We start from the raw sequence: 57,107 nt of genomic DNA on the forward strand, positions 1-57,107 counted from the left end.
TACCGCTTCGACGTACTCCCTGACATGACTCCAACTTTCCCAACAAGTGGAGTCTCCGGACATGCCGGGGCGGTTCACATAGGTGACGGCGGCTTGCTGGGCTTGTCGACCGGCCAGCGCTAATTGGTGCGTCTGCCACTGCTTCCAGCCGAGACAGCCGCAAGAAGCCAGTGCGATAGCGAGCAACAGCGGAAGGATGCTGCGGCGGAAATGCTGGCGCCATGGTAGCTTGCCGAGCCTGCTCAGCGTGCGCTCGCGTTTGTGCGACTTACTGTCATCTTGGTCGTCTCCAGAGGGTGCCGCTGTGTCGACGTCGGCAGTCTGCTCGTCATCGACCTGAAGGCCGGTATCTTGTTGCGTCTCATCGTGTTCTTCTGTGCCCACAGGCATTTCGGCCTCCGTAGCGGAACATTTCGCGGTCGTGGCGGCCATCGTGATCTCCTTGTCGTGGGGGGTCGGTGTTAGTGCGGCGGTTCGATCGGCAGGCCTGGACCGCCGTAGGGAGTGGGTATCGTGTAGCGACCGCGGGGTGTCGGGTCGGTTCTCCGTCCTAAGTCGGCCCCGGGAGGCGGTCCCGCAGTGTCGTCGCCGGCCGGGCGCGGAGCGTTCTTGGCTCCGCGAATGTCCACCCCGGGATCGTCGTCGCGACAGTAGGTGTACATGAACGGCTCGTAGTAGTCGGCCGCTGACGGCGATTGCGCGGGCGTTCCGTAGCTGCAGACGTAGCGGGGATACAGCTCGAAATTCGCCCACACCCCGTGGTCGTGGAAGGTGCTGGCGAGGGCGTCGAACACCGAGCCGCGGTAATCAGGGAACAACGCGTTGAGTGCTGGCACTCGCAGGTAGAGAAGCCGTGACACGGTGGCGAGGCTGCCCAGCAGTTGGACCATCGTCTCGGAGTTATCCGAGAACAAATGGTCCACGGCCGCAAGAGTTTCCGGCGTATGCGCTGTCAGGCGTCGGTACCCTGCTTGCATGTCCGCGACGCCGGACAAGGTGCGGTGAAGCTCGGTAGCGGCCGCCGAAAGACCTGCGCTCTTGTCACTGGTCAGGTTGAATACGACGCGACTTGTCTTCAGGATGCTGGTGGTTTGGGGCAGGACCGAGTCCAGGGTCGACAAGAGCATGGTGCCGCCGTCCACAATGGCCGCCAGCTTTTGCCGTCCCGCTTTGCTCAGACTCAACTCCTTTTTGATGAGCTCGATCTTTTGTGGATCGACCTGCTGGAGCAATCCGTCTGCGTCGCCCAGTAATTGAGCAAGTGAAACGGGGACCGTGGCGCGGTCGAGCCCGATCACGCTGCCGTTGTGGAGGTACGGCCCGGTATTGGAGGGGGCCTCGAAGTTGAGGTATTGCTCGCCCGCCGGCGAGAGCGCGGATACATGCACGACGCTGGCTGCCGGGATCTTCGCGTTCGACGAGATGCTCGCAACGGCGGCAGCGCCGTGTTCGGTGATGCGCAGCGATTCGATTCGTCCGATGCGCACGCCACGCAGCGAAACGTCTTGGTTGGGCAGCAATCCTCCTGATTCGGGGAGTTCTACGGTCACCGAATACGACGACGCAAGAGGCGTCACGCGTAGCGCGTCGATCATTAAATAGGCGCTGGCGATTATCAGGGTCAGCACCAGTCCGACCAGGGACAACCAAGTTTGTCGGCGGTGGGCTCCGCGCACCGTGCGGACCAGTGCGTCAGCGAGAGTGCCGGTCATCGCGGATGCCCTTCTGGCGGTGCGGGTGCTGGCGCTCTGTCGATCTGACCCGGGATGTTCGGATCCGGTATCACTGGCACCTGCGGAGAGTTCGGACCCCGCCCGACGATGCGCTCTTGCAGGCGCCACAGGGTGTATTTGAGCGATCCAACTAATTCGTTCCAGGTGTAGCGGCTCGGTCCATGCAACCCCCTATCACCGGGAAATCCGACGTCGGGTATCGCGCCCAGGGTGAGCTGGTCTACCGAAACATGCACGGAAATCGAGTTTCCGGCAGTAGCTTTCACGATCGCGGGGATCATTCGATTCAGCGGTGCCCAACTGGTGTCGGGGCTGACCGCTGCGTCGTTGGCTGATTTCGCCATTGTGTTGAGATCGCGGATCATGCTGCGGTCACCGGTTTTTGTGCCACCTATGGTCGGAAATTTAGCCAGGAGTCGACTGGTATCGCCGACCTGCACCGCGAGATCGGACAGCTGGGTGGTGTTGTCGGCAAGCGCCGATGTGGCGGGCTGGGCCGCTGCGATGAGTTCGGCGACGTTTCGGTTCTTGGTGTCGAGGTTGTGACTCAGATGGTCCAGTTCGGTCAGGGCATTCGAGAACTGTCCCGAACGCGCATCCAAAGTGCCAAGCAGCTGATTGGATTTGTGCAGCAGGTTGCCGAACGCCTCTCCGTGGTCGCCGCTCGCTTTGCCGAAGCCGTTGATGAGGTTCGTGAAATTGCGGACGGCGCCTCCGTTGACCAGAATCGCCGCGGAGCTCAACACCGACTCGACTGTCGCCGCGGCGGTGGTGGAGGGCAGCCCGATGACATCGCCGCCTCGCAGCGGCGGCGTTCCCGGGTCTGTCTTGGTGGGCGGGCGCAGCGAAACGAAGACGTCCCCCAACGGTGTCGCTGTTCGGAGTTCGGCGGTACTGGTGCGCGGCAGGGTGACATCGTCGCGGATCCGCAATGTGGTGACTGCCGTGTAGTTGTGAGCGACCATCGATTCGACCTGGCCGACGTCGGCGCCGGCCAGTTTGACTTTGGCATGCATGGGAAGGTTGAGCGCGTTGGCGAACACGGCTGTGACCGTGTAGCCGCCGGAGCTCAATCCTGGGGCCGGAAGCGGCAGACTGGCGAGACCATTGGTGGCGCAGCCCGAGCTCATCATCAGCGCCGCGATGATGGCCGACGCGGGTTTGGTGCGTGCAAACATTCTGTTCCGCATCACTTTTGGCCCATCGCGGCCAGGCCGTCCAGGACATACGTCAGCCCGAAGTCGGGTCCGAAGTCTTGAATTGTTCCAGTGCTGCATCCCAGTTGTCGCAGACCCATCAAGTTGCAGATTTCTTTGGCGTACTGGCCGTCGAAGATGAGTCGATCGGTGAGGAAGTGTGCACGTACAGCGCCGTTTTGTCGGTCGATCATGTTGTAGGCGTTGTCGGCTACCAGCGGGCCCAGGTCGAGTGTCTCTGCAAGATCACGCTTTTGGTCTTCCAGCGTTTTGACGAGGGTGGTTCCGTTGCGTGCGGCGTCGCGCAGAGTGTCACGGTGGGTGTCGAGCAGATCACCGGCACGCTGGATCAGCTGCTCGAGCCGCTTGCCGGTGGTGCCACCACCGATGTCTTCGTCAGCGACGATCTGACTGACCTGGTGGATCGTGGACGCGAACTCTCGCAGCTTTGTGTCGTTGGTGGCCGCTGCCTCGAAGAGGGAACTGATGTTTTTGACAATGGTGGTGATCTGTCCACGGGTCTGAGCGCCCCCGTCGCTACTCAGTCGGAGCGCCTTCGACAACTCATCAAGCGCGCCTTTGATTTTGGGGCCGTTGCCATCGACTACGCCGACGCCGCCGTTCAGTACGTCGGCAATCGGTCCGTTTCCGTGACCGTCGCCTTCGAGGGACTTGGTCACCTTGTCCAGGACGGCGAGAACACGGCTGAATTCGACGGGTGTTTTGGTGCGGGTGAGGCCGATGGTGTCGCGGTCGCGCAGGGTCGGACCGTTGTGGTAAGGCGGGGTGAGTTCGATCTGTCGGTCGGTGAGGATGGACGTCGACACGGTGACGGCTTGTACGTCCACCGGTATTTTGACATCTCGGTCGATGGTGAAATCGACATCGACGTACGCGCCACGGGCGGTGATCTTCGTGACTTTTCCGACCGGCATTCCGAGTACCGCGACCGCGTTGCCCTCGTAAAGCCCAGCTGCGTCTTCGAATTGGGCGGTCACGGTGATGGGAGCTGTATCGGAGGACATTACCTTCCACCCCAGCCCGAGGGCGGCGATGATCGCGACAATCGTGGCCACTGTGAGCGCTCGGCCACGGCGCCCGAGTCGGAGGTACTTCATCGGCAGTCCTTGAAGTACTGAATGAGTCCAAATTGCTTGGCGCGGCCGCTGATTGCGCACATCCATGAGTCGAAGAGCGGACCATTAGGCGCGTTGAAGCTCACCGCGTTGGCATCGCCGGTCAGATTGGCGGCTTCGCGCAGGAAGATCGGCGTCACCTGCAGCATGTTGCGCAGCAGGTCGTCGTGGTCGGCCATCATGCCGGTGAAGTCGTGCACGTCGCTGAGCAGCGCATCGACGCCTGCCCGGTCGTCGACGAGGATCTCAGCCATCGTTTCGACCAAGCTCGTCAGTGCCTGCATCATCGCGTGAAAAACCGTGCGGCGTGCCACAAGCTGGCCGAGTAGGTCATGGGCTTGATTGACCAAAGCGCCCAGACCGGCTTGTTGGCTGTGCAACGTATTCGTGACCTGCTCGGTGCTCTTGAGCAGCTCGCCGAGCTGGTCGCGGCGTTGGGCGATGATCGATGCCAGGGAGTTGATGTTCTGCACCGCCTGCGGCACGACGTCGGGCAACCTTTGAACCTGCTTTCCGAGCACGGCCAGCGATTGCGCAAACCTGTCGGAGTCGACCTGTTCGAAGGTGGTGGTTGCGTCATGCAGCGCGACTTGAAGATCGTAAGGCACTTCGGTGTGTGCGAGATCGAAAGTGTTGTCGGGCAGCGGCGCTGAGCCGTTCGGCTCGAGTGAGAGGTATCGCGACCCCAGGATCGTCGTGACCTTGATCGCCGCCTTGGAATCCTTACCTAACACGACCGTGTCACGGACCTTCAGGTTGGCCTCGACATGGTCGCCGGCGAGCTTCATGCCCGTCACCTCGCCAACAGGTATGCCCGCCAACGTAATTGGATTACCAGCGCGCAGTGAAGCGGCCTGGAGGAACTCGGCGGTGTAGTGGCGGTACCCGACGCCGGCCGCATGGATGGCGAGCATCGATCCGATCAGGATAGCTACTACCAGGACCGAGATTAAGCCCAGCCAGGTCGTGCTATAGCTTTCCAGCGGGCGACTTCGCAAGCGTTGCAATACAGATGAATCAGCCATCGGCCATATTCCTGCATCTCGGGGTGAATTGCATCTTGTTTCCCGGCGTCGCGGCATTGACGATGATGGGTACCACATCATTGAGACCTGGGAAGAAGCTCAAGAAGTTGACGTCGCACAGGTAGGCGTTGCCGAAGGCACCCTGGTTTCCCACCCGCGTCAGTCCCTTGAGCAGTAGCGGTACGTTGTCACCAAAAAAGGCCACCTGTGGTTCGACATCGATTAGATGTCGCATGAGACCTGGTTTACGGTCGACGAATTCGCGAAATGCGGGGTAGTCGCTACGCGCGTAAGTGGCGACGTGGCTCAGCGTTTTTGACAGCGAGCCGAATGAGGACTGCAGCTCAGGTCGTCGCTTGTCGAGCGCTGCGACGACTTGTCGAGTTTGGGTGATGGCGCTGTCAAAGTCGGAGTTCTGGGCGGCGAGGTTGCCCAGTACCTTGTTGAGGTTGTCGATGACCGTGCCGAGCGCCTGATCGCGGCCCGCGAATGTTTCTGCCAGAGTGGATGTTTGGCTGACCAAAGTCGCCAAAGACGATGTGTCGCCTTGCAGTGATTCGAGAATTCCCTTGGTGAGGTTGTCGGCGTCGTGGGGGTTGAGCAGGCTGAATAGAGGCTCGTAACCGTTGAGCAGCGCAGTGACGTCGAAAGACGGTTCAGTGCGATCTAAGGGGATGACGCTGCCGGGCGTCAGGGGGAGCGAGTCGCCTTGGGCGCCCAGCGAGAGTCCGAGATAGCGCTGGCCAACGATATTCTGGTACGTCACGCTGGCGATGGTGTTGGCGAACAGACGTTGGTCCCGCTGGACCACGAAGGATACCTTCGCGAGTTTTCCGTCGAGATCGACCTTTTCAACGCGGCCGACCCGCACACCGGCCACCCGAACGTCGTCGCCTTCGCGAAGCCCGTAAACATCGGAGAAAACCGCCGCGTACGGTTCCGTCGTTCCCGCCACGTCACGTCGCAGGCTTGCGTATACCAGCCACGTGACGGTGAGCGCGACAATCATGAAGAGCGAGAGGCCAATCAGCGGCGCGCGAAATCTCACAAGCACCTCATTTCGACGGGTCATTCTCGGGTGAATGAGTGACGGATACCGTCGTTCCGCGCGCTATCGGACCCAGCAGGATCTCGGCGGCGGCGGTGGCGGGTCTGCCGGTAATAACCGTCAGCATGTTTCGTTCGTATTGGCTGCCCACTGGCCCGACGTTTCCTCCGAAGGACGACGGCACCGCTCCCGCCGCCGGCGGACCCAGCAGCGGCGGCGGCGCCACAGGTGCTGGCGGCTGCGGGGGTGGTGGACCCAGATCGGGATTGGCGCTCTGCGGTACTGGTGGCGATGGGGAATGGAACGGCGGCAAGGCTGGATTGGGATCGGCCAAGTTCGGACTCGGGTTGATCAGCGGCGGGCCGACGGCGACCAGGTTTCCGTCGGGGCCGACGGTGGTGCCCGGTGGCGGTGCAAGATCTTTGGGCGGTTGGTAGTTCTGCGGCAGCAACTCTGCGGGCAGGTCGGGCTTGTTCGGAATCAGCGGTGCGGTAAAGCAACTGGGCCCTTTGAGTTCACCGTAGTGCGGGCAATCTGCCCGGCTGTAGGCGTACGTCTGGCTGAACGAGAATCGGGCTCGCATGTTGGGGGTGGCCAGCGACGGAATCCAAACCTGCTCCATGAATTTGGCCGCCACGTTGTCGAGCTTGCTGACTGCACCCACGAAGTTGCCCGACTTCATCCCCAGTATGCCCACGACTGGCGACAGGTCGCCGGTGATGTTGATCAACTGATCGATGTGGTTGCTGAACGATTCGCGCGTCGTGCCCACGGTATGGTCGGCGCCGGCCAGCAGCGCGGCGAACTGACTGCGGGTCTCGGTGAACGTTCGCATCGGCTCGACCAGCCGCTGAAGTGCATCGAGGAGGTCTGGAGCCGCCTCCTGAAGTCCGCGTGTCGCGTCGACCAGAGCCGAGACAGTGGAGGGTCCGGTGTCGGTGCCGACAATTGAATTCATTTGATCCAGTAGACGATTGAGTTGCGCACCGGCGTTCAGTAAGGGCACCCGACGATGGTCTGTGGCGGCCCCGAGTGCGGCTAGGATTCCGACGGATTTGTCATCTCGGCCTCGGCCCGCGGCTGAGAGAATGTCGCGGAGCTTAGTGACTGTGGTCTCGAATAAAACTGTCGGGAGCTGGGTATCTTCCGGGATGTGCTCGCCGGCAAGGATAGCCGTGCCGGGTCCGTTGCCGACAAGCTGTATTGAGGATACGGCGAATACGTTGCTGGGGACTACGCGTGCGGTTACCGAAGCCGGAATCGACTGAGCGTATTCAGGTTTGAGATCAATGTGGACGTAGTTGGGTTTTCCACGCGAGGCGGGTTCGACGTCGCTGACCATACCGACCAGAACACCGTGGTACTTCACGTCAGACTTCTGTGGCAGACCGTCGCCCACATTGACAAGATCAGCGACGACGCGCACATAGTTGTCGAGTCGGCCGGTGGACCGGGCCAGCAAGCCAGACGCGAGCAACGTTGCGATGATGAGTACGACCACGCCGAGGCCGAGTAGTTGCCGGTCTGAGGGGCCGCGTCCGTCGAGGTCTAGCGAGTTCGGCATGGGATGACCTAGCCCCCGAACCTTGCGCCGGCATCGACGCCCCACAGCGCCATGGTCAGCAGCATGTTGACGATGATCACGATGGTGATGCTGGCGCGCATGCCGTGCCCGGCGGCCACGCCGACGCCCTCGGGTCCGCCGCTCGCGTAATAGCCGTAGTAGCACTGGATTGTTGACGCTATCCACACGAAAACGACGGCTTTGATCAAGGAATAGATGATGTCCTGGCCGGCCAGCATCAGCGTGAAGTAGTGCAAGTACGACCCTGTCGAGCCGCCGCTGCTGATCCCCACCACGAGTTGGGTGCTCAGGTATCCGATCGCCAGGCAGGCGGTGTAGAGCGGAATGATGGCGACGATCGAGGCCAACAGTCGGGTCGCGACCAGGTAGGGGATCGGGCGAATCGCGATCGACTCCATGGCGTCGATCTCTTCAGCGATCCTCATCGACCCCAGTTGCGCGGTGAACCGGCAACCGCCTTGCATCGCAAATGCCAAAGAGGCCATCAGCGGAGCCAACTCGCGAGTGTTGACCAGCGACGAGACGAAGCCGGTCGCCGGGCCCAGTCCCAACAGGTCTAGGAAGTTGTAACCTTCGATGCCGACCAGCGCTCCGACGGTCATTCCCAGCACAACCGCCACGCCTGCGGTTCCACCGCCCACCACGATCGAGCCGTTGCCCCAGGTGATGTTGGACAGCAGCCGAAGGAATTCGTTGGGGTACTGGCGCAACGCAATTGGTATCGCCACCAGCGCCCGTACGAAGAATACGAGCATGTGGCCCAACCGGATGACGGGCTTGGCGATCCGTCGGTAGAGCCAGATCAGCCGGATCGTGAACGGCGCGAAGGGCTGGTAGGTGGCGACGGCCATATCACAGGCCCGTTCTAGGGGACAGCAAGATGTACAGCTGGCTGATGGCGACGTTGACGACCATCAGCAGCAACACGGCTTCGACCACCGCCGCGTTGACCGCGTTCGCCACGCCGGTCGGTCCGCCTTTGGTGGACAGGCCTTTTTGGCTCGCGACGACGGCCACAATGGCGCCGAAGACGACCGCTTTGACCAGCGCCATGATCATGTCACCCGTGGTCGCGAACGAGGCAAACGTCGAGACGAAACTGCCGGGTGCACCGTTTTGGAAATAGACGTTGAATATGTAGCTGGCGAAAAATCCGACGAAGCACACCACGCCGGTCAGGGCGACGCCGATCATGATCGCGGCGGCGAATCGCGGAACCACCAGGCGTCGTATGACCGACACGCCCATGACTTCCATCGCGTCGATCTCTTCGCGCATCGTGCGTGAGCCGAGGTCGGCGGTGATTGCCGATCCGACTGCCGATGCCATGAGTACCGCGGCCACCAGCGAGGCGCCCTGTCGGATCACCGCTAGGCCGCTTGCCGCGCCGGCCAGCGAGGTGGCGCCGACTTGGCCTGCGAGCAGGGCGAATTGAATCGACAGCGTGACGCTGATCGGTAGGGACACCAAGATCGTAGGCAGCACGGCAGTACCTGCCATGAACGCGCCTTGCCGAACGAAATCCTGCCACTGGAATTGGCCTGTCACCAAGTCGACGAAGAAGTATTCGAGGGTTCGTATGCCCAGGACGAACTGCTGGCCGACGGTCGACAGCGAGGCCAGCGGGTGCCGCTCGATGTAGCCGACCGACCAGTTCCTTATTGCGACGAGTCCATCGCCGTCAAGACGACCGGCGTCCAGCTCTGCGTCCTCCACTGCGGTCATGGACGATCCACTGTCGGCTCCCGACACCATCCGGAGCTGGCGACCCTTGAGACGAGGGCGTTCAGCACGGGACGACCAGTGACGATGGCAGTCCCTTGATGCGACGACGGCACGCTCCAGCGCGTTCGCACACGCCCCTCCCGAGTGCTAGTGCGCGACTGCGCGCCCCAGCTAAGGCTGGGGAGACGTCGTCCGCACTGACACAGTGTGTAACAATTGAACAATATTTGACCTGCTGACTATAGCGGGGTCCCCGGGGCAGCTCAACGGAACCGGGGAGAAAGGCAAGGATCTAGGAAAGACCAGGCGTGGTATTCAGGCCCCGTTGCACACAGTCGAGTCTCGGATGGTGTTGCCGTAGACGTTGGCGATGGCGATGTTGGCGTTGATAACACCGGAAACGTCTCGTTGCCGCATCTTGGCGCTGATCTGGGTGAGCTGGTACCAGAGGTGGTACAGCGAATCACCTTGATACAGCGGTGAATACTGATTCTTGTCGTAGTTGACGACGTAGAGAGTGTGGACCCGCGTATCGAGAAAAGCAGCTGATCGGTCCACGTTGGCGACCACCGTATCGCCGGATGGCTGAATACCGGGCGCTGACCAGACGTCGTGGTGATCCCCGAGGGCGTGCTGAAAGGCCAAGACCTGGCCCATAAGCTGGTCGTACTGAGCGTCGAACCATTGGCAGGATTCGCGCTCGGCGTTGACCTGTTCGACCGTGACGTGACTTTGCCACACGTTGTACGGAAAAGCCGAGTAGTTCGGTTGCCACTCCGAGGGGTGCGGCTCAAACACCGGCAATGGTTGGGGGACTTGGTAATCAGCGCGTGCTCCGGCAGGTATTGCGGTAGCGGTGAGATATAGCAGCACTGCAATCTCGGCGGCCACTCGCCCAACACTGCGGTATGGCTGCCGCAGCATCGGAGGCTTACACACCCATCTTCAGCCCAGCGCCGCCGTCGATGAAGAGCTGTTGTCCGGTGAGGTAGCGAGATTCATCGGAAGCGAGATAGACGACTGCGTGAGAGACATCCTCAGGCTCGATATAGGGGATCGGCATTGCCTGCAGAATTGGGAAGACGACCTCAGCGTCTTCACGGCTCGGTTCGGGTAGGTCTGGGCGAAAGACTCGATACATCGAAAGATTGTGCAGCATATCGGTATTGACGCTGGTCGGGTGAACCGCATTGACCCGGATATTGTGCGGGGCCATTGTCAGCGCCAACGCCTTGGTGTAGTCGCGCACCATCTTTTTCGCCATTCCATATCCAGCACCGCCGGGGCCTTGCGGCCCACCGCCGGTGGCCAGATCTTTCTGGTCAACTAATCCCGCGATAGAGCCCGTCACAATGACAGAGCCGCCAGCGGTGAGGTGGTCGAGGCCGAGATGCACCGTGTTGACCACTCCGACAAAGTCGACGTCGAAGGCGTCGATGAACCCGCGATAGGGAATGTGGTTGCCCTGCGGGCAGATTCCGGCATTGGCCACTACGACGTGCAGACCGCCGAGCTCGGCGACAGCGGCATCAAGAGCCTTCTTGAGCGCACTGCGATCGCGGACGTCCACCACCGCGGCAACCACGCGCCGCCCCGACTTCTCGACGAGCTTTGCGGTCTCGTCGAGGTCAGCTTGAGTCGCAAGAGGGTACTCGTTGGATTCGATATTGGCGCAGATGTCGAGGGCGATGATGTCGGCACCTTCGTCGGCCATGTGGACCGCGTGGCTGCGGCCCTGACCGCGGGCTGCGCCGGTGACAACAGCCACCTTGCCGGTGAGACGGTTCATCTACCCCTCCATTGGGGACGGCGGACAGAACATCGATGCGTTGGATGATAGAACACTCAGTGTTAATCTGTCACATGTGGTCGTGTCGCCGGGAGCTGCCGTGGGCGCTGATGCCGTATGACGGTCCAGCAGGAGCAGATCGGGCTGGAGTTTTTCGCCGACGCCAACATTCAAAACCCGTATCCGCTGTATGACCGGATGCGAGCGCAGGGGCCGGTGCACCCAATTGCCGATTCGGGCTTTTACGCAGTCTGTGGCTGGGACTCGATTACCGATGTGCTGGCGCGACCCGAAGACTTTTCGTCGAACTTGACGGCGACGATGACCTACGCGCCAGATCGCGGTGTCTCGGCATACGAACTCGACCGACTCGGCGGCCCGACCCACGTGCTGGCGACCGCCGACGACCCATCTCATGCGGTCCACCGCAAAATGCTGGTTCCGCAGCTGGCGGTCAAACGCATTGGCGCAGCAGAGGATTTCGTCGCCGAAACCGCTCAGCGTTTGTGGCTCGACGCGCTAGGCAGTGACGGTATCGAGTGGATGAGCGCAATGGCGAACCGGCTGCCGATGATGGTGGTGGGCAGAATCCTCGGTGTGCCCGACCACGACGTCGACATGCTCATCGCATCCGGTCTCGCGATGACTCAACTGCTCGATGGCCTCGTTGACGCGGTCGGCCTGGCTGCGGCGAGTGCGGCGGCCACGGAGCTTCACGCTTACATCGGCGAGCACTTCGAGAGCGCGGCGGCCGACCCCGGTGACAACCTCATGGGCGACCTGGCGATCGCCTGCGCTACCGGTGAGCTCGATGACTTTACCGCCCGGGTCATGATGCTCACCCTATTCAGCGCCGCGGGGGAGTCCACGGCATCGTTACTGGGAAGCGCCATGTGGGTATTGACTAGCCAGCCCGACATCCAGCGTGAACTGCGCGCTGATGGTGGCTTGCTCGGCGCCTTCATCGAGGAGACGCTTCGTTACGAAGCACCGTTTCGCGGTCACTATCGTCATGTCGTCCACGACACCACCCTCAGTGGAGTCACCTTGCCCGCAGGTTCGCGCCTGTTGCTGCTGTGGGGCGCAGCCAACCGTGATCCTGCTCATTTCGACGCCCCCAATGAATTCCGGTTGGATCGACCGAAAAGCAAGAGCCACCTCACATTCGGAAAGGGCACCCACTTCTGCGTGGGCGCGGCGCTGGCCCGGATGGAAGCCCGGATCGTGTTGGAGTCGGTGCTTGCCCACACCGAATGGATCGACGCCGTCGACACCGGCCGCTGGCTGCCGAGCATCTTGGTCCGCAGGCTCGAGCGACTGCGGCTAGCGGTCACGTGAGACGTCGCCTAACGGGAAGCGACGACCATGGCCGGTGATATCGACGTCGTGGCGTTCCACGAACTGGCGCAGGCGAAAGCACGCTACTGCCGGCTGCTGGATAGTAAGGACTGGACGGGGTTGAGCGAATTGCTCACCGAAGATATGGAATTCGACCTCAGCGACAGCAATCCCGACGTACCGTCCATCACCGGACGCGACAATGTGCTCGATGCCGTGCAGACGTCAGTTGCCGGCGCCAAGACCGTGCATCAAGTCCACGCACCGGAATTCGATCTCCACGGCGACGAGGCCTCGGTCATCTGGGCGGTCCAGGAGCGAGTTGTGTGGGACAACGGCACATCGCTGACGGCTTTCGGCCACTACCACGACCGTTGGGTCCGCGTCGCAGGTCAATGGAAGATCTCCGCGCTACGCCTGACCCATTTGGTCATGGAGTTCGGGTAATCCGATGAACGGCATCGATTCCCGCCGAAATCTCGGTGCTGCCACTGAGCACAACGCCGTGTCAAGGAGAGACAGATGGTATTGCGTCGAGATGCTGTATCGCTCGAAGATCGAGTAGCAGTAGTCACCGGCGGCGGCGCCGGGATCGGGCAAGCGATCGCAGCCGCGCTAGCCGAATTCGGCGCCAGGGTGGCGATCTGGGACAAAGACGAAGGGGCGGTCACCTCCACGGCAGACGAGATCGGCGTGCTCGGCTGCGTCACCGACGTGCGCGATGCCGAACAAGTAGACGCAGCACTCACCAAGACCATCGAAATGCATGGCATCCCAAGTATTTTGGTCAACAGCGCAGGAGGCGTGTTCTGGTCGGGCTTGCTGGAGACGTCTCCGAACGGCTGGGAAGCGCTCATTCGCCTCAATCTGACGCAGGTTCTCCTGTGCACTCAGAGGGTCGCGCGCGCGATGGTGAGTACTCAGACCGGCGGCAGCATCATCAATATCACCACGATCGAAGGGGGCCGGGCTGCACCCGGTTTTGCGGCCTACGCCGCGGCCAAGGCCGGCGTCGACAACTTCACCAAGACCGCCGCCCTTGAGCTCGCCCCGCACGGCATCCGCGTCAACGGACTCGCACCCGACTTCACGCTCACCGAGAGCCTGCGCAAGATGGCACCAGTCGGTGCCGAGAATGCCGCATTCATGGTCCCCTTGGGCCGCGCCGGCCATGTCGACGAGATGGCTGGCGCAGCAGTGTTTCTCGCGAGCGACCTCGGCTCGTACGTGACCGGGCAGACGCTGCACGTCGACGGGGGCACGGCGGCGGCGGGGGGTTGGTACCACCATCCAGACGGCGGCCACTACATACTCGGCCGCCCAACGTGAGTCTGCGATGGAGACGCCGAGATCGTTCGTACCGACGACGGCCACCGACTTGTGTTGCGGCACCGAGCCGCCCGGGTGGGCAGACACGCGGTCTCCTTCGTGAGTGTTCGTGATCGCCTACCTGTCGCTGCTGATCACATCGCCGTGCGGCTGTCGTGCCCCATCGCTGCCGGCTCGCGTTCGAACTCGCGGACCATGGCCTGCACCGTGTACGACGCCGCCAAACGACCATCACGGGTGTAGACCCGCCCTTCGCCCTGAACCAGGCCGCGTCCCGACCAGAACGCCCGGTTGGCGTACAAGAGCCATTCGGTGACGTCGATGTCGTCGTGGAAGGCGATGGTGGCTTTCATGATGCCGGTCGACAGGCTGCGGTGTGCGAGTGCTTCACCGAACCCGGGATGGGGAAGCATTCCCGCCGCGATCGTCCAGTGCGTCGTGGACTGTGCCAAGAGCGCTTGATGCAGGTGGGGTGAGCCGGGGTTGTCCCGGAAGCGCGCCCAGGCGTTGATGATTGGCGGGCCGACGCGGTCGGGGTCGGCATCGTAGGCGGCGTCGACGATGCGTAGTTCCCGGCCTGTCATGCCGAAGCCAGCGAAGGGTGTGGCGGCATCGGGGTCTGGCACGTCGGGCATCGGTTCGACGTCGCGAATGACGTCGGGTGCACCTGAGTCCGCCAACATCAGGCCGACGCAGCGCAGGCTGTCGTGCTGGCTGATCCGCACCTCAGTCGTCGAAAATGTGCGGCCCCGACGCAGCACGTCCACGGCTACATCGACGGGTGCAGTGAACGATGCCGACTTGGTGAAGATCATCGATGCTGACGTGATGCGTTGATTGGCCAGAACTTTCGTTGCAGCGACGATGGCCTGAGCGGCGAACTGGCCTCCTTCGACGACGTCGCGCCCACTCGGGCCGTGCGCTGGACCGATGAACCGGGTATCTCCCGCCGGTTCGACGTCGATCAGCCGTAATAGCTCGGCCGCGTCACCCCACAGTGGAAACGAGGCCGGCACCCGTGAGCCGTCCGGCCAACGTTCGACGACAACCACCCGGACATTGCGGCTGTAGAACGACACGTATCCCGCGATGCCCGCAACCTCGTCGAGCGGTTCGCGGTAGGTCCAGGCGACATTCGCCTGAGCGGGCGCCGCTTCCACCAGGTTCCAGTACGTCGCAACACCTTTGAACGGACACACGGTGGTGTCCTCCGAATCGGCGAAATGCTGCCAATGCACTGAGGATTGCGGAAAGTAAAGGCGGTCGACATGATCGGTTTCACTCACGACCAGGCATGCATCGCTCTCGGCCAGCAAAAGGTCGCCGGACCACACTTGGCCAGTAAACGGGCACGGTGTGATGTCGATGCGATAGTCGGGAAATCTCGGCCACGCCGACTCAACCTGTGTCGTCATGTGTCCTCACTTCCGTCGCTCCGAATTCCGGTAGGTATTCGCGCTGTCAAACCCGTTGCGCCTATGGCGATTACGGCTGCTGCTCCTTAGGCGCTCTGGCTGGCGTTGAGTTCGGTGACGAGCTCGCGGCGAAGCACCTTGCCCGTCGCGTTGGTGGGCAGCTCGGCGCGGAAAACGACTCTGTCGGGTGTGCGGCTACCGCGTAGTTGGGAGCGCACGAAGCTGCGCAGATCCTCGGCATCCGGGGTGCTGCGATCGGTGGGGACGACGACGGCGACGATGATTTGGCCCCACTCGGGATCGTCGGCGCCCACGACGGCGCAATCACGCACCTGTGGGTGCTCGACAAGGACGTCTTCGATTTCGGCTGGGGCGATGTTCTCCCCGCCGCGGATGATGGTGTCGTCGGAGCGGCCGCCGATGAACAGGTAGCCGTCCGCGTCCAGGTGGGCGACGTCGCGTGTGGCGAACCAGCCCTGGTCGTCGAGGACCGATCCGATGCCGGTGTAGCGGCCGGATACCTGCTCTCCGCGCACGTAGAGTTCGCCTGTTTCGTTCGGGCCCAAGATCGTGCCGTCGCCGGCACGGATTTGAACGTCGATGGTGGGGACCGGTTGGCCGACCGAGCCGAGGCGTCGGGCGACGGCGGGATCGTCGGAGGCGGCCGCGGCGCGGTGATCTTCGGGACCGAGAACGGCAATCGTCGAGCTGGTCTCGGTGAGGCCGTAGGCGTTGACGAAGCCGACGTCGGGTAGCAGGTGGAGGGCTTTGCGGATGAGGGGAAGGGCGACCTTGGAGCCTCCGTAAGCCAGAGTCCGCAGCGTCGGCAGAGTGGTGTTGGTGGTCTCCAGTGCGGTGACGATGCGGTCCAGCATGGTGGGCACCACCGTTGCCGAGGTCACCGCTTCGGCATCGACCAGGCGGATCCAGGCGTCGGCGTCGAAGGTGGTGAGATACACCATCTTTCGGCCGGCGTAAGGGTTGGACAGTGCCGCGGATACCCCGGCTATGTGGTAGGGCGGCACGCATATCAGCGCGGCGTCTCCGGGGCGAGCGGAGTCGAACTCGACGGTGCCGGTGATGTAGCTGGTGAGGTTGTTATGGGTCAGTTCAACGGCTTTCGGGGCCGAGGTGGTGCCCGAGGTGAACAGCACCACCGCAGCCTCGTCGGGGTCAGCGAACTCGGCGACGGGCTCGGCTGTGCCGGCAGCCGCTACAAACTCCGCTGCGGACATGGTGGCGAATCCCGCGTCGCCCACCGCCTCGCGGTAGGTGTCGTCGACGATGACGAGTGGTCTGGGTAGTCGCTGGATTAGGGTGCGCAGGCTATCGGCGGATAGTCGGTAGTTCAACGGCGTCACTGGCACCGCAGCGCGGGCGGAGGCAAACAGCAGCAGTGGCAGCATCGCTCCGCCGACCCCGACGTAGGCCACGTGCGCGGCTTCCGACGACGCGATGACGCCCGCCCCGCCGTCGGCGAGCGTGCTTAGTTCGTCCAGCGGCAGCCGTTGTTCGTCTGAGACAAGTGCGGCATCGCCAGTGGACCCCAGAGCCGAACCCTGTGCCATTTCCAACAGCAGCGAGATGCTCATAACTTCATGGGCCCAGATGGCGACTTCACCGAGAGGTAGTCCAGCCCGACGTTCGGGTTGTCGATCGCGCCGCCGAAGACACCCGCGAGCACGTCGGCGACTCCCTCGGGGGTCATGCGGCTCTGCTGGACCAGCCCGCGCGACATCCAGTCGCCGACAACGGTTCCCAGCAGGTCCGGGTCGAAGGCGGAGGTGAAGTCGGTCGGGACCGTGCCGGCGACTTCGACGCAGGTGAATCGGTATCCGGGGTGTTCCAGACGCCACGCTACGAGTAGGCGCTCCATCGCGGCTTTGCTCGTGGAGTATGCGCCGAGGGCGTGATGGGGGGATCGGATCGAATCCGATGAGAGTGCGGCGAGGATCGCGGACGGTGTCATTACCGGCAGGTGCGACCGCACGACTTGATGCAGACCGATGACGTTGGTGTTCATCACCGCCGTCCAGTCTTCGGGTTCGGTGTCGACCATCATCTTCAGTGGGGCGTAGCCGGCGCTGTATACCAACAGATCGATCTGGCCGAGAACGTCTTTGGCCGTTTGGGCCGCAGTGACGCAGTCGGCGAAGGAGCAGACGTCGACGCCCACTGCTGTGGCATCGCCGGAGGCCGCGACGACCTCGGCGAGCTTGTCGCTGCGACGGGCCGACAGAACGAGCTGGGCTCCTTCTTTGCCGGCCCGGATGGCGAACGCTCGCCCGATGCCAGCCGATGCGCCGACTACGACGATGCGCTTGCCTGCCAAGGATCGTTCGCTCATCGCGCGCCCTCGGCGATCGATTTGATCTCGAGGTACTCCTCGAAGCCCGCTACGCCCATCTCCCGTCCGATGCCACTGTGCTTGTAGCCTCCGAACGGCACGTCGACGCCGTAGAAGACGCCACCGTTGACATTGACGGTGCCGGTGCGCATCCGATTGGCGACCGCGCGTGCCCGCTCGTTGGATGCGCTGACCACCGCACCCGACAGGCCGTACCGGGAATTGTTGGCGATCTCGACGGCGTGATCGTCACCGTCGTGCGGTATCACGGCGAGCACGGGGCCAAAGATTTCATCCTGTGCCACAGTGGAATTCGGGTCGACGTCGGCCAGCACGGTGGGTTCGACGAAGTAACCGGTCGGCAGATGCGCGGGAACGCCACCGCCGACCGCGATGGTGGCCCCTTCGTCGACGCCCGTCTGTATGTAGCCGAGCACGCGCTGGCGCTGCTCCTCGCGGATCAACGGCCCCATGAGGACCGAGGAGTCAGTGGGATCGCCGAACGGCCAGTTCTTCAACATCTCGGCGAGCGCCTGAACCCCTTCGCGATACTTGTTGCGCGGCAGCAGAAGTCGCGTGGTGTTGGCACACCCCTGGCCGGCGTGGGTGGTAGCAGCGAACGCGGCAGATGTGACGACCGATCCGATGTCGGCGTCGTCGAGTGCGACAAGTGCCGACTTGCCGCCGAGTTCCAGGAAGGCCTTTTTGATTGTCGGTGCTCCGGCGATCATGATTCGCGTCCCGGTAGCGGTGGACCCGGTGAAGGAGATCATGTCGACGCGCGGGTCCTCGCAAAGCTGTTGGCCGACCTCGTGGCCGGCGGAGGTGACGATGTTGATGACACCGGCGGGGATGTCGGTGTGCTCGTGGATCAATTGGCCGAGTAGCGTTGCACCGTAAGGGGTGTCGGGCGCCGGCTTGAGAACGACGGTGTTGCCCGCCGCCAGGGCGGGCACCACTTTGGCCAGGTTGATCTGGACGGGGTAGTTCCACGGAGTGATGGCGCCGACGACACCTACCGGTTCGCGGCGCACGGTGCGGAGGGTTTTCATCCCGAAGGGTTCGGCCAGACCGAGGCTCGTCTCCCATTGGTAGGTCTCGGCAAGGTCGGCTATCCAGGGCAGTCCCGCGATCGGGGCGTCCAACTGGGGCCCGAGTGTCAACGCTACGGGGCATCCGACCTCAGCGACCGTGGTCGCACGCAGGTCGTCGGCATGCTTGGTCAGTGCTTCATGGAGTTGACGTATGCAGCGCACGCGCAGGTCGTGCGATTGCGCCCACTCGGTGTGGTCGAAGGCACGCCGGGCCGCAGTGATGGCGGCAGCCATGTCCGCGCTGGTGCCGTTGGCCGCGATCCCGAAGGCCTGCTCGGTGGCCGGGTTGACGTTGTCGTAGGTCGAGTTGTCCGACGCGCCGACGAGGCTGCCGTCGATCAGCATCCGCTCTTCGCGCCAGATCTCCGCCATGAGTCTCCTGTCGTCGTTTGATCGACGGCATGCAGTCACGCCGCCTCACCAAAGAGAACAGTAGTACAGGAGTTGTTCAGTTGAACAGATAGCGGTACAAACTGCGCGGGTCAGCGCAGGCCGTTGACCGCGAACTTCTCCACGTATTTGCGCACCGTCTGCGGTTTGCTCATGTCGAAGGTCTGGGCTTCGTTCACGGTCGAGAAGGAGTAGATCATGCGCGCCAGCCATTCACTGGCGGCCGTAACGTCCACATTAGAGCCGACCTCGCCGCGCTTCTGGGCCTCACGGACATACGGGACAAGGAATTCCGTCGACCTGCGTACCGCGGTGTCCCCGTCAGAGATCATGTGCCGCATGAGCTCGGCATCGTCGGCCATCAATCGATTCCGGGTGCGATGGTCGAGCAGGATCCTCGCGTGCGTCTCGGCCATGGCGCCCAGCTTCTCGGCCAGGGTGGACTTGTCGGCCATCGCTTCGGCAACGAGTTGATAGAACTTCTGTGCGCCGAATTCGATCGCTGCTTCGATGAGGACGTTGCGGTCTTCGAAATACCGATAGACGGTGCCGCGGGACAAATTGGCCATGCGTGCTACATCCTGAACGCTGGTGCGCTGAATGCCCAGCTGTGTAAAGCACTGATTAGCGGCTTCGAGGATCTGGTCGCGCCGATCGGACTCGTCCTGGTCTTCGACTGCCGCCGCGGCTCGTGGGGTAGCCATCACGCTCCTTGCTGTTGGGAGGGTGCCTCGCCAAGTTCCTTATGCTACGCGACACCAGAGGCATCGGTGTGTCACCGGGACCGTTGGTGTGGGCGTAGTCGCCGCGGCGATTACCGGGCGCGACTGCTCAGATAGACATGCGTTGTTCTATTGTCCTTCTGGGAGTGTGGCGCTGAGTCACCACCGGAGAGGCGGCGGCAGTGGAACTCGGAATCAGGGACCGCAATTTCGTGCTGGTGGGCGGCACGACTGGAATGGGTTTCAGCGCCGCGCAGGAACTCGCCGCTGACGGCGCCAACGTTGCGCTGCTCGCCCGCGACGAACAGCGCGCGTTGGAGCGCGCGAGCCTGCTGAGCGCTACCTACGGCGTGCGTGCAGTCGGCATCGGTGTGGACGCGGCCGCGCCGGGTGACGGGGTCGATAAGGCGATCGATCGTGCTGCCGCAGAATTGGGGCCCCTGCGCGGGCTGGCGGTGACGGCCGGTCCGATGAAGCAACAGGGGCCGTTCGTCGAGCACGGCGACGACTCGTGGGACTGGTACTACCAGATGATCCTGATGGCGACGGTCCGGTCGTGCCGCGCGATCATCCCTCACTTGCAGCGCAATGGCGGAGGGACGATCGTCAATACGGCGGCCTACTCGGTGCGGGCGCCCAAGATCCTCATCCCGCCCTACAACGCGCTGAAGGCTGCGGTCCTGACGCTGTCGAAGATCCTGGCCAAGACTCATGGACCCGATGGGATTCGGGTCAATGTGATGTGTCCGGGCCTCTTCGACACCGAGACCAACGACCACATCCGGGATCAGCGCGCCAAGCAATACGGAGTGCCGCTCGAAGATGCGATCTACACACACCTGTCGAGCAACCCGGACTGGAACATGCGAGTTGCATTGGGGCGTGGCGGGTTTCCGCAGGAAGCTGGAGAACTAGTGGCATTTTTGCTCAGTGATCGTGCGGCGTATATGACCGGTGCCGTCATCAACATCGACGGCGGCACCGACTTCTGAGCTACCGGGCCGCGTTTCTCGGGTCGTCCTTGGCGCGCCCGGTGGGGCTGACGCGCGGCGGGGCATCGGCTCGGCGCAGGGCGCGAAGCCACGTCTCGGCCGCCGGGGGTGCAGGCACCGGTTCGTCGAGTCGGCCCGGGTCCGCGTTCCAGAATTCGCGCCACGACGGGAAGGCATCGTGGAACGCTCCCTCGTGCTGAGGTGCTTTGGGCCAGCGCATCTTTCGAGGACCTAACGGCGGAGCGGTCAGGTCGGTCTGATACCAAAACAGCGGCGTGCGACGCGCAAAGTACCAGCGCCCGCTGCGGCGCTCGTAGGAGTCGAGATAGGCCAATAGCTCGATCACCCATACCGAGTCGGTTTCGAGGTCGTTGCGTGAGTAGACCAGGCCGCTCGCGTGGTCGGCGTCGTGCACGTCGATGACGTGGCCCAAAACACCGTGCGCACTGCCGAGCAGGTCGTGCCGCATCTCGGTGTCGTACCACGCGCGAAGCGCCGCGCGACCGCGGCGCTTGCCCGGTACTCCGACGTCGTCCACGAACAGGTTCACCACCGCGTTGAGATCACGCTGATCGAGAGCGACGGCGTACTTCGCGGCCAGTTGCCGGATCTCGTCGAGCGCCTCCAGGCGAGCCACGCGGGCTAGGAGGTCAGCGAACTCGCCCGCGTCGATCGTCATGCGAGTGCTCCGTCGGCTACCAGCTGGGCGAGGCGAATCTTGTCGATCTTGTTGGTCGAGGTGTACGGCAGATCGTCAGGACTTGGCAGCAGAACCCATTTCTTCGGGACCTTGTAGGCGGCGAGGTCGGCCTTGCAGGCGGCGGCCAGATTGTCCGACGAGAGGACGCAGCCGTCGTTGGGTACGACGACGGCTGATACCAGGGCGCCCTTGTCAGGGTCGGGCACGCCGATGACATAGGCGAGTCGGACGCCCTCGACACGAGTGATCGCCGCCTCCACTTCCACCGGCGCGACGTTGGCGCCCGACGTTTTGATCATGTCGTCGGTGCGGCCGGCGAAGTACAGGTGACCATCACTGTCGCGGTATCCGGCGTCTTTGGTGTGGAACCAACCGTCGATGTCGAAGAGCTGGGCGAGCTGCTTACCCACCATTCCCCGCATCATCGCGTACCCGCGTACGCAAATCTCACCCGTCACGCCGTTGGGGACCTCGTCCCCGTTGTCGTCGACGATCTTGTGCTCATAGCCGGGCGCGTCAACTCCGAGTGAGCCGCGTTTGGATTCGGGTACGGACTCGTGTGGCGGCCACCAGGTGTGGGAACTGCACGTCTCGGTCATTCCCAACTGCGTTACGCGCAACGACACGTCCGGGGCGCGGCGCTCCGGAGCCAGCAGCCCGGGGTGGTAGCCGTCGCGCAGCGAGGACAAATCGGTGCTGGCAAAGGCGGGGTGGTTCGTCAGGGCAGGCCCGACGTGAGGGAATCCCGTTGCATAGGTGGCACGTTCGACCTCCAGCAACCGCAGCACGTCGCCGGCGTCGAAGCGGTGTTCGGTGAGTATGGTGGCGCCCATCTGCATCGGCCCAAGCATTCCGAACACCAGACCGCCCACCCAGAAAAACGCCATCGGCACGTACACCCGATCGGCCGCGGTCCAGTCGTGTTGCTGGGCGATGAAGCGCGAGTGCACGAGGGCGGGCTCATGTGTGTGGATGACGCCCTTGGGGTTTGACGTACTGCCCGAGGTGTAGATCACGACCAGGTCGTCGCTGGGCCGCACGGCGCCCTCACAAGCGCGCAGAAACGATTCGGGCACCGGTTCTGGCCACGCGGTCGGCCAGCGTCGGTCGGAGTTGCCCAGCGGAAGCACGTTGCGCAAATAGGGAAGGTCCGGGAGTTGCAGCGGCCCAACGGCATCGAGGTCGGCATGGGTGGCGTCGAGGACTCGTTGACGGATGTCTTTACCGAGCAGGTTATCGACGGCAAGGACGGTGTGGATGTCGGCATCGCGAAGCAGCCAGGCGAGTTCGGACGCTTGAAAGAACGTGTTGATCGGCACGGCTACCGCGCCGATACGGGTGACCGCGAGAAGCGCCACAGCGAAGTCCACCCCATTGGGCGCCAGGATGCCGATCCGGACACCCTTTGTCACGCCCGCAGCTAGCAGCCTGCGCGCCACTGCCGCCGAATGGGCGTCGGCCTCGGCGTAGGTGATCCGCTCATCGGCCCCGTTGCCGACTGACGAGACGATGAAGTCGTTGGCGCCGTGCTGAGCGGTAAGTGCGGCGATCACTGCAGGCATGACGGCGTCGTACGGCAATGCCGTGTACGCGAACGTCCGGGGTACCGTCCTCATCGACCGCTCCTTGATCAGGGCATCCACTGTCCGCCGGACACCGAAATAAGTTGACCGGTAAGGTGCTTCGCGCCGTCCGAGCACAAGAACGCGACCGTGCGTGCGACATCGGCGGGCTCGCCTAATTCGCCGGTGAGCGTGCTGCCGCGCATCTGGTCCAGTTGGTCTTCACTCTTGCGTGACAGCAGCCACGGGGTGGCGGTGGTGCCGACGACGACGGTGTTCACCCGGACGCCGAGCGGGCCGAGTTGAACCGCCATGAGCCTGCTGAGCCCTTCGATACCGGCCTTGGCGGCGGCGTAGGCGGGCGGCCCGGTGCGAACCCCGTGGGCCGACACAGAACTCACGTTGACGATCGCTCCCGACTTCTGGTCGACCATGTGGCGCGCCACGATCTGAGACATAATGAACGCGCCCTTGAGGTTCACGTCGAGGATTCGGTCCCAGTCGTCGTCCGTCTGGTCGAGAAATGTTGCAGGTAAGGTCATTCCAGCGTTGTTCACCAGGGCGGCGATCGGCCCGTGGGTTGATGCGAGATCTGTCATCGCCTGTTCCACCGCGACACGGTTGGTGATGGATAGCTCGAGTGGAAGAAGAAACCCCGCACGGGCCGACTCTGTCTCGCGGCATTTGGCGATCGCCTTGGCGTTGACGTCCACCGCCGCGACGCGGTAGCCGGCGTCGACGAGCTCGTCACAGATGGACTCGCCGATCCCCCGCGCTCCACCTGTCACGACGGCGACAGGGCGCCGATCCTGCGACACCTGAAAATCCTTTTCTGCTATCACAATCCGATACGTGAGGTCATAGACGGTCGAGTGGTTTGGAGCCGCGCTCCATCAGTGCGCGCATGTACTCCTGGAACTCCCGAGACCCGGACACGACGGTGAGCAGATCGGTCGAAGTCTGCTGATGGGTCCGGAACCCCATGGCTTCCCAGGCGCGGATGAGGCCCATCTTGGTGGCTTGCAGCGTGGCCAGCGGGGCCCGAGCAATGCTCGCCGCGAGCTCCTCCACCTCCGCCTCGAGTCGGTCGGCGGGCACGACTCGGTTCACCAGACCGAAGTCGAGTGCCTCGGCGGCTGAAATCTTCTGAGCCGTATACAGGTACTCGGCAGCGCGCTTGTAGTTCATGAAAACCCATGGCTCGAACATGGTTTCGCAGCCCGGTAAGCCGAAGCCCGGAACCAAGGGCATCTGAAACCACGCGTCGTCGGAGCAGACAGTGATCTCGGGCAGCAGCGCCCACGTCGTGCCACCTCCGATCGCGTAACCATGCACCTGGGCGATGACGGGCTTCGGGAACTCGAAAAGCTTGAGCACGGGCCACAGGAACAGCTGCGCTGCCGAGCGCCAGACCAGTCCGGATGCTTCGCGCTCGGCTTGGAACTCGGGATAGCTGCCGTCCGGAACGTGACCCGAGCAGAACCCCTTGCCGTTCGCCTTGATGATGACCACCTTGATGGAGTAGTCGTATTGCGCGTCGTCGAGAGCGGCGTTCACGCTGTGAACCATCTCCGCGGTTTGCGCGTTGGCGCGGGACGGGTTGTTCAGGATGATCCGGGCGATGGAGCCGTCTTTCTCGTAGACGACGTGTTCGAGTTCCCGGGTTTCCACAGCGCAGATCTCCTCACCGATCTAAACAAATCAACAAAAAGCGTAACAGTGCATACTTGGCGGCCACCCGTGCCGATCGGCACGTTACGGAGGCTGGTCACAGTGCTGAGCCATCTACCGCAACGTCATCTCCAGGCTGGTGTAGCCGCGCACCGTGGCCGTCAGTACTCGGTCGCGGGCGCCGATCGTGTAGTTGGGGAACTTCCTCGCGACGTACTCGAACACCAATTGCGCCTCCCGTCGGGCGAGCCATTGGCCCAGGCAAATGTGAATGCCCCAGCCGAAGTAGACGTCGGTACCCCGCGGCCGGTCCAGCACGAAGCGATCAGGGTCGGCGTAGCGGCGTTCATCGCGATTGGCGCTGCCGAGCAGCAGCAGAACCCAGTCGCCGGCGTCCATGGTGACGCCGTGCTTCTCGACGGATCGGGTCAGGGTTCGCGCCACCCAGTGACTCGGGGTGTCATACCGCAGGGCCTCGTTGACGGCGGCGGGGATCAGCGAAGGGTCGCCGACGATTCGTCGCCACTGGTCGGGATGATCGTGCAGCGCCACGAGGCCGTTGGAAATGAGCTTCTGGGTGGTCTCAGAACCGGCGGCCGACAACAGGTTCGCGAACATCAGCACTTCGTGAGGTGACAGGGCGCGCTCGCCGCCGGCTTCAGGATCTGCGAACGTGGAGTGCAGCACGATGCTGATCAGGTCGTCGCCCGGGTCGGATCGGCGGGCCTCGATGAGCCCGCCGATGTATTCGCTGATCTTCCGGTTGGCGTCGATGGCGCTTTGCGGCATCGCGACCTCACCCTCGTGGCGGGTGAGGAATGCCTCCCACCACACCCTGAGCTGGCCGCGATCGGCAGTGGGTACGCCGAGCAGGTCGCCGATGATGTCGGTGGGGACCGCGAACGCGAACGCCTCCATTGCGTCCACCGTGGAACCCGGCTTGAGCCGATCCAAGTGGTAGTTGACCGTACGTTGCAGCGCGGTCTCCATGGCCGTCACCGCCTTTGGCGTGAAGAATCCCTTGAGCACTCCGCGAATGCGATCATGGCGCGGGGGATCCATGGAGATGACGGAATACTTGCGGCCATCGTTGTCCGGATTCTCCGGTGCCGGACCCAATTTGGACGAGTATGTCTCCCAGTCGCGTAAGGCGCGGGACACGTCGTCGAATCGGGACAGCACCCACCACCGGCTGTCGGGGTCGCGATAGACCGGAGCTTCGTCACGCAGCCGTCGGTACACCGGGTAGGGGTCGTCGAAGATCGCCTTCGAGAACGGCGAATACATCAGCTCGCTGGTCGCTGGCACGCGATGACTCTAACATCGTGCTGCACAGTAGAACGAATGATGATCTTTTGTTCAGCGGCTGGTGGGCTGATGTGTCGGTCAGATCCCGATGCGCTCGGCGAGCAGCGCCCGGTGCTCGTCGGGTGCCCCGAACAGCAACTCCGAGGATTTCGCCCTTTTGAAGTAGAGGTGAGCGGGATGCTCCCAGGTGAACCCGATGCCGCCGTGAATCTGGATGTTTTGCAACGCCGCGTCCACGTATACCTCGGAGCAGTACGCCTTCACCATCGGCGCCAGTAGTGCCAAGCCGTCGCTGAGGTCGGCGGCCGACCACACCGCGTGATACGCGGCCGACCGCGCCGACTCGACGCCGAGCATGATGTCGGCGCATCGGTGCCGGATCGCCTGGAAGGATCCGATCGGCCGACCAAACTGGTGGCGCACTTTCGCATAGCCAACCGACATCTCGAGGCACGCCGCGGCGCCGCCGACCTGCTCGACGGCGACACCGACGGAAGCCACGTCGAGCGCCGTGAGCAGCGGCGCGGCGGCAGCACCGGGTCTTCCGATCAATTCGGCTCGCGCATCGGCGAATTCGACCCGGGCCATTCTGCGGGTGGCATCAACGGTTGATTGCGGCGTACAGGTGACACCGTCGGCATCGGCGTCGAGCACGAACAGGGAGGGCCCCTCTTCCGTGCCCGCCACGAGCAGGATCGCGTCGGCGATGTGGCCGTCGGGCACGAACGAACGGACCCCGGTAAGCGTCCATGATCCATCACGCCCGGTGGCGTGGACCGTGGTTCCCTCGACATCGCGCCGCCCCCAGTCGTCGGTGGCTGCCACCGTGGCGATGAGTTGCCCCGAGGCGATGCCGGGTAGGTACCGCTTCTTAATCTCCTCGTCGTCGGTGAGCAGCAGCAGGTTGGCGGCGAGCACCACGCTCGATAGGAAAGGTGCCGGGAGAAGCGCCCGCCCGAACTCCTCGAGAACGACGCCGATCTCGACGAACGAGTAGCCGGATCCACCGAATTCCTCGGGGATCGCCAGGCTCTGCAGGCCGAGCTGGTCGGCCAACTGCATCCACACCGATCGGTCGAATCCGTCGAGGGTGTCCATTACGCGCCGGACCTCGGCCTCCGGTGCCTGGCGCTCCAGGAAAGACCGCACCGTGCGGCGCAGCTCCTGTTGCTCGTCGGTGAAGACGGCGACGGTCACTCAACCACCCACTGCGGGTCGCGCTTTTCGGCGAAAGCGCGCATCCCTTCGTGATAATCGGGGTGGCTCAGCTGATGCTGCAGAACGTAGCGGTAGGCGACCTCGTGCGCAGAGTGCAACCCGACGTCCAGGCTCGTCCACATGCCCTTGATCGAGGCCTGCGTTGTGGCGGGGCTGAGCTTGGTGATCGCCAGCGCTATTTCTCGGGCCCTCGACTGCAGCCTGTCCGCCGGCACGACCTCGTTGATCAGCCCGATCTCGTAGCCGCGTTGCGCGCTGATGCGACCGTCCTTGGTCATCAGGGCCAGCTGCATCACCATCGAGATCGGCATGCGACGCAGCAAGACCGCGGGCTCCATGGTGAACACATTGCCGACTTTGAGGTGGGTGTCGATGAGCTCGGCGTGCTCGGCGGCGATGATCAGATCGGCGTCGGCGACTTGGTGGAGTCCACCGCCGACGACCATGCCGTTGAGTGCACAGATGACGGGCTTCCAGACTCCGTGGTGCAGACGTGACCCGGGCACCTTGTTGCGAATGCCCGACTCCGCGGTGGCGCGGATGTCCTGTCCTGCACTGAACGCCCTATCGCCGGCCCCCGTGATGATCGCGACGCGGATGTCGGGGTCGTCGCGCACCCGACCCCACGCCCATCCGAGTTCGGTCCTCGTCAGATCGTCGGTGGCGTTGAGCCGTTCCGGCCGATTGATCGTGATGGTCGCGATGTGGTCGCTGACGTCGAACAGGATTCTCTGCAGCTCCACTATTCTCCTTCGACTCGACGAGACACTTTAGCAAACTATGTTCTACTGTTTAATACATTCAGCCGGTCTGTGAACGAATTGACGCTGAGTGTTCCACCGTGCATTATCGTCGCCGGTGGGTGGCAACGACGTTGTGGGAGACCTACTTGTGAGCGGCGATCTCGAACTCAGTGAGCGCATCGCCGCTGTGCTAGCGCTCGATCCGGATGCGGCTGCGATCGAGTTCGGCGGTCAGTGGGTGAGCTGGGGATCGCTCGGGACGGTCGCCGAAGGGGTTCGCGCCAAGCTCGTTGAGACCGGACTCGGGCCAGGGACTCCGGTCGGTTTGGTGCTTCGCAACGACCCCGCCATGATCGCCGCCATGCTCGGCGTGCTTCGGGCGAAATGCTGCATCGTGACGATCAATCCCTCGCACGGCGACACCGGGCTCGCTGTCGACATCGCCAGCCTCAAGCTTCCCGCGATCGTGGCAACAGAAAAGGACTGGGCGCGAGTAGGAGTGCTCGAAGCAGCGGACGGCGCACTCGGACTGAGCGTCAGCGTCTCACCGGACGACGTAACCACGCTGGTCGGCCTCGAGCGCTGTGGTCCAGGGCCCTTCCGCACGGTGCAACCCGGCACGGCGGTCGAGATGCTGACGAGCGGGACCACGGGGCCTCCGAAGCGAGTTCCGCTGGCGCAGAACGCATTCGAGCGCAGCATTAGCGCGGCCGGGAAGCATTACGGGTCCAAGGGTGACGATGGGCCCCGGCTGAGGCCCGGCGTGATGATCGTCAGTTCGCCCCTGGTCCACATGTCGGGTCTGTTCCGCACGCTGCTGTACCTGTGTCAGGGTCGGAAAGTTGCTCTGCTGGAACGCTTTCGGGTTGAGCCGTTTGTCGAACTGGTATTGCGGCATCAACCCAGGGCGGTCAGTTTGGTGCCCGCCGCGCTCGCGATGGTGCTGGACGCCGACGTCGCCCCCGAGGTCTTCGACTGCGTGCAGGTCGTCACGTCCGGCTCGGCCCACCTGCCGGTCGATCTGCAGGTCGCGTTCGAAGACAGGTACAACGTGGCCGTACTGCCCTCTTACGGTGCCACCGAATTCGCCGGCGGTGTTGCGGGATGGACGCTGGCGCTGCACCGCGACTGGGCTGAAGCCAAGCGCGGCAGCGTCGGTCGGGCTCAACCTGGGCGCGAGATCAGGATCGTCAGTCCCGACGACCGCCACGTCCTCGACGTCGGCGAACAGGGCCGAGTCGAAGTGCGCACGGCCGGCGCAGAGTGGGTGCAAACCACTGACCTCGGTCGTGTCGACGGCGACGGATTCGTGTTCATCGACGGGCGGCTCGACGACGTCATCATCAGGGGCGGATTCAAGATCACGCCATCGGACATCGTTGAGGTGTTGCGTGCGCACCCGGCGGTCCACGATGCCGGCGTGACAGGCCTGCCCGACGCGCGGCTGGGGTCGGTTCCGGTGGCCGCTGTCGAACTCAAGGCGGGGCGCTCTGCGACATCCGACGAGCTGCTCGACTTCGTCCGGCAACGCGTGAGCAAGTATCAAGTGCCCGCCCGCCTCGCGGTTGTCGACGTGTTGCCGCGGACACCGTCGATGAAGGTGAGCCAGCCGGGCGTGCGCGCCGTCTTCGAAGCAGAGGAGGAAGACCGATGACCACGCTGCGAGGCGCGGCGGCGATCGTCGGGGTCGCCGACGAGGTGTCGCCTAGCGGCGTCATCGACGTGCCGATCCGGGCGCTGGAAACAACCGTGATCAAGCGCGCCCTCGATGAGGCCGGTTTGACGCTTGCTGACGTCGACGGGCTGTGCTCGAGCACCGGTGGCACGTTGATGCATTCGCTGGAACTCGCCGAACATCTCGGCATCTCACCTCGGTGGACCGATTCGACGCAGACCGGCGGCGCGAGTTACGGACTCTACGTCGAGCATGCGGCGGCGGCGATCGCGGCGGGATTGTGCGAGACGGTGGTCATCTCCTACGCCTCGACGCCACGCGCCGCGCGCAAGCGCGGTGAGAAGGGTATGGGAATCTTCGCGTCCCCCGAGCGTCTCGAGTGGGAGACTCCGTTCGGCTTGTTCCTTCCCATCGGCGCGTATGCGCTTGCAGCCAGCAGACATATGGCCGCGTTCGGGACCACGGCCGAGCAGCTTGCTCAGATCGCCGTCGATACCCGAAAGTGGGCCCAGCGCAATCCGAGGGCGCACCTGCGTGAGCCACTGACCGTCGAGGAGGTGCTGAACTCAGGCTTCATCGCCGAGCCCCTTCACAAACTGGAGTGTTGTCTCGTGACGGACGGCGCGGCCGCCATCGTTGTGACGAGTGCCGAACGGGCAAAGCACCTCCGGAGCACACCGGGTTATGTGCTCGGTGCGGCGTCCGCGGCGACACACACGTCGATCTCGCAGATGCCCGACCTCACCGAGACCCCGGGCGCGATCTCTGGGCCCGCCGCATTCGATGCCGCGGGTTTGACGCCGTCAGACATCGACGTCGTCGAGTTGTACGACTCGTTCACGATCACCGTGCTACTCGCGCTGGAGGATCTCGGGTTCTGCAAGAAGGGTGAGGGCGGACCCTTCGCCGGGGACGGCGTCCTGGCGCCCGGCGGAGCGCGGCAAGGACAGACCACCGGAGGCGGACTGTCCTTCACCCACCCGGGTGCCTTCGGCGCCTTTCTTCTCGTCGAGGCCGTGCGTCAGTTGCGCGGTGAGTGCGGGGATCGCCAAATCGGCGGGGCCACAACAGCGCTCGCCCATGGATGCGGGGGAGTGCTGTCTGCAACCTCCACCGTCATTCTGGGAACAGAGGAAGCGCTGTGAAGGAGATGCCGTGACCGAGATCCGATCTGTACCCGCGCCGAGCCTGGCGTCGGCGCCCTTCTGGGAAGCGACGGAGCGCAAGAAGCTGACCATGCAGCGCTGCGCCACATGCGGACGCCTGGTCTGGTACCCCAGGTACGCCTGCCCGCACTGCGGCAGTGGCGAGCTGCGCTGGGAAGACCTCAGCGGCCGAGGCGTCGTATACGCGGTCAGCGTGCATCACCGTTCCCCGGCTCCCGAATTAGCCGATCGCACACCGTATTCGGTTGTTCTGGTCGACCTTGAGGAGGGCGCGCGGATCATGTCCAACGTCTTCGGCACTGCGCCGAAGATCGGCGACAGTGTCCGCGTCGTGTGGGAACCGCTGGCCGACGGCCGGCACTTACCAGCCTTCACACTCTTCGACGGGGCGGACTCGGCGCCGTGACCTCGGGGCTCACCGTACGCAACGACGGGGCGGTCCGATGGCTCGTCCTCGACCGGCCAGAGATCGGCAATGCGGTCAACCGCGCGATGCAGCGTGAGCTCGTCGAACAACTCGGCTCTATCAGCGCGGACCACGCGGTGCGCGCAGTTGTGCTCACCGCCAGCGGATCTCGGCACTTCTGTACGGGCCCCGACCTCAGTGACCCCGAACTCGCGCCCAGTGGCGACCGCGTCGCCGGCGACGCGAGCCGCATTCTGCGCAACGGTTCGCAGGCGGTGGTGGCGGCACTGCTGGACTGCGAGAAACCCGTCATCTGCGCGTTGAATGGGGTTGCCGCGGGTGTGGGGTCCAGCATGGCGTTGGCGTGCGACCTCATCATCGCCGCACGCAGTGCGCGCTTGATCACGCTCTTCGTCAGGCGCGGGCTGATCCCCGACGGCGGCGCCTCGTACCTGCTTGCGCGCAAATTCCCGTTGAACGTCGCCAAGGAATTGGTGTTCTTCGGCGACGATCTCTCGGTGTCCGACGCGCATCGCCTTGGCGTCGTCAACAAGGTCGTGGACGACGAGGAACTCGAGTCGGAAACCACCGCATGGGCGCAACGACTCGCTGAGGGACCGACAAGGGCGCATGCAGCCGCCAAGGCGATGCTCAACCGAGCACTCGACGGGGACCGCGCCGCGGCATTCGCCACCGAAGCACTGCTTGTCGAGCAGATCGCGGCCACCGACGACGTCGCCGAGGGAGTCGCCGCATTCGTGGAGCGCCGTCCGCCGCAATTCCGCGGGCGCTGACTCATGGTGATCGAGATGCGTTGTATAGCAAAGGGGTTGGGCTTCCCCGAGAGCCCGATTGTGTCACCGGATGGGTCGGTCCTGGTGTCGGAGATCGCCGTGGGACGCATCAGCCGAGTTCAGCCAGATGGGCGCGTCGAGACCTTCTGCGAAACCGGCGGAGGCCCCAATGGTATTGCGTGGCTTCCCGACGGCAGGCTGCTCGTGTGTCAGAACGGCGGCCAGAGTTTCGGTCTGCGGCCCTGGCCGCTCGACATACCGGGAGCAATACCGCTACTACTGCCTTGCGGGCCGCCCGAGCATCCGGTGACACCGCAGCTCCAACTCATCTCTGCCGACGGCGCGACGATCTCAACGTTGGCAACGTCTTTCGTCTCCATCACTGGAGAAGAGTTGCCACTGGCCCGGCCGAGCGACGTCTGCGTGGACGACGCCGGCGGCTTCTACCTGACCGAGGGGATCGCGATGCGCGGTCGGATGCGAGGCATGACCGGCCTGCTCTACGGAACGCCCGACGGCCAGCTGCGTGAACTTGTCTACCCCCTCGAGCTACCCAATGGTGTGGCGCTCTCACCCGACGGAGGCACGGTCTATGTCGCGGAAACGCGCACCCGAAGAGTCTGGGAGTTCGAGGTGCTCGGGCCGGGCAGGCTAGGGCGTGGGCGCACGTTCGCCACGGTGCCCACCGGAGGGCCGATGAACTTCGGTGGGGCAGACGGGCTTTGCGTCGACGCCGCCGGTCGTGTGATCGTTGCAACCATCGGCGCCGGCGGGGTCACGGTGTTCGCTCCCGACGGCGCGTTACTCGGCGCGATCACCGCGGACGACCCCATGACAACCAACGCGGGCCTGAGTCCAGACGGTCGGTCGCTCTTCATCACATTGGCCTCGTCGGGGCGGCTGGTCAGTGTGGACGATTGGCTCGACGCCGTGCACACAGGCAGCACGAGATGAGCCACGAACGGTCCCATCCGGTCAACGCCGCAGGTCGACTACGGGGGCGCGTCGCGCTCGTTACCGGCGCGGCTCAGGGGGTCGGGCGAGGAATCGCGCTGGCGATCGCAGCAGAGGGCGCCGATATCGCGGTCCTCGACCTCAACGCCGATGCCGCGGCCGCAACCGCCGGCGAGTGTCAGGCCCGTGGGGTGCGGGCTATCGCAGTGTCGGCGGATGTTGGGGACCGCCCACAATTCGGCGCAGCCGTCGTCGACGTGCTCACTCAGCTTGGCTCGGTTGACATCCTCGTCAACAACGCCCACGCCTTCGAACTCGGCATCCCGCTCGAGGAGACTACCGAGCAACAGATGGACCGCTCGTGGCGCAGTGCAGTGCTCGGAACGCTGTACGGGATGCAAGTCTGCCTCGAACCGATGCGAGCGCGCGGTGGCGGCAAGATCCTCAACATCGGCTCCGGCTCCGCGCTGGACGGCGAGATCGGCGCGGCAAGCTACGTGAGCGCCAAGGAAGCCGTCCGATCCTTGACCCGCGTCGCGGCGCGCGAGTGGGGGCCGCACGGGATCTACGTCAACACCCTGTGTCCGTTCTCTCGCTCGCCCCGGTGGGAAGCCTTCGCCGAACAGCATCCCGGACGCGTCGAGAAGCAGGCGGCAGCACTACCGCTGCGGCGCGCACCCGGTGACCCCGAACTCGACATCGGCCGTGCCGCAGTGTTTCTGGTCAGCGACGACTCGAGCTACGTCACCGGACAGACGCTCTTCGTCGAGGGCGGGCGGATGCGCACGTGAGCGAGGTCGAGCCAGCAAACAGTCCATTGCTCACCCCGGGCATGCGCTCCCGGCTTGGCATCTGGACTCCGTGGGGGACGCCCAGTCCACCCATCTCACAATCCGACATCAGGCGCTGGGCGATCGCCGTCTACTGGGACACCACCCCGCCGCGCATGTTTTGGGACGAGGACTACGCCCGGGCGACGCGGTGGGGCGGCATCGTGGCCCCCGTCGAATTCAACCCCTTCGCGTGGCCACCGCCGACCGAGACCGAGCCGGCGAGATCGAGTCGCCACGCGGGGCGCAGGGTTAATGGCGGTTGCCGTATGCGGTTCGGTGCGCCGATGCGGCCAGGTGACTGCATCGAGGCGCGCTCGCGCATTGAGAGTTGGCAATCGAAGTCCGGGCGATCCGGCGAACTGCTCTTGGTGGACTTTCGGCACCAGTGGCGTAACCAGCGCGGCGAAGGCGTCCGCGACGCCGTGCACACCTTGATCTACTCATGAACGGCCTGCTCGACGGTCACGTCGTGATCGTCTCGGGGGTCGGGCCGGGGCTCGGCCGTGATCTCGTGCTCGCCTGTGCCCGCCACGGGGCACGTGTCGTGCTGGTCGCCCGGACCCGCCGCACTCTCGAGGAGGTGGCGCACGAGATTGGCGAGCCGTCGCGAACCCACTGCGTGACAATCGATCCCGCCGACCCAGCTGAGCCCGCGCGCGTCGCAGCCGAAACCGTGGAGCGGTTCGGCGCGATCGACGGCCTGGTGAACAACGCGGCGGTGATACCGCCCTTTGTCCCGCTCGTCGACGCCCCGGAGGTCGATGTCGAGCACAGCCTGGAAACGAACTTCTACACCGCCTTACGACTGAGTCGCGCCGTGGTGCCCGCCATGAGGTCACGTGGCCGCGGCTCGATCGTGATGGTGAATTCAGCGGTGATCAGGCATCCGAAACGCGAGTTCGGCGCCTACAGCGTGGCCAAACACGCGATGCTCGGGCTTGCGCGGTCGCTGGCCCTCGAACTGGGCCGGGATGGTATCCGCGTGAACACGTTGGCGCCCGGCAAGATCGACGGTGCGCGACTCGCTGCGTATTTCGACATGCGGGCGCGTGAGCGGGGAGTCGCGCCCGCCGACGTGCGTGCCGAATATGCGTCCGCGCTGGCGCTGGGGCGGATACCGACGGGGGCAGAGTACGCAGACGTCGCCGTGTTCCTGCTCTCGGAGCTGTCGCGTGCGGTCAGCGGTCACGTGCTCGACGCCAACGGCGGGGAATACTTCGACTAAACCAGGGGCGGTCCTCAGCGAGGCATGCCCAATCCGGTCGTCGAGATGAGATCGCGTTGGATCTCACTGGTTCCCCCACCGATCCGGTGTAGCAAGGACAGCAGCAGGCCCTCCGAAAAGTGGCCGTGAAGTACTGCCTGCGGATCGTCGGGCAACAGCTGTCCGCGAGGCCCGAGCAGCCGGGCTCCGAGATCGCGCAGTTCGACCGTGAGTTCGGAATGGTAGAGCTTGGACAATGATGCCAGCGAAGAGTCAAGCGTGCCCGCGGCCTGGTTGACCGCCACCCGGTACGACAGCGCCCGCCCTGCCTCGACCTTTCCGATGATGCGCGCCAACGCATTTCGATTGACAGGTGATGACAGTGGATCGGCGGTGCCACCACGTTGCTCGTGACACCAATCGACAAGCTCGTCGAGGTAGCGCTGCGCCTGCGCGGCTCGCGTGATGTTGGAACGCTCGAAGTCGAGCAGCGCCTTAGCGACGCGCCAGCCCTCACCCTCGTCGCCCACCATGTTGGCTGCCGGAACCCGGACCTCGTCGAAGAATTCCTCGGCGAAGGTGGGATATCCCGCCATCGACCGGATCGGCCGCACAGTCATGCCGGGGCTGGACAGGTCGACGAGAAAAAACGAAATCCCCTCCTGCCGTTTGGCTCCCAGCGGGCGCGTACGCGCCAGCACGAAAATCCAATCCGCCATCATCCCGTTGCTGGTCCACGTTTTTTGCCCGTCGAGCACGTATTCGTCGCCGTCGCGGCGCGCGGTCATCTTCAGCGACGCGAGGTCTGAGCCGGCTTCGGGTTCCGAATACCCTTGTGCCCACATGCGTTCCGAGCGTGCGATAAGTGGGAGATGCTCGGCCTTCTGCTCCGGGGTTCCGTATTGGAAGAGTACGGGAGCCAGCATGTTGACCCCGTTCTGGTTCACCAGCGGCGCCCCGGCGTAGGCGAGCTCCTCCCGGATCACCACCTGTTCGACGACACCCAGGCCGCCGCCGCCGTGAATGACCGGCCAATGCGGGATGAACCAGCCCTTGGCGTGCAGCGCTCGGCAGAACTCGACCGCACGTTCATGCATGTCGCGGGGCAGGTAGTCGGCATTGGCTGCGGTGTGACGGAACTCGTCAGGCAGATTCTCGGCGAGCCAAGACCGCACCTGTATGCGCAGATCGGCAGTTGGACCGTCCAATCCCAAGGACACCAGTTGTGGCAAGGGCACTCGATCACCGACCTCCGCTGTCAGCCACGGGGCAGCCCGAGCACGCGCTGCGCCACGATATTTCGTTGTACCTGGGCGGTACCGCCATAGATCGTGGCCGCGCGCGACCAGACGTAAATATCCCATTCGAGTCCTTCACGAACGAGTGGACCGGCGCCTCGAAGGTCCATCAGTGCGTGCCCTACGACCTGGTCGGCGCGCGCCATCAGCAACTTATCGACGGATCCCTCGGCGCCCGGCAATGTCCCGGCGAGCCGATCCGACAGCGAACGCTGCACCTTCACCTGAAGCGCCCGAAGCTCGGTGTATGCCTCGCCGAGCCGGGTCCGCGTGTGCGCGGTGTTCGGCACCCGGCCAGCCCGGACGTCATCCTCGAGCGTGGCGAGGTGTGATGCCAGCCGACTAATCCAGTTGATGTCGCTTGGCCCGCGCTCGTAGGCCAGGAGCTGGTTGGCGATGCTCCAGCCTTGGCCGCGTTCGCCGAGCAGGTTTTCGGCCGGCACCTCGACGTCGTCGAACGTCACCTCGGCGAATTCGCGGTTGCGGGCCGCGTTGACGATGTTCCTGACCTCGATGCCCGGGCGGTTCATGGGCACCAAAAGCACCGAAATGCCCTTGTGCTTGGGTTGTTCTGGATCGGTGCGGCACAGCAGGAAACACCAGTCGGCGACCGCGGCGAAACTGGTCCAGATCTTGCGCCCGGTGACCCGGAAATAGGGTTCGCCGCCGCCGTCGAGGTACTCCGCCTTCGTACGCAGACCGGCAAGGTCCGAGCCGGCATCCGGCTCGCTGAAGCCCTGGCACCAACGCACTGCTCCCGAAAGCAACCCGGGCAGCAGGTCGGCGCGTTGCGCATCGGTTCCGAAGAGACGAAGGGCGTTGGCCATGTGACCGACGCCCTCGATCGGCGGCGCACTGGCACGTCCCAGCTCGTCGTTGAGGATGGCCTCGTAGACCGGGGAAAGGCCATGGCCGCCATACTCTTTCGGGAACGAAAGCCCGATATAGCCCGCCGCATGCAGCGTCTGGTGCCAGGCGTTGGCGGCGTCGGCTCGCGCGGCCGGGTCCTCGGGTACCGGGTGTTGGGAAGCGGTTGCGGCCAACCAGTCGCGTAGCTCGGCGCGGAACCGCGCTTCCTGCGGGGTGTCGTTGAAGTCCATAGCCGCTAAGTCACCTCCGGATCCTCGAGTCGAAGGCGTGCGATCTCCTCGTACTGTGTGATCTCGTCGCCGAGCAGCCGGCGATCAAGCAGTGTCCGCCGCAACCTGACGTGCGAGACGTGGCCCCAGGTGATCGCGATCCCGCCGAAGGCCTGAACCGAGGCCTCAACCACGTCACGTCCGGCCGCGGCCGCGTACGCCTTGGCCGACCGGGCGGCGAGCAACGCTTGGCTGGGGGGCAGCTGGTCGACGGCCCAGGCTGCATGCCACACGCAGGATCTGCTGCCTTCCACTCGGACCAGCGCGTCGGCAAGCAGATGCTGCACGGCTTGGAAACTTCCGACAGCGACGCCGAACTGGACGCGTCCGCCGACATAAGCGACCGCGTCGTCGAGCGCGCCCTGCATGATGCCGAGCAGATCCGCGGCGATCGCGGTCAGCGCGAGGGCGTGTGCGCGGTCCCAACGCTCGCGGTCTATCGACTCGCCGACCTGGACGCCGTCACCGACGCTGAGCTCCACCAGTGAGGTGGTCAGGTCAAGCGCCTGCAGGGGTTGACCGGTGAGCGGTAGGGAAACCAATCGATGAATGTCGCCGTCGCGCTCGACCGCGAGTGCCTCCGTTGCGCCGGACGCGTCGAAGCAGACCGCGCCGGACTCAATCCCCGCGAAGTCCTGGAGGTCGGCGGCGAAGACCGGTGCCAGGCGCAGCGACCCCTCGGCGACTGCATCCACCAGATCCAGCGCGTTCGCCGCAGCCAGCAATTCGGGCACGATAGCTGCTTGACCGACCACCGGTACGGCCGCGAGTGTGCGCGCGAATTGTTCGATGCAAAGCGCGGTTTCGACGCCACTTCCGTCTGGCCCCAGCGCATCAGGTACGCGTAGCGATGGAAGCCCGAGTTCGACGACGCGTGTCCATTGCTCGTCGATGACGTCTGCGCTCAACGCCAGATCGAGTTCTGCTTCGTTGGGATTGACGGTGGCGACCTTGTCAGCGATTTGCGCGGCGGTCTCCGACAGCAGGCGCTGCTCCGGGGTCAAGGTGACGTTCATCGTGCTGTCGCGGGCTCCGTCGGTTGCAGGTGGGCGTGAACGCGTGGTCCTGAACTATAGAACGGCTAATGTCTCATTGTTACATGACGCAATGCGTGTTCGTTAGCCGATCTGGCGTGCTCGTGTACGGGCGGCGGTGCGTTCGATTCGAGCGATCGCCGGGCGCACGAGATCGACGGCGTTCTGCATGATCTCGGTGAGCTCGTCAGCGCCCCCTCCGGCGACCCAGGTGTCGATCGCCGCGCGATTGGCTCCATTGATCACCGTCGCGGCCAGTCGGGGTCGCAGGTCGGTGTTGGCGTCGGCGCCGAGCCAGCGCGCCACTTCGCCGGTGAGCTGATCGATCCATTCGTCGTTGAGTCTCAGCATTGTTGCTCGCAGCGCCGGGTGGCCCGCATACATCTGTGCCCGGACGAGGAACATGTCAGGTTGTTGGCTGATGGCTTCGGCCACGGCATTCGATGCCTCGGCGAGCGCACCCCACAGCGAGCGGGACTCCGATGCGCGAAACCGCCGCGTCGCCTCGTCGAGTCGTCCGGTGTAACCATCGAAGAGGATGTCGTCCTTCGACGCGAAGTGGTGGAATAATGTCCGCGGTGCCACGCCTGCCTCCGCGGCGATCTGCTCGACGGTGGTTCCCTCGTAACCTCGTGCGCTGAACAGGGCGACGGCTGCCGCGATCAGTGCGTCGCGGTTGCGTTCGCCGCGTGCGCGTCGTTGGTCCATCGATCGGTCACCGTCCTTCGATGGTCGCCGCGCCGGCGGCCAGCGCGACGGTTCCGTTCTGTGTGGTCCGAAAACCGACTTCGGAGTCGCGCTGCCACATCTCGGTGACCAGCGGCGCATCCAGCATGACCGGCTTGGCGAATCTGCAACTGATCGAGCGCAGCGAGAGCGGGTCCCCGTTGCCGAGTGAGTTGATCAGGGCCCGCGCCGCGAATCCAAACGTGCACAGACCATGTAGAAACACGTCGTCGAAGCCCGCTTTGCGGGCAGCCTCTGGATCGATGTGAAGAGGGTTGCGATCCCCGGACAGGCGGTAGATGGCGGATTGTTCGGGTCGTACCGTGTCCTGGAAGGCCGCAGAGGGCGGGCCCTGTGGATCCTCGGCGGCAGCCGGGCCACGTTCGCCGCCGAACCCGCCCGCCCCAAGGACCATCGTCTGTCCTACCGCGGCGAACAGGGGTCCGTCTTCGTCGCACCCGGTGGCGGTCACTTCGATCGCCGCGTGTTTGCCTTTGTCCCACACCGCGGTCACCACGGCCGACACCGCCGCTTTGCCGCGAGGTTCGATAGGTCGGTGCACGTCCAGCGCTTGACCGCCGTGAACGATGGGTGATGAGCCGAGCTGGAGGGCGTTGCGCAGATCTTTGACGGCCCACCAGTTGGCCAGCAACGCGAACGTCGGCAGCACGCCTGGGCCGCCGCGCGTCTCGTCGAGCAGATGCGCCTCGGTCGGTGGGCGTGCCCCGACCCCCAGCGCGTACAGGATCGTGTCGGTCTCCGACCAGCTGAACGTAGTGGGCTCCAGGGCGAATCCGATGGCCTCGGTCAGTGTCACGTATTCCTCCTGGAGTCGGGATTCGAGTGAACGGATTGACGCAATCTGTTCAATCGTGCAATATAGTTGCACGAACTGCAACTACTTTTCGGGAGGCTCACAGTGAAGTTCGGCGTCTTCATCCTCGGCGACAAACCGAATCACCTCAGCGAACAGGAAGTACTCGCCAACGTCCTCGAAGAGGCACAGTGGGCCGAGGAGCTGGGCTACGACGAGATCTGGCTAGCCGAGCACCACTTCTCGCCCTACGGAATGCTCGCCGACCTGCCGCTGGTCGCCACCGCGATCGCGGCGCGCACCGAACGCATTCGCATCGGAACCGCCTGCATGGTGGCGCCTTTTCACAACCCGATCCAGTTGGCCGAACGTATCGCCATGGTCGACGTACTTTCCGGCGGACGGTTCGATGCGGGATTTGGTCGCGGATATCAAGCGCACGAATTCAAGGGCTTCGGCGTCCCGATGGACGAGGCCACCGGTCGCTACCAAGAGTGCGTCGAGATCGTGAACCTACTGCTGACTCAAGAGAACGTCAGCTATGCGGGCAAGTACTTCCAGATCGAGGACGTCACCGTGTATCCGCGACCCGTCCAGCGCCCGATCCCAGTGTGGGGCACGGTCATGAAGACTCCATCGAGCTTCGAATGGCTGGCCGACAAGGGATTTGGCGCCATAATCGGCAATCCCTATCAGGTCGATCCGGACCTGCAGGGGGCGCTCGACATCTACCTCGAAACGCAATCGAAGAAGGGACTCGACGCCGCGACGGGGAATGTGTGGGCGCTGCTCAACGCGTTCTGTCACCAGGACGACGATTTCGCGCGGAGCTACCCCCGCGACAGCGTCGAACTGTCCATCCAGACTCACCGTAAGTATTCGAGCCCGTTCGAGCGCGGCGGCGAAATTCCCGCCGATTACAAGGCGTACTCGGACTGGTTCGACAAGCACGACAAGCAGTCGTATGAGCAGGTGCTGAATTCGCATCTGACGCTGATGGGCGACCCGGATCGGATCGTGGGCAAGATGAAAACAGTCATCGACATGGGTTGGCGGAACATCATGCTGCGCATGTCGCGCGGCGGGGCGATGGACCGCGGCAAGGTGCGTGAGTCCATGAAGCTTTTTGCCGAAGAAGTCATCCCTGCGGCAGCTGAGCTCGCGGCGGCGCCGGCCTAGGCCGGCGCTGTGACGAGCGCCGACGACCTTCGCGATACCCGGGAGCGACTGGTACTGCGCCACGTTCAGGCGGAGAACGACCGCGACATCGCCGCCGTCATGGCGACCTTCGCCCATCCTCGCTACGAGATCGTGCCGACGGGAAAGGTGTTCGACGGCGAGGCGGCGGTGCGGGCGATGATCCTTGCGCAGTGGGAGACCCTGCCGCCCGTGCAGTACTCCGCGGCCGCGATCTACCACGGTGACGACGGAGTTGTTGTCGAGACGCGGACGACCGCCCCGGATACGTCGATCGACATGCTCAGCGTGAACGTGTTCGGGTTCGAAGGCGCAGGTCTGATACTCGAGCGCTGCTACTTCGACCGCATGCAGGTCGGGGCGCAACTGGGTTACCAGACCGAATAATCGTGCAACGCCATAAAGCTAAGCGCCGCAGTCGGTTTCGGCAAACAGCGCGGGCCAGAGCCCAGACTCGATAAACGATAGAACAGATTTCGTCATGTTGTATACTCGCACCCGCAGTTGCCGAAGACTGATGAGGAGTTGCCATGGCTGTCACTCAGGGAGCCACCGTCTCGCGTGACGTCGAGCTTGCGCAGAAGCTGTACCGCGCGATGGCCCTGGTGTCGAAGGCCGACGCGCGGGTGCGCAAGGCGCTGTCCTCCGGCGAAGCCGCGATGAGCTACTGGCCTGTGCAAGGACAGGAGGCGATGTCCGCCGGCGCCATGCTGGCCCTCTCCGGCGCAGATCAACTCGTCACCACCTATCGGGGCCTGGGTGATGTCGTGGCGAAGGGCATCGACCTCCCCGGCTATTTCGGCGAGATTCTCGGCCGCTCGACCGGACTTTCCAAAGGGAAGGCCGGCGCCATGGGCATCTACGACCCCGAGCACGGCGTTGCCTGGACCACGGGCATCGTCGGGGCGGGCCCGCTGATCGCGAACGGCATCGCGCTGGCCGCCAGTCACAAACGGACGGGACAAGTGGTGCTGGTCAGCTTCGGCGATGGCGCTACCAGCATCGGCTACGTACACGAGGCAATGAACATGGCCGCCCTGTGGAAGCTGCCGGTTATTTTCTTCTGCCAGAACAACGCCTGGGCCGAGAGCACGTCCTTTGAGCGCTACACCCGTACCGCGCGGCTCTCGGATCGTGCGGCAGGCTACGGAATGCCCGGCGTGACCGTCGACGGGACCGATCCACTCGCGGTGTTCGACACGGTCAGCGAGGCGGTGCAACGGGCCCGCTCCGGCGAGGGGCCGACGTTCGTCGAGGCGGTGGCGTATCGCCTGCAGGGGCACTACTTCGGCGACGCGATGGCGTATGCCGATCAGGACGAGCTCAAGGCGAAGCGGGCCGACCCGCCGTTCGAGAGGTATCGCAACCGGCTGATCGCCGATGGCGTGGCCGCCGAGTCAGATCTCGATTCGATCGACGCGGAGCTGGCGGCGGCTGTAGACGAGGCCTTCGCCTCCGCGCGTGACGCGGCCTCGCCCGACATCGACGAGCTGAGCCGAGATGTATTCGCGCGCAATGGATCCGCGCACGCACCCGCCGGCCAGGTGCACGTCGCGGTCCCGAGTGGGGAGACCGAAGAACTCGGGCTGGTTGGGGCGATTCACCGAACGCTGGACCGCGCGATGCAGGCCGACGAGTCGATCGTGCTGCTCGGCGAAGACATCGGCGATCCGTCCGGCGGTGGGATGTTCAAGGTCACGGCGGGGCTGTCGTCGAAGTACGGGGAGGACAGGGTGCTCGACACTCCCATCGCGGAGTCGTCGATCATCGGCGCTGCGGTCGGCGCCTCGCTCGCTGGCCTGCGTCCGGTCGCCGAGCTCATGTTCATGGACTTCCTCGGAGTCGCGATGGACCAGATCGCCAACCACGCCGCCAAGGTGCGGTACATGTCCGGTGGTCGTCAGAGCGCACCCATGGTCATCCGCACGATGGTGGGAATGGCTGCCGGACCACAACATTCGCAGGCTTTCGAAGCGTGGGCGATGCATACCCCGGGCCTGAAAGTGGTGTGGCCGAGCACCGCAGCCGACGCAGCAGGCCTACTCAACGCCTGCCTGCAGGACAGCGATCCGTGCCTGTTCGTCGAGTCCATGAAGTTGTACTACGGCGGCGGTAAGGGCCCGGTCCCGGTGGCGGACTACGTAATTCCGCTCGGGCAGGCCGACGTCAAGCGCGCGGGCTCTGATGTCACCGTGGTCACCTATGGAGTGATGGTGCACGCCGCGCTCGAGGCAGCCGAACAGCTTGCGACCGAAGGGGTCTCGGTCGAGGTGGTCGATCTGCGAACACTGGTGCCGCTGGATTTGGCGACCGTACTGGAATCAGTGCGAACGACCACGCGGTTGGTGGTAGCGCACGAGTCGGTCGGGTTTTGCGGACCGGGCGCCGAGATCGCGTCCGCCGTTGGAACGGAACTCTTCGGTGTGCTCAGCGCACCGATTCAACGCGTCGCCGGGACTTACACCCCGGTTCCCCGAGCGGCCACGTTGGAAGCCGCATGCCGCCCGGGCGCTACCGCCCTGATTGATGCGATCCGGAGGATCAAGTGACAGACGTCCGGCTACCCAAACCCGGTGACGCGATCACCGAAGCCGAGGTCACTGAGTTCTTCGTCGAGGACGGTGCAATCGTCAGCGAGGGCGAACCGCTGTATTCGATCGCCACCGACAAGGTCGAGATGGACATCGAGTCTCCCGCCTCGGGCACATTGTCTTGGAAAGTCGAAGAGGGCGGGACCTACGAGGTCGGCGCACTCATCGCCGTCATTTCATGACCGCGCTGCCCGCCCACGTCGACCTCGCGGCGGACGAACTGTCCGCGACGATCCACGGTGACACGCTGACGGTCACGATCAATCGGCCTGAGAAGCGAAACGCGTTGACGGCGGACGGCTATCACGGGATCAAACGTGCCGCGATGATCGTGGCCGACGAACCAACGCTGAACTTCCTGGTGATCACCGGCACCGGCGACGTGTTCTGTGCCGGCGGAGACATGAACGCGATCGGAAACCCCGATCGGCGGTGGGATGCATTCACCGAGGCGTACGACGCGACCCCGTTCGAGACGCTGGGCAAGATCCCGAAGATCGTGGTGTGCGCGGTCAATGGACTGGCACTCGGCGGCGGGCTTGTCATGACGCTCTACGCCGACCTGGTCATCGCCTCCGATCGCGCCCGGCTACGCGTACCGGATCTGACGCGCGGTGTCTACGAGGCATTCATCGCCGCGCGGATCCCGCAACGCATCGGCACTTTACGGGCGAATCACCTCATTTATGGCAACGACTGGATCGAGGCTGCTGAGGCCGAGCGACTCGGGCTGGTCGGCAAAGTGGTGCCGCACGACTCGCTCAGGGTGGAGACCGCCGCGTTGCTCGACCGGGTGCGCAATACCGGGCCGGCCGCCCGCGCCTCGATGAAGCGGGAGATGTTCCGCGCACTACCGCCGGTCGACGTCTCCGGCTACTGGGCGTCGATGGGCACGGCCGAACAGATCGAGGCCTTCACCGCTTTCCTGCACAAGCGGCCACCGGACTGGCCGACGACCTCCGACCGCGAGGCATTCGTCGCGACCCGCCGACCCGCCTGGGCAACAGACGACCAAGACATCCGAAAGGGCTGAATCCGATTGATCACCACCAAATTCACCGAGACCTTCGGGGTGGAAGCGCCCGTCGTGCAGGGCGGTATGCAGTGGGTGGGGCGGGCCGAACTGGCCGCAGCGGTATCCGAGGCAGGCGGACTCGGTCTGATCACCGCGTTGACGCAACCCACACCGGCTGATCTGGCCAACGAGATCGCCCGCGCCCGGGACCTGACCGACAAACCCTTCGGCGTCAACCTGACGATCCTGCCCACCATCAACCCGCCGCCCTACGAGGAGTATCGACAGGTCATCGTCGACGCCGGAATCAAGATCGTCGAGACCGCAGGATCCAATCCGGCTCCACATTTGCCAACTTTCCACGACAACGGCATCAAGGTCCTACACAAGTGCACATCAGTGCGTCACGCCGCGAAAGCCCAGGATCTCGGCGTCGATGCCATCAGCATCGACGGTTTCGAGTGCGCGGGACACCCCGGTGAGGACGACATTCCCGGCTTGGTGCTGATTCCCGCCGCCAAGGTGATTGAGATCCCGATGATCGCCTCCGGAGGCTTCGCCGACGGGCGCGGATTGGTCGCGGCGCTGGCGCTAGGGGCCGACGGCGTCAACATGGGATCGCGGTTTATGTGCACGGTCGAGTCGCCAATCCACCAGAGGGTGAAAGAGGCGATTGTCGCCGGTGACGAGTTGGGTACCGAACTGATCTTCCGCACCTTGCGCAACACCGGGCGGGTGGCGAGCAACACCATTTCGCGCGAGGTGGTCGAAATCCTTAACAGTGGTGGGCAATTCGAGGACATCGCGCATCTGGTCGCGGGCAAGCGTGGGGTCAAGGTCTATGAGACCGGTGACTTGGATGCCGGCGTCTGGTGGATCGGCACCGCCATGGGGTTGATCGACGATATTCCCGCGGCCGGCGAGGTCGTGACACGCATGGTGGCCGAGGCCGAGCGGATCATCGCGGATCGTCTGGCGGGTGCGATGCGATGATCGAGCTTCCGCAGGGCACCGCCGATGTAACCGGGTGCAACGAGATACTGGTGGCCAGCGACGGCGCGGTCCGAATCGTCACGCTGAACAACCCCGACAACGCGAACGCGGTCAACAACCGGATGCACGGCGCGTTCGCCCGGCTGTGGGCGACTCTCGGGGAGGATGCCGACGCTCGCGCGGTTCTGCTCACCGGTACCGGTGACTTCTTCTCTGCGGGAGGCGATCTCGTCGAGTGGTTACACACTCACGTCGAGAATCCGGTCACCCGCCGCGAGGGCATGCGCGATGCACGCCGCATCGTGCGGGACATGATCGACTTCCCGTTGCCGATCGTGGCGGCGGTCAACGGCCCGGCCGTCGGGTTCGGTTGCAGCATCGCCGTGCTGTGCGACCTCGTACTGATGTCGGATCGATCGTTTTTCGCTGACACGCATGTGGCGAGCGGCCTGGTCGCCGGAGACGGCGGATCGGTGTTGTGGCCACTGATGATGAGTCTGATGAAGGCCAAGGAGTATCTGATGCTCGGCGAGCGGATCACGGCTGACAAGGCCGTCGAGTTCGGCCTGGCGAACCGGGTGGTGCCGCACGCCGACATCAAGTCCGAAGGACTCGCGCTCGCGCATCGACTGGCCGCCCTGCCCGCGCGCGCCGTACAGGACACCAAGCGCACCCTGAATCTGCACGCCGAACGGGCGGTGACCGCCATCCTCGAATTCGGGATCTCTGCGGAGACGGAGTGCTTTACGACGCCGGAGCACCGCGCGGCGATCGACAAGTTCCTCCACCGCTAATGGGCACGTCGGAGGAGCCGCTGGTCGTGGTCGAAGACCGCGACGGTGTCGCGCTGATCCTGCTGAACCGCCCCGCCCAGCGGAACTCGCTGCGTTATGAATCCTGGACCGAGCTCTCGGCCGCGCTGTCGGGTCTCTCGGCCGCGCAGGGCATCGTGGTCGCAGGTACGGCGGGATTCTTCTGTGCGGGGGGTGATCTGAAATCCGGCCCGGCCCACGGCGACGGACCGATGGGGCCGGCGGGACGGGTCGAGCATGCGCAGCGGGTCATGGCGCAGTTGCGCGACAGCGCGGTCCCGACAATCGCCGCAGTCGAGGGGGCGGCGGTCGGTCTCGGGTGGAGTCTCGCGCTGGCGTGCGATCTAGTGATCGCCGCGCGCGATGCCTTTTTCTCCGCACCGTTCGTGGCACGCGCAGTGGTGCCCGACGGCGGGCTGGCATGGCGCTTGACCCAGCAACTGGGTCGACACCGAGCGTCGTCGCTGCTATTGCGTGGCAATCGGCTACCAGCCGCCGAGGCCCATCGGATGGGCCTTGTCACCGATCTCGCCGAGCCCGGTGCCGCGATCGACGACGCCGTCACGACCGTCCGCGAACTCTCGGAGGCAGACGCCGGCGCGGTCGAACTGACCAAGCGCCTCATCGCGTCTGTGGAAGCCGCCCAATTGGCGTCGTTCCACCCGTTGGAACTGGCGGTTGCTACCGTCGCGCAGCACCGCTCGGCCGCGTCCACAGGCAGGACGAATTTCGGTAGCTCGTAACTGTAGTGCAATTGAACAATATTTGTAATAGTGTTCTGCAAGGAAGGATGGTGTCGATGACCACGACGGACCTGCGCTGGGATCCTTTCGACCGCACCTTGCACGCCGAGCCCTATTCAGCGTGGAAGCGCATGCGTAACGAAGCGCCGGTGTACTACAACGCCGAGTACGACTTCTATGCCCTGAGCAGGTTCGACGACGTGATGGCGGCGTCACTGGACACCGATTCCTTCTCGTCCGAACACGGAATCACTCTCGACATGATCACCGAAGATCCCTGGGGATCCCCCAAGGCGATGATCATGATGGACCCGCCCGACCACACGTACATGCGGAAGATGGTCAACCGCACGTTCTTTCGTAGCCGGATCGCCAAACTCGAGGATCACATTCGTCAGCTGTGTCGGGGCTACCTAGATCAGCATGTGGGGACCCCAGGATTCGACTACGTCCGCGACTTCTCCGCCAAGCTCCCGGTCATGGTGATCAGCTCACTGCTGGGATTTCCTGAGAAAGACCACGACAACCTGCGCGAGTGGTCCGATGCCCAGGTCCATCGCGACGAGGGTAACCCCGAGCGCAACGCCGCGGGGGACGAGGCTTCGGCCAAGTTGTTCGATTACTACCGCCAGCAGATCGAGCTACGACGTCAACATCGTACGGCCGACATTGTCAGCGACCTGATGGATTCCGATCTCGTCCTGCCCAACGTCGACCCACGCCGCCTCGATGACGGCGAGCTGCTCGTCTTTATCGCGATGGTCAACGTCGCAGGCAACGAGACGGTCGCGCGACTCCTGGGATGGGCGGCCCTGACGCTGGCGCGAAACGCTGACCAACGCGCCAAGCTTGTAGCCGATCCGGGACTGATCGGTGGTGCGGTAGAAGAACTACTCCGCTACGACGCACCGTCGCCCATACAGGGACGATTCACGTTGCGCGACACCACCTATCACGACACGGTGATCCCCGCCGGATCGAAGGTGGCGTTGCTGACCGGCTCAGCGGGTCGCGACGAACGTCAATACGAGAACCCGGACACCTTCGACGTCACCCGAACGGGCATCCGGCACATCAGTTTCGGGCACGGCTCGCACTTTTGCCTGGGTGCCGCTCTGGCCCGACTCGAAGCCAGGGTAGCTCTCGAGGAGACACTCAAGCGATTCCCGACGTGGACCGTCGATGAAGCCGCCGTCGAATATGTCCACACCAACTCGGTCAGGGGTCCGGCGAGCGTACCCATCGCGTTGTGAGGACCGCTGGGAGAACGCTCTCGCCAAGCCGGTGGCGATGACCGAGGTGACACGGTGAAGTTCGTACTGACCCATCCGATGCACACCCATCCCTATCGCCCGGAGCTGGTAGCGGGCGACGGCGTGGCGCAGGTCGCGCGGGCGGCGGAACGAGCCGGCTTCTATGGATTCGGCTTCACTGACCATCCAGCGCCAACTCAGCGGTGGCTCGACTCGGGCGGTCACGATGCGCTCGAGCCGTTCGTCGCGATGGCCTACGCTGCAGCTGTCACCTCGACCTTGCGGTTCATTCCCAACCTGATCGTGCTCCCTTATCGCAACCCGCTATTGGTTGCCAAGGCCGGCGCGACGCTCGACGTGCTCTCCGCAGGGCGTTTCACGCTGGCCGTCGGGGTCGGCTACCTGAAGGGTGAATTCGCTGCGCTGGGAGTCGATTACGACGAGCGAGCCGCAATAGTCGACGAGGCACTACAGGTGATTCGACTCATCTGGTCAGGGGACGACGTGACCTTCACTGGTCGCCATTTGGAGCTGTTCGGTATCACCGCCCATCCGCGGCCGCAGGTGTGCCCGCCGATCTGGATCGGCGGCAATACCTCAGCCGCTCGACGCCGGGTGGTGGCACACGGCGACGGGTGGTGCCCGTTCGCTGCACCGGCCATGCTGGCGAAAGTTACTAAGACGGCCACCATGGACGCCGACGCGGGATTGGTCGCCGGCATCGAGGATCTTCGCCGCCGCTGTGATGCCGCTGGGCGGGACTTCTCGGGCGTCGAAATCACCTTCAATGGACTGCCTGGCACGCCTGGCACGCCGACCTTCAACGCGGACGCCTACCTCGCCGAGGTGGAAAGGCTTGCGGAGCTTGGGGTCACGGCAATCCAGTTGAGTGTGCCCGGTGACGGACTGGCCCATGCGGTAGAGGCGATCGAGGAGTTCGGGGAGACCGTGATGAGACACGACCGTGAGGAAGTCACCTCGTGAAGATCAGTAAGCCACTGACCGATCGAGGTGCGCTCTTCACGCCCCTCGTATCTGCGGTCGGGTTGAACCTCGCAGCCAACGCACGTGTGTGGCGCCGGGGTCATCGGGCCTGGAAGGGGGCGGTTAACACCGACTACGACCCGCTGGATCGGGCGACGGCCGCGCAGCCATTCGAAGCGTTTCGTGCACTGCACAGCGCAGGGCGGGTGCACTACAACCCCAAGCGTGCGACGTGGATCTTGTGCAGGCACGAGGATGTACGAGCCGCGCTGCGGGACACCGACGCGGTCACCAGCACGCAGGGCGTGACTCGGATGAGGATTTCCGCTCCTGTCCTTGTGTTGTCAGACGGTGCGGAGCACACCCGACTGCGCAAGCAAGTCCAGCCCGGCTTCAGCAAGGGCGCGATGGCGAGTTGGCAGGAGATGACGGACAAACTCGCTGCCGAGCTGGTGTCCGACGTCCTTGCCAACCCCGGGTGCGATGTCGTGGAGCGGCTGACCATACCCATGCCGATGCGGATGATCGCCCACATCCTCGGCATCCCGGATGCCGACGTCGGACAGTTCCGTGCCTGGTCTGAGGCGGGCATGCACATCGTGGATTTCGAGGCGACCCGACACGGGGTTGTTCGCTCCGCGAAAGCCGTCGCGTCACTGGCGGCTCTGCGGCGCTACTTCTTGCGACAGTTCGCAAGTGGTGGATTGAAGAGCTCCGACACTGTGCTGGGAAGACTGCTCGCGCATACCGATGACGGATCACTGACCGACGACCAGTTGTTCTATATCGCCATGCTGTTACTCATCGCAGGCAACGAGACGACGACGAATCTCCTCGGTGGGATGTTCGACACCTTGGCGCACAATCCGGTGCAGTTCGAGCTGATCCGGGCGAATCCCCAACTGATTCCGATGGCGGTCGAGGAGCAGCTGCGAATATCCACACCGATCCAAAACCTCTATCGCTACACGCGCGCCGACTACAAGGTTGGCGAGGTGACCATACCGGTGGGCTCACGGATCATGCTCAACTTCGCGGCGGCCAATCGCGATCCGTTGGTGTTCGACGAACCCGATGAGTATCGCGCAGACCGAAACCCACGCAATCACATCGCCTTCGGGTACGGCGCACACATGTGTGTCGGCGCGCCGTTGGCGCGCATGGAGGCCCAAGCCGTACTTCGCGAGCTGGTCAGCCAGGCATCAGCCATCGCGCCGGCCGGAGACGCCATCTGGTCGACCAACACATCGTTGCGCGGACCGACCCGCCTTCCGATCACACTGACGCGCGCGTAGCAGCCGATCGAGACCGCAGCGCATAGGTGGCGAGGGTTACGACGAGCGCACGCACGACGGATACAGTCACAACTAGACAATAGAACATCTACTGTACTGCTGTAGATCCGATCGCCAGATAAGGTGGAGCTCCTTTATGAGCCTGTTTGATGCATTCTCCTACCGAGGTAAGCGCGTACTCGTCGTCGGCGGCGCCACCGGGATGGGCAACGCCACTGCCCGGCTGGCGCTCGACGTCGGCGCCGACGTCGTCGTGATGGATTACGCCGATTGCGACCTGCCCGGCGTCACGGCGGTTCACGTGAATTTGGCCGACAAGTGCAGCATCGACGCGGCGCTCACCGAATGTGGTGGGCCAGTGAACGCCCTGTTCGCCTGCGCTGGGGTAGCGGACGGCCCCGGCATCGAACGCATCAACTTTATCGGGCACCGTTATCTGATCGAGCGGCTGCGGGCCGAGGACTTCCTGCCGCGGGGCTCCGCGATCGGCTTCATCTCGTCAGCCGCCGGACTGGCATGGCGGTCGAATATGGCGCAGCTCAACGAGTTTCTCGACATCATGGACTTCGACACGGCGGCCGCGTGGGCGATCGACAACGGTTGCGCGCACTACATGTTCACCAAGCAGGCCGTGTGCGCCTACGTCGCACGCGAGGCGATGGACATGATCGCCGACGGTATTCGCATCAACGCGATCTGTCCCGGGCCCACCGATACCCCGCTCGCTCAGGCGAACGCCGAACTGTGGCTCGATTTCGGCGCCGACTACCGTGCCAAGGTCGGTGTGGCCGCCGCGACTCCGATGGAGCAGGCTTATCCGCTGCTGTTTCTGTGCAGCGAGGCGGCCAGCGTTGTCAACGGCATTACGCTGGTGACCGATTCGGGCTACCTCAGCGCAGGGATCACGGAAGCGTTTCCGGCCGGCACCCCGATGGCGAAGATGCTGCTGGACGGGTAGGGCGATGACCGCTGACTTCACCGATCAGGTCGCTGTCATCACCGGCGCGAGCGGCGGTATCGGGCGCATCCTGGCTCGGCGTTACGCCCAATGCGGCGCGACGGTTGCCCTGGTTGCGCGCCGGCGCGACGAACTCGAGCGGACGGCCGATGTCATCGCCGAGGAGGGCGGCGTCGCCTCCATACATGTCGCCGACATCCGGGACGAGGCGCAATGTGGTGACCTCGTCGCCGCCGTGCTCGCCCGCTGGGGGCGACTCGACGTCCTCGTCAACAATGCGGCCGTGCCTGGCGTCGACCAGTCCGTCTCCGAGGCCACCGTGGCGAACTGGCAGGACGTCCTTGCCACGAACCTGGTCGCGCCGATGGTATTGGCACGAGAAGCATTGCGGGCGGCGATGATTCCCGCACGGCGTGGCAACGTCCAATTCGTCTCGTCAGCGGCGGCCCGCAACGTCCAGCCGCGTAAGGCTCACTACGCCGCGGCCAAGCTGGGCCTGACGGCGCTCGCTCAGACCCTTGCTCTCGAGGTGGGCGCTTTCGGGATTCGGGTGAACACCCTTGTGGTCGGAAGCGTTGCCGGCGAGCTGTTGGACCGCTACGTCGCGCGTCGTGCCCGAGAGGACGCTCTGGATCCCGGTGAGTTGCGGCAGCGGCTTGCATCACAAAACAAGTTGCGCCGGCTGGTGCAGCCGGACGAAATCGCCGAGGTCTCGATGTGGCTGGCCTCCGATGCGGCGTCGGCAATCACCGGTCAGGACGTCAATGTGACAGGAGGCTGACGGTGTCCCCGCCGGTCGATGACTCTGAGGTCACGGGGCTACTTGCTCGCGACCGCATTCGCGCGCTACCGATCCGCTACGCAGCTGCGGTCGAGGCGCGCGACATCAATGCGATGGTCCAGTTGTATTCACCGACAGCACATTTCGGCGCTTATGGACAGGGTCACGATGCGCTGCGCAGGTTGATGCTCGACAGTCTCAATGACAGCGTGTTCGCGGTCATCCTGGTGGCCAACCACCTGATCGAGCTGCATGACGAGACGAATGCGAGCGGCCAGGTGTGGGCGCACTGCTATGCCCAGACCCGCAGGGAGGGCTTTCTCGAGCAGCTCATCAGGTACGACGATCGCTACGAAAGGGTCGACGGGGAATGGCTTTTCGCGCACCGTCGGCACCGGCTCTGGTATGGCGCCGGACACTCCAAGTCGCCGTTGGCGCAGCCTGCGGCCGAGTGGCCGCGTCGACAGGTGGGGGTGGGTGACATTCCTTTGTCGGATCCCGATTTCGCCGAGTGGTGGCGAACTCTGCCCAGGGACGATGGGGCACCGTCGTTGTGAGACTCTGGCCTGGTCGTGACTTCACGGTCGAGCCTGCTGTGCGGGCCGCGCTGCTGCTCGGTTCGCTGATCCCGAGCATGGTGGGAGCATCGGTAATCGGTGTGATGGCTTCGCGTGCGTTACCCACCGGGGCCGCCCTGGCCGACCCCTCTGTGCTGCACGTCAACATCATCGCCGCAGTCGTTTACGCGACGATATCGATTCCCGCAGCGGCGATTTGGGGTTTGTGGTGGACGACAGTGCTCCCCGGGGCATCCGTTGCCGCCCGCCACCGCGTTCTCATGTCGACTCCCGGCCGGCTGACGACTATCAGCGCCGTAGTGTGGACGACCGGGGCACTCCTGCTCATCTGCGTCAACTCGGCACGACCGTGGCTGGCCACTACCCTGGGCATCTCGACGTTGCTGGCGGCGACGACCACCGCCACACTGACTTACTGGTGGAGCACGCGCGTCCTGCGATCCCACGTCGCGCCGGTGCTCACCGAGCACCCGCCGGATCGCCGCCGACGTCCGGGCCTGCGGTTACGGGCAGTGTCCGCCTGGATCGTAGGCACCGGTGTTCCGTTATTGATGATCCTGGTCGTGTGCGCGAGCGCGCTTGTCGTCAATTATCCCGGCAACCGGCTGGCGATCGTCGTGCTGAGCCTAGGGGGGGCAGCTGTCGCGAGCGGTCTGACGGTCACCGTTTTCACGGGTGCCATGACCGCCGATCCCATCGATGAGTTGCGCAAAGGGATGGCTCGGATCGCAGACGGCGACTACGACGTCACTGTGCCGGTGTTCGACGCCTCCGAGCTGGGGCTGCTGCAGGCCGGCTTCAACACGATGGCGGGGGGACTGAGGGAGCGTGAGCGCCTGCGTGACTTGTTCGGTAGGCACGTCGGTCGGCAGGTCGCGCGACTGGCGGAGACGTCCGCGTCGGCGCAGCTTGGCGGGACCAATTGTGAGGTCGCTGTCGTCTTTGTGGACCTGGTGGGCTCGACGCGGATGGCGTTGGAGCTCGGGCCAGATCGGCTCGTGGTCCGACTTAACGAATTCTTTGCCGCCGTCGTCGAAAGCGTTGAACGCCACCAGGGGTGGGTGAACAAGTTCGAAGGAGACGCCGCCCTGGCGATCTTCGGTGCGCCCGAGCCCATCTCGGACCATGCCGGAGCTGCACTGGCCTCGGCGCGTGAGTTGTCGGCGGCTCTGCGGTCAGCCGAGCCGGGCTTGGCCGCCGGCATTGGGGTGTCCGCCGGGGCCGTGGTGGCGGGCAATATCGGGGATCCGCGTCGCTACGAATACACCGTGATCGGTGATCCGGTAAACGAGGCAGCGCGGCTGGCCGAGTATGCGAAAGCCCATGGGGGAGTGGCAGCCTCGGGATCAGCGCTGTACAGTGCCGCGCCCGCGGAGGCCGATCGATGGCGGCTGGTCTCGTCGCGTGTCCTGCGTGGCCGCGATGCCGCGACCGACATCGCGGTGCCGGCCCCCTAGTTCTTCTGCTCCTTGTTGGCCATCTGCTTGGCCAGGTTCTCGATGAACGCGCCATATCCGACGCCGCCGTGGTCCGACATCACCGCGTCGTAGTCGTACTCCGGCGGCGCACCATTGTTCGGGCGCCAGCCGCTGTCGGCAGTGGAGGCCTTGAAACCCTCTTCGGGGAAGGCGTACCAGCGGCGCGCATTGAGTTCGACGATCTTGGCGGCGTCCTCATCGGGCACACTGGCGAGCATCTCCTCGGCGCGAGCCCGACTCTTGGGCCAGAAGGAGTCCGAGTGCGGGTAATCGCACTCCCAGGTGATGTTGTCGATGCCGATCTGGTGGCGCATCGCCACGCCGACCTCGTCCTCGATGAAGCAGCCGGCGATGTTGCGCCGGAACAACTCAGACGGGGCGATTGTGGGGTGAATGTTCTGGTAGTACTTGTGCTTGCGCCAGACGTAGTCCGCTCGCTCGACCAGGTAGGGCATCCAACCGATGCCGCCCTCGGAGAACGCGACCTTCAAATTCGGATGCTTGTGGAACACAGGCGAAAACACCAACTCGATCGCCGCGGCCATCGAGGTCGTGCCCATCAGTGTGACCATGACGGCGAACGGTGCTTCGGGTGCTGTCGAGGGCGGCATGCCGCCGGAGCCAAAGTGCATGACGGCGGTCATGTTGGTCTCTTCGAGGGCGGACCAGACGGGATCCCAGTGCGGGGTGTGGAAACTCGGCAGCCCAAGGTTCATCGGATTGTCGGGGAGTCCGACCGCGCGGCACCCTTTCGCGGCATTTCGCTCGATCTCGGCGACCATCAGTTGTACGTCCCAGAGCGGGCTGATCATCATCGGGATGAACCGGGCCGGATCGGCGGAACACCACTCATCAAGCGAGAAGTCGTTCCAGGCCTGCACGCTGAGCAGCGCGAGATCCTTGTCGTCGCCCTCGAGAAACACCGTCCCGCAGAATCGCGGAAACGAGGGGAAGCACAGCATTGCATGCACCCCGTCGATGTCCATGTCGGCCAGTCTCGCCTTGGGGTCGTAGCAACCGGGAATCATGTCGTCGTATCGCACCGGGTCGACGCCGAACTCCTCTGGCGACTTACCCGCGACGGCGTTCAGCCCGATGTTGGGGTAGCTGCGGCCCTCGTACACCCACTGGTGCATCGGCGGCTTACCCTCGCGGGGAAACTCGACGATGCGAGGGCCGTCTTCGAGGTATTTCTTCGGCAGTCGATCCCTCCACACGTGTGGCGGTTCGATGAGGTGATCGTCGACGGACAGGAGCTTCATGGACGGTTGCAGCGGCATCGCTGATACCTCTCGGTCTTCGCTGTTAGGCTGGCACTCGTGCAGAACAATTAAACAGATTGTGCTTAGTTGACTATAGCGTGGCTGGGAGGGAAGGGCGAGGATGGACGCCAACGATCGAATTCCGCATGACGACTGGGTGGATCAAGACCTTCTGACCCGTGACGAGGCGGCCAGCCGCCTCGTCACTGAGATCGCCGAGGTCGCCGCGATGATCGAAGCGGGTGAAGGTGACGAACTGGCCGAGCGGCGACTCGCCGGGATGCGGGAAGCGCTCGAGCACTACCGCCGTCGGTGACTCTCGCCGTCGCGACGAACCAGAAAGTCGAGGTAGCCCTCAGCGGTGTTGTAGGTCATCTGTTCTCCACTCCCTTGACAATCGTTGTCACATAGCGGCTCAGTGCGCCGAAGTCGTGGATGCCGACGGCCAGCAGCGCGTACAGTCCCGTCCCGAAGAACAGCGCAAGTTCGCGGGGGTCGGAGTTGGCTGAAATACGTTTGGCCCGTTGGGCGTTGGTGATTATTTCCATGATGTATTGCATTACCGGGTGTTCGTCGAACGCGATATCGGCCGGTCGAGAGGACGAGAACTGCATGCCGAGCATGTCTTGAAAGACGACCGTGCCCATGCGGCGTCCAGCGTCCAGGATGTGACGCACCAGCAGGGTCAGGAGTGGCTCGAGATCGTCGGCCGCGCTGGGTGCACCTCGCAGCGCGTCGACAACCGCGACTTCCTCCCTGTGCTGCAGTTCGACGAGTACGTGCTCCTTGGTAGGGAAGTGAAAGTAGAAGGTGCCGCGCACAACGCCCACGGCTTTCGTAATAGCGGTGACGTCCGCACGGGCGAGGCCTCGCGCGCTGATCTCATCGATGGCTGCCTCGAACAGGCGTGCCCTGGTTTCCAGGCGCCGGATCTCGCGGACGCTCGTCGTCTGCGCGCCCGCCTCCGGGGGTGCGGGGCTCGATGCCATCCAGTCAGGGTAGCGGCGTGATTGACGATCGCTAATGACGGCCGTCAGCCTGTTGCGCGCGGTGCCGGA

General features: G+C 64.1%; 57 protein-coding genes and 1 pseudogene. 28 read left to right on the forward strand and 30 right to left on the reverse strand.

Annotated features, from left to right (window positions below; translation table 11 throughout):
• The 11 genes and pseudogenes from A5658_RS16565 to A5658_RS16615 all read right to left on the reverse strand — a co-directional run.
• Positions 1 to 432 (reverse strand): annotated as a pseudogene (locus A5658_RS16565) (hypothetical protein); the annotation flags it as partial.
• A gap of 29 nt (positions 433 to 461) precedes the next feature.
• Positions 462 to 1,712: an MlaD family protein gene (locus A5658_RS16570; protein ID WP_067337341.1), complete on the reverse strand. Its 1,251-nt coding sequence runs from the start codon at positions 1,710 to 1,712 to the stop codon at positions 462 to 464.
• Positions 1,709 to 2,911, reverse strand: coding sequence for an MlaD family protein (locus tag A5658_RS16575; protein ID WP_067337344.1), 1,203 nt, complete (start codon positions 2,909 to 2,911; stop codon positions 1,709 to 1,711). Before A5658_RS16575 ends, A5658_RS16570 begins: the two co-directional genes overlap by 4 nt.
• Before the next feature lie 11 nt (positions 2,912 to 2,922).
• A complete protein-coding gene (locus A5658_RS16580) occupies positions 2,923 to 4,047 on the reverse strand; it encodes an MlaD family protein (protein WP_067337347.1) in 1,125 nt (374 codons plus the stop codon).
• Complete coding sequence (locus tag A5658_RS16585; protein WP_067337350.1) at positions 4,044 to 5,090, reverse strand: MCE family protein; 1,047 nt, start codon at positions 5,088 to 5,090, stop codon at positions 4,044 to 4,046. Before A5658_RS16585 ends, A5658_RS16580 begins: the two co-directional genes overlap by 4 nt.
• Positions 5,083 to 6,138: an MlaD family protein gene (locus A5658_RS16590; protein ID WP_067338359.1), complete on the reverse strand. Its 1,056-nt coding sequence runs from the start codon at positions 6,136 to 6,138 to the stop codon at positions 5,083 to 5,085. The genes A5658_RS16585 and A5658_RS16590 overlap by 8 nt, the downstream gene beginning before the upstream one ends.
• A gap of 7 nt (positions 6,139 to 6,145) precedes the next feature.
• Positions 6,146 to 7,702, reverse strand: coding sequence for an MlaD family protein (locus tag A5658_RS16595; protein WP_067337353.1), 1,557 nt, complete (start codon positions 7,700 to 7,702; stop codon positions 6,146 to 6,148).
• A gap of 8 nt (positions 7,703 to 7,710) precedes the next feature.
• Positions 7,711 to 8,574, reverse strand: coding sequence for an ABC transporter permease (locus tag A5658_RS16600; RefSeq protein WP_067337356.1), 864 nt, complete (start codon positions 8,572 to 8,574; stop codon positions 7,711 to 7,713).
• Position 8,575: 1 nt separating this feature from the next.
• Positions 8,576 to 9,448, reverse strand: coding sequence for an ABC transporter permease (locus A5658_RS16605; protein ID WP_067337359.1), 873 nt, complete (start codon positions 9,446 to 9,448; stop codon positions 8,576 to 8,578).
• Between the two features lie 315 nt (positions 9,449 to 9,763).
• Positions 9,764 to 10,372: a hypothetical protein gene (locus A5658_RS16610; RefSeq protein ID WP_067338362.1), complete on the reverse strand. Its 609-nt coding sequence runs from the start codon at positions 10,370 to 10,372 to the stop codon at positions 9,764 to 9,766.
• Between the two features lie 7 nt (positions 10,373 to 10,379).
• Entirely contained in the window at positions 10,380 to 11,237 is an 858-nt protein-coding gene (locus A5658_RS16615) for a mycofactocin-coupled SDR family oxidoreductase (protein WP_067337362.1), read from the reverse strand.
• A gap of 117 nt (positions 11,238 to 11,354) precedes the next feature.
• Here A5658_RS16615 and A5658_RS16620 point away from each other — a divergent pair, with 117 nt between their 5' ends.
• The 3 genes from A5658_RS16620 (at position 11,355) to A5658_RS16630 (ending at position 13,904) form a co-directional block, all read left to right on the forward strand.
• Positions 11,355 to 12,575 carry a cytochrome P450 gene (locus A5658_RS16620; RefSeq protein ID WP_067337365.1) on the forward strand — a complete coding sequence of 407 codons (1,221 nt, stop codon included), beginning with the start codon at positions 11,355 to 11,357 and terminating at the stop codon, positions 12,573 to 12,575.
• Positions 12,576 to 12,602: 27 nt separating this feature from the next.
• Positions 12,603 to 13,022 carry a nuclear transport factor 2 family protein gene (locus A5658_RS16625; RefSeq protein WP_067337368.1) on the forward strand — a complete coding sequence of 140 codons (420 nt, stop codon included), beginning with the start codon at positions 12,603 to 12,605 and terminating at the stop codon, positions 13,020 to 13,022.
• A 75-nt stretch (positions 13,023 to 13,097) separates the two neighbouring features.
• Positions 13,098 to 13,904 carry an SDR family NAD(P)-dependent oxidoreductase gene (locus A5658_RS16630; RefSeq protein WP_067337371.1) on the forward strand — a complete coding sequence of 269 codons (807 nt, stop codon included), beginning with the start codon at positions 13,098 to 13,100 and terminating at the stop codon, positions 13,902 to 13,904.
• Between the two features lie 134 nt (positions 13,905 to 14,038).
• Here A5658_RS16630 and A5658_RS16635 read toward each other — a convergent pair whose 3' ends face one another.
• The 5 genes from A5658_RS16635 to A5658_RS16655 form a co-directional block, all read right to left on the reverse strand.
• Entirely contained in the window at positions 14,039 to 15,319 is a 1,281-nt protein-coding gene (locus A5658_RS16635) for a DUF427 domain-containing protein (protein ID WP_067337374.1), read from the reverse strand.
• A gap of 86 nt (positions 15,320 to 15,405) precedes the next feature.
• Positions 15,406 to 16,911 (reverse strand): class I adenylate-forming enzyme family protein, encoded by a 1,506-nt coding sequence (locus A5658_RS16640; protein ID WP_067337378.1) that lies wholly within the window; start codon positions 16,909 to 16,911, stop codon positions 15,406 to 15,408.
• Entirely contained in the window at positions 16,908 to 17,666 is a 759-nt protein-coding gene (locus A5658_RS16645) for an SDR family oxidoreductase (RefSeq protein WP_067337381.1), read from the reverse strand. Before A5658_RS16645 ends, A5658_RS16640 begins: the two co-directional genes overlap by 4 nt.
• Entirely contained in the window at positions 17,663 to 19,132 is a 1,470-nt protein-coding gene (locus tag A5658_RS16650) for an aldehyde dehydrogenase (protein WP_067337385.1), read from the reverse strand. The genes A5658_RS16645 and A5658_RS16650 overlap by 4 nt, the downstream gene beginning before the upstream one ends.
• A gap of 110 nt (positions 19,133 to 19,242) precedes the next feature.
• Positions 19,243 to 19,854: a TetR/AcrR family transcriptional regulator gene (locus tag A5658_RS16655; protein WP_067337389.1), complete on the reverse strand. Its 612-nt coding sequence runs from the start codon at positions 19,852 to 19,854 to the stop codon at positions 19,243 to 19,245.
• A 200-nt stretch (positions 19,855 to 20,054) separates the two neighbouring features.
• On the opposite strand from A5658_RS16655, the gene A5658_RS16660 reads away from it, so the two are divergent.
• Positions 20,055 to 20,864, forward strand: a complete 810-nt coding sequence (locus A5658_RS16660) for an SDR family NAD(P)-dependent oxidoreductase (protein ID WP_082993219.1) — start codon at positions 20,055 to 20,057, stop codon at positions 20,862 to 20,864.
• Position 20,865: 1 nt separating this feature from the next.
• On the opposite strand, the gene A5658_RS16665 is transcribed toward A5658_RS16660, so the two are convergent.
• The 7 genes from A5658_RS16665 to A5658_RS16695 all read right to left on the reverse strand — a co-directional run bounded on the left by A5658_RS16665 (position 20,866) and on the right by A5658_RS16695 (position 28,066).
• Positions 20,866 to 21,543, reverse strand: a complete 678-nt coding sequence (locus A5658_RS16665; protein WP_067337392.1) for a nuclear transport factor 2 family protein — start codon at positions 21,541 to 21,543, stop codon at positions 20,866 to 20,868.
• Positions 21,540 to 23,180: a class I adenylate-forming enzyme family protein gene (locus tag A5658_RS16670; protein ID WP_082993262.1), complete on the reverse strand. Its 1,641-nt coding sequence runs from the start codon at positions 23,178 to 23,180 to the stop codon at positions 21,540 to 21,542. The genes A5658_RS16665 and A5658_RS16670 overlap by 4 nt, the downstream gene beginning before the upstream one ends.
• Before the next feature lie 14 nt (positions 23,181 to 23,194).
• Entirely contained in the window at positions 23,195 to 23,944 is a 750-nt protein-coding gene (locus tag A5658_RS16675) for an SDR family NAD(P)-dependent oxidoreductase (RefSeq protein ID WP_067338371.1), read from the reverse strand.
• A 40-nt stretch (positions 23,945 to 23,984) separates the two neighbouring features.
• On the reverse strand, positions 23,985 to 24,797 hold the full coding sequence (locus A5658_RS16680) for an enoyl-CoA hydratase/isomerase family protein (protein ID WP_067337395.1): 813 nt from the start codon (positions 24,795 to 24,797) through the stop codon (positions 23,985 to 23,987).
• A 114-nt stretch (positions 24,798 to 24,911) separates the two neighbouring features.
• Entirely contained in the window at positions 24,912 to 26,105 is a 1,194-nt protein-coding gene (locus tag A5658_RS16685; RefSeq protein ID WP_082993220.1) for a cytochrome P450, read from the reverse strand.
• Positions 26,106 to 26,183: 78 nt separating this feature from the next.
• Positions 26,184 to 27,302: an acyl-CoA dehydrogenase family protein gene (locus A5658_RS16690; RefSeq protein ID WP_067337398.1), complete on the reverse strand. Its 1,119-nt coding sequence runs from the start codon at positions 27,300 to 27,302 to the stop codon at positions 26,184 to 26,186.
• A complete protein-coding gene (locus A5658_RS16695; protein WP_067337401.1) occupies positions 27,299 to 28,066 on the reverse strand; it encodes an enoyl-CoA hydratase/isomerase family protein in 768 nt (255 codons plus the stop codon). Before A5658_RS16695 ends, A5658_RS16690 begins: the two co-directional genes overlap by 4 nt.
• A gap of 148 nt (positions 28,067 to 28,214) precedes the next feature.
• On the opposite strand from A5658_RS16695, the gene A5658_RS16700 reads away from it, so the two are divergent.
• Genes A5658_RS16700 through A5658_RS16735 form a run of 8 tightly spaced genes read left to right on the forward strand, consistent with a single transcriptional unit; the run spans position 28,215 to position 35,119 of the window.
• The gene (locus tag A5658_RS16700; RefSeq protein WP_067338377.1) at positions 28,215 to 29,720 is read left to right on the forward strand and encodes a class I adenylate-forming enzyme family protein; all 1,506 of its coding nucleotides are present in this window, start codon (positions 28,215 to 28,217) and stop codon (positions 29,718 to 29,720) included.
• Positions 29,717 to 30,886: an acetyl-CoA acetyltransferase gene (locus A5658_RS16705; protein WP_067337404.1), complete on the forward strand. Its 1,170-nt coding sequence runs from the start codon at positions 29,717 to 29,719 to the stop codon at positions 30,884 to 30,886. Before A5658_RS16700 ends, A5658_RS16705 begins: the two co-directional genes overlap by 4 nt.
• 10 nt (positions 30,887 to 30,896) lie before the next feature.
• Positions 30,897 to 31,313 carry a Zn-ribbon domain-containing OB-fold protein gene (locus tag A5658_RS16710; RefSeq protein WP_067337407.1) on the forward strand — a complete coding sequence of 139 codons (417 nt, stop codon included), beginning with the start codon at positions 30,897 to 30,899 and terminating at the stop codon, positions 31,311 to 31,313.
• The gene (locus A5658_RS16715; RefSeq protein ID WP_067337410.1) at positions 31,310 to 32,107 is read left to right on the forward strand and encodes an enoyl-CoA hydratase/isomerase family protein; all 798 of its coding nucleotides are present in this window, start codon (positions 31,310 to 31,312) and stop codon (positions 32,105 to 32,107) included. The genes A5658_RS16710 and A5658_RS16715 overlap by 4 nt, the downstream gene beginning before the upstream one ends.
• A gap of 15 nt (positions 32,108 to 32,122) precedes the next feature.
• The gene (locus A5658_RS16720) at positions 32,123 to 33,061 is read left to right on the forward strand and encodes an SMP-30/gluconolactonase/LRE family protein (protein ID WP_067338381.1); all 939 of its coding nucleotides are present in this window, start codon (positions 32,123 to 32,125) and stop codon (positions 33,059 to 33,061) included.
• Positions 33,058 to 33,852, forward strand: a complete 795-nt coding sequence (locus tag A5658_RS16725; RefSeq protein WP_067337413.1) for an SDR family NAD(P)-dependent oxidoreductase — start codon at positions 33,058 to 33,060, stop codon at positions 33,850 to 33,852. Before A5658_RS16720 ends, A5658_RS16725 begins: the two co-directional genes overlap by 4 nt.
• Positions 33,849 to 34,340: a MaoC family dehydratase N-terminal domain-containing protein gene (locus A5658_RS16730; RefSeq protein ID WP_231997344.1), complete on the forward strand. Its 492-nt coding sequence runs from the start codon at positions 33,849 to 33,851 to the stop codon at positions 34,338 to 34,340. The genes A5658_RS16725 and A5658_RS16730 overlap by 4 nt, the downstream gene beginning before the upstream one ends.
• Positions 34,337 to 35,119, forward strand: coding sequence for an SDR family oxidoreductase (locus A5658_RS16735; protein ID WP_067337416.1), 783 nt, complete (start codon positions 34,337 to 34,339; stop codon positions 35,117 to 35,119). Before A5658_RS16730 ends, A5658_RS16735 begins: the two co-directional genes overlap by 4 nt.
• 14 nt (positions 35,120 to 35,133) lie before the next feature.
• Here A5658_RS16735 and A5658_RS16740 read toward each other — a convergent pair whose 3' ends face one another.
• From A5658_RS16740 to A5658_RS16760, 5 genes are all read right to left on the reverse strand, one after another.
• A complete protein-coding gene (locus A5658_RS16740) occupies positions 35,134 to 36,336 on the reverse strand; it encodes an acyl-CoA dehydrogenase family protein (RefSeq protein WP_067337419.1) in 1,203 nt (400 codons plus the stop codon).
• Positions 36,337 to 36,356: 20 nt separating this feature from the next.
• Entirely contained in the window at positions 36,357 to 37,496 is a 1,140-nt protein-coding gene (locus A5658_RS16745) for an acyl-CoA dehydrogenase family protein (protein WP_067337422.1), read from the reverse strand.
• 5 nt (positions 37,497 to 37,501) lie between these two features.
• Positions 37,502 to 38,551 carry an acyl-CoA dehydrogenase gene (locus tag A5658_RS16750; protein ID WP_067337425.1) on the reverse strand — a complete coding sequence of 350 codons (1,050 nt, stop codon included), beginning with the start codon at positions 38,549 to 38,551 and terminating at the stop codon, positions 37,502 to 37,504.
• A 102-nt stretch (positions 38,552 to 38,653) separates the two neighbouring features.
• Positions 38,654 to 39,277, reverse strand: a complete 624-nt coding sequence (locus A5658_RS16755) for a TetR/AcrR family transcriptional regulator (RefSeq protein WP_067337428.1) — start codon at positions 39,275 to 39,277, stop codon at positions 38,654 to 38,656.
• A 7-nt stretch (positions 39,278 to 39,284) separates the two neighbouring features.
• Positions 39,285 to 40,112: a MaoC/PaaZ C-terminal domain-containing protein gene (locus A5658_RS16760; RefSeq protein WP_067337432.1), complete on the reverse strand. Its 828-nt coding sequence runs from the start codon at positions 40,110 to 40,112 to the stop codon at positions 39,285 to 39,287.
• 102 nt (positions 40,113 to 40,214) lie between these two features.
• On the opposite strand from A5658_RS16760, the gene A5658_RS16765 reads away from it, so the two are divergent.
• From A5658_RS16765 to A5658_RS16835, 15 genes are all read left to right on the forward strand, one after another.
• Positions 40,215 to 41,288 carry an LLM class flavin-dependent oxidoreductase gene (locus A5658_RS16765; RefSeq protein WP_067338388.1) on the forward strand — a complete coding sequence of 358 codons (1,074 nt, stop codon included), beginning with the start codon at positions 40,215 to 40,217 and terminating at the stop codon, positions 41,286 to 41,288.
• Positions 41,289 to 41,297: 9 nt separating this feature from the next.
• Positions 41,298 to 41,693 carry a nuclear transport factor 2 family protein gene (locus tag A5658_RS16770; protein WP_067337435.1) on the forward strand — a complete coding sequence of 132 codons (396 nt, stop codon included), beginning with the start codon at positions 41,298 to 41,300 and terminating at the stop codon, positions 41,691 to 41,693.
• A 143-nt stretch (positions 41,694 to 41,836) separates the two neighbouring features.
• Complete coding sequence (locus tag A5658_RS16775) at positions 41,837 to 43,855, forward strand: pyruvate dehydrogenase complex E1 component subunit beta (protein ID WP_067337438.1); 2,019 nt, start codon at positions 41,837 to 41,839, stop codon at positions 43,853 to 43,855.
• Positions 43,852 to 44,079, forward strand: coding sequence for a biotin/lipoyl-containing protein (locus A5658_RS16780; protein ID WP_067337441.1), 228 nt, complete (start codon positions 43,852 to 43,854; stop codon positions 44,077 to 44,079). Before A5658_RS16775 ends, A5658_RS16780 begins: the two co-directional genes overlap by 4 nt.
• Entirely contained in the window at positions 44,076 to 44,930 is an 855-nt protein-coding gene (locus tag A5658_RS16785; protein ID WP_067337444.1) for an enoyl-CoA hydratase/isomerase family protein, read from the forward strand. Before A5658_RS16780 ends, A5658_RS16785 begins: the two co-directional genes overlap by 4 nt.
• Before the next feature lie 6 nt (positions 44,931 to 44,936).
• Positions 44,937 to 45,905, forward strand: a complete 969-nt coding sequence (locus tag A5658_RS16790; RefSeq protein ID WP_067337447.1) for a nitronate monooxygenase family protein — start codon at positions 44,937 to 44,939, stop codon at positions 45,903 to 45,905.
• Positions 45,902 to 46,699 (forward strand): enoyl-CoA hydratase/isomerase family protein, encoded by a 798-nt coding sequence (locus A5658_RS16795; RefSeq protein WP_067337450.1) that lies wholly within the window; start codon positions 45,902 to 45,904, stop codon positions 46,697 to 46,699. Before A5658_RS16790 ends, A5658_RS16795 begins: the two co-directional genes overlap by 4 nt.
• A complete protein-coding gene (locus A5658_RS16800; protein WP_067337452.1) occupies positions 46,699 to 47,460 on the forward strand; it encodes an enoyl-CoA hydratase/isomerase family protein in 762 nt (253 codons plus the stop codon). The genes A5658_RS16795 and A5658_RS16800 overlap by 1 nt, the downstream gene beginning before the upstream one ends.
• Before the next feature lie 56 nt (positions 47,461 to 47,516).
• Positions 47,517 to 48,713 (forward strand): cytochrome P450, encoded by a 1,197-nt coding sequence (locus A5658_RS16805; RefSeq protein ID WP_067338391.1) that lies wholly within the window; start codon positions 47,517 to 47,519, stop codon positions 48,711 to 48,713.
• Positions 48,714 to 48,767: 54 nt separating this feature from the next.
• On the forward strand, positions 48,768 to 49,697 hold the full coding sequence (locus A5658_RS16810; protein WP_067337457.1) for an LLM class F420-dependent oxidoreductase: 930 nt from the start codon (positions 48,768 to 48,770) through the stop codon (positions 49,695 to 49,697).
• Positions 49,694 to 50,992, forward strand: coding sequence for a cytochrome P450 (locus A5658_RS16815; RefSeq protein WP_231997345.1), 1,299 nt, complete (start codon positions 49,694 to 49,696; stop codon positions 50,990 to 50,992). Before A5658_RS16810 ends, A5658_RS16815 begins: the two co-directional genes overlap by 4 nt.
• Positions 50,993 to 51,128: 136 nt before the next feature.
• On the forward strand, positions 51,129 to 51,950 hold the full coding sequence (locus tag A5658_RS16820; protein ID WP_067337459.1) for an SDR family oxidoreductase: 822 nt from the start codon (positions 51,129 to 51,131) through the stop codon (positions 51,948 to 51,950).
• 4 nt (positions 51,951 to 51,954) lie between these two features.
• Positions 51,955 to 52,731: an SDR family NAD(P)-dependent oxidoreductase gene (locus A5658_RS16825; protein ID WP_067337462.1), complete on the forward strand. Its 777-nt coding sequence runs from the start codon at positions 51,955 to 51,957 to the stop codon at positions 52,729 to 52,731.
• Between the two features lie 2 nt (positions 52,732 to 52,733).
• Entirely contained in the window at positions 52,734 to 53,288 is a 555-nt protein-coding gene (locus A5658_RS16830; RefSeq protein ID WP_067337464.1) for a nuclear transport factor 2 family protein, read from the forward strand.
• Entirely contained in the window at positions 53,285 to 54,766 is a 1,482-nt protein-coding gene (locus tag A5658_RS16835; RefSeq protein WP_067337467.1) for an adenylate/guanylate cyclase domain-containing protein, read from the forward strand. Before A5658_RS16830 ends, A5658_RS16835 begins: the two co-directional genes overlap by 4 nt.
• Here the strand turns inward: A5658_RS16835 and A5658_RS16840 are convergent.
• Entirely contained in the window at positions 54,763 to 56,067 is a 1,305-nt protein-coding gene (locus A5658_RS16840) for an amidohydrolase family protein (protein ID WP_067337469.1), read from the reverse strand. The two genes, A5658_RS16835 and A5658_RS16840, sit on opposite strands and share 4 nt — an antisense overlap.
• Positions 56,068 to 56,170: 103 nt before the next feature.
• On the opposite strand from A5658_RS16840, the gene A5658_RS16845 reads away from it, so the two are divergent.
• Complete coding sequence (locus A5658_RS16845) at positions 56,171 to 56,365, forward strand: hypothetical protein (RefSeq protein WP_067337472.1); 195 nt, start codon at positions 56,171 to 56,173, stop codon at positions 56,363 to 56,365.
• Between the two features lie 55 nt (positions 56,366 to 56,420).
• Here A5658_RS16845 and A5658_RS16850 read toward each other — a convergent pair whose 3' ends face one another.
• On the reverse strand, positions 56,421 to 57,038 hold the full coding sequence (locus A5658_RS16850) for a TetR/AcrR family transcriptional regulator (protein WP_067337474.1): 618 nt from the start codon (positions 57,036 to 57,038) through the stop codon (positions 56,421 to 56,423).
• Positions 57,039 to 57,107: the final 69 nt, after the last annotated feature.

Source organism: Mycobacterium sp. 1245111.1, assembly GCF_001673405.1.
Lineage (GTDB): Bacteria > Actinomycetota > Actinomycetes > Mycobacteriales > Mycobacteriaceae > Mycobacterium.

Bases quoted from the DNA above. Each gene is read 5' to 3' on its own strand.
- A5658_RS16725 (WP_067337413.1), top strand. From the start codon at position 33,058: ATGAGCCACGAACGGTCCCATCCGGTCAACGCCGCAGGTCGACTACGG.
- A5658_RS16825 (WP_067337462.1), top strand. From the start codon at position 51,955: ATGACCGCTGACTTCACCGATCAGGTCGCTGTCATCACCGGCGCGAGC.
- A5658_RS16785 (WP_067337444.1), top strand. From the start codon at position 44,076: ATGACCGCGCTGCCCGCCCACGTCGACCTCGCGGCGGACGAACTGTCC.
- A5658_RS16665 (WP_067337392.1), bottom strand. From the start codon at position 21,543: ATGACGATCGACGCGGGCGAGTTCGCTGACCTCCTAGCCCGCGTGGCT.
- A5658_RS16800 (WP_067337452.1), top strand. From the start codon at position 46,699: ATGGGCACGTCGGAGGAGCCGCTGGTCGTGGTCGAAGACCGCGACGGT.
- A5658_RS16775 (WP_067337438.1), top strand. From the start codon at position 41,837: ATGGCTGTCACTCAGGGAGCCACCGTCTCGCGTGACGTCGAGCTTGCG.
- A5658_RS16820 (WP_067337459.1), top strand. From the start codon at position 51,129: ATGAGCCTGTTTGATGCATTCTCCTACCGAGGTAAGCGCGTACTCGTC.
- A5658_RS16650 (WP_067337385.1), bottom strand. From the start codon at position 19,132: ATGGCGGAGATCTGGCGCGAAGAGCGGATGCTGATCGACGGCAGCCTC.
- A5658_RS16840 (WP_067337469.1), bottom strand. From the start codon at position 56,067: ATGCCGCTGCAACCGTCCATGAAGCTCCTGTCCGTCGACGATCACCTC.
- A5658_RS16805 (WP_067338391.1), top strand. From the start codon at position 47,517: ATGACCACGACGGACCTGCGCTGGGATCCTTTCGACCGCACCTTGCAC.
- A5658_RS16655 (WP_067337389.1), bottom strand. From the start codon at position 19,854: ATGGCTACCCCACGAGCCGCGGCGGCAGTCGAAGACCAGGACGAGTCC.
- A5658_RS16640 (WP_067337378.1), bottom strand. From the start codon at position 16,911: ATGAGCATCTCGCTGCTGTTGGAAATGGCACAGGGTTCGGCTCTGGGG.
- A5658_RS16795 (WP_067337450.1), top strand. From the start codon at position 45,902: ATGATCGAGCTTCCGCAGGGCACCGCCGATGTAACCGGGTGCAACGAG.
- A5658_RS16755 (WP_067337428.1), bottom strand. From the start codon at position 39,277: ATGGACCAACGACGCGCACGCGGCGAACGCAACCGCGACGCACTGATC.
- A5658_RS16630 (WP_067337371.1), top strand. From the start codon at position 13,098: ATGGTATTGCGTCGAGATGCTGTATCGCTCGAAGATCGAGTAGCAGTA.
- A5658_RS16570 (WP_067337341.1), bottom strand. From the start codon at position 1,712: ATGACCGGCACTCTCGCTGACGCACTGGTCCGCACGGTGCGCGGAGCC.
- A5658_RS16745 (WP_067337422.1), bottom strand. From the start codon at position 37,496: ATGGACTTCAACGACACCCCGCAGGAAGCGCGGTTCCGCGCCGAGCTA.
- A5658_RS16845 (WP_067337472.1), top strand. From the start codon at position 56,171: ATGGACGCCAACGATCGAATTCCGCATGACGACTGGGTGGATCAAGAC.
- A5658_RS16635 (WP_067337374.1), bottom strand. From the start codon at position 15,319: ATGACGACACAGGTTGAGTCGGCGTGGCCGAGATTTCCCGACTATCGC.
- A5658_RS16605 (WP_067337359.1), bottom strand. From the start codon at position 9,448: ATGACCGCAGTGGAGGACGCAGAGCTGGACGCCGGTCGTCTTGACGGC.
- A5658_RS16620 (WP_067337365.1), top strand. From the start codon at position 11,355: ATGACGGTCCAGCAGGAGCAGATCGGGCTGGAGTTTTTCGCCGACGCC.
- A5658_RS16670 (WP_082993262.1), bottom strand. From the start codon at position 23,180: ATGAGGACGGTACCCCGGACGTTCGCGTACACGGCATTGCCGTACGAC.
- A5658_RS16615 (WP_067337362.1), bottom strand. From the start codon at position 11,237: ATGAACCGTCTCACCGGCAAGGTGGCTGTTGTCACCGGCGCAGCCCGC.
- A5658_RS16720 (WP_067338381.1), top strand. From the start codon at position 32,123: ATGCGTTGTATAGCAAAGGGGTTGGGCTTCCCCGAGAGCCCGATTGTG.
- A5658_RS16595 (WP_067337353.1), bottom strand. From the start codon at position 7,702: ATGCCGAACTCGCTAGACCTCGACGGACGCGGCCCCTCAGACCGGCAA.
- A5658_RS16750 (WP_067337425.1), bottom strand. From the start codon at position 38,551: ATGAACGTCACCTTGACCCCGGAGCAGCGCCTGCTGTCGGAGACCGCC.
- A5658_RS16575 (WP_067337344.1), bottom strand. From the start codon at position 2,911: ATGTTTGCACGCACCAAACCCGCGTCGGCCATCATCGCGGCGCTGATG.
- A5658_RS16850 (WP_067337474.1), bottom strand. From the start codon at position 57,038: ATGGCATCGAGCCCCGCACCCCCGGAGGCGGGCGCGCAGACGACGAGC.
- A5658_RS16735 (WP_067337416.1), top strand. From the start codon at position 34,337: ATGAACGGCCTGCTCGACGGTCACGTCGTGATCGTCTCGGGGGTCGGG.
- A5658_RS16610 (WP_067338362.1), bottom strand. From the start codon at position 10,372: ATGCTGCGGCAGCCATACCGCAGTGTTGGGCGAGTGGCCGCCGAGATT.
- A5658_RS16585 (WP_067337350.1), bottom strand. From the start codon at position 5,090: ATGGCTGATTCATCTGTATTGCAACGCTTGCGAAGTCGCCCGCTGGAA.
- A5658_RS16625 (WP_067337368.1), top strand. From the start codon at position 12,603: ATGGCCGGTGATATCGACGTCGTGGCGTTCCACGAACTGGCGCAGGCG.
- A5658_RS16705 (WP_067337404.1), top strand. From the start codon at position 29,717: ATGACCACGCTGCGAGGCGCGGCGGCGATCGTCGGGGTCGCCGACGAG.
- A5658_RS16580 (WP_067337347.1), bottom strand. From the start codon at position 4,047: ATGAAGTACCTCCGACTCGGGCGCCGTGGCCGAGCGCTCACAGTGGCC.
- A5658_RS16645 (WP_067337381.1), bottom strand. From the start codon at position 17,666: ATGAGCGAACGATCCTTGGCAGGCAAGCGCATCGTCGTAGTCGGCGCA.
- A5658_RS16600 (WP_067337356.1), bottom strand. From the start codon at position 8,574: ATGGCCGTCGCCACCTACCAGCCCTTCGCGCCGTTCACGATCCGGCTG.